Source organism: Erythrobacter sp. S267, assembly GCF_057365045.1.
In genome coordinates, this window is sequence record NZ_CP200298.1 from 2025038 (window position 1) to 2081840 (window position 56803).

Annotated in this window: 50 protein-coding genes (2 of these 50 cut by a window edge); 21 read left to right on the top strand and 29 right to left on the bottom strand. The window is 60.4% G+C overall.

All coding sequences use genetic code 11. The features are described from left to right. The 4 genes from nagZ to AC0V6X_RS09625 all read right to left on the bottom strand — a co-directional run. Window positions 1-997, bottom strand: the 5' portion of a protein-coding gene (gene nagZ, locus AC0V6X_RS09610; protein ID WP_486185561.1) for a beta-N-acetylhexosaminidase. The gene continues 26 nt to the left of window position 1, outside the view; only the first 997 of its 1023 coding nucleotides appear in the window; its start codon is at window positions 995-997; its stop codon lies off the left edge, out of view. A 124-nt stretch (window positions 998-1121) separates the two neighbouring features. After that, a complete protein-coding gene (locus AC0V6X_RS09615) occupies window positions 1122-1835 on the bottom strand; it encodes an SPOR domain-containing protein (protein ID WP_486184334.1) in 714 nt (237 codons plus the stop codon). Window positions 1836-1862: 27 nt separating this feature from the next. After that, window positions 1863-3614, bottom strand: a complete 1752-nt coding sequence (argS, locus tag AC0V6X_RS09620) for an arginine--tRNA ligase (RefSeq protein WP_486184335.1) — start codon at window positions 3612-3614, stop codon at window positions 1863-1865. 191 nt (window positions 3615-3805) lie between these two features. Beyond that, a complete protein-coding gene (locus AC0V6X_RS09625; RefSeq protein WP_486184336.1) occupies window positions 3806-4456 on the bottom strand; it encodes a hypothetical protein in 651 nt (216 codons plus the stop codon). A 123-nt stretch (window positions 4457-4579) separates the two neighbouring features. Here AC0V6X_RS09625 and ispH point away from each other — a divergent pair, with 123 nt between their 5' ends. Genes ispH through rnhA form a run of 3 tightly spaced genes read left to right on the top strand, consistent with a single transcriptional unit; the run spans window position 4580 to window position 7072 of the window. Beyond that, the gene (ispH, locus tag AC0V6X_RS09630) at window positions 4580-5575 is read left to right on the top strand and encodes a 4-hydroxy-3-methylbut-2-enyl diphosphate reductase (RefSeq protein ID WP_486184337.1); all 996 of its coding nucleotides are present in this window, start codon (window positions 4580-4582) and stop codon (window positions 5573-5575) included. Between the two features lie 25 nt (window positions 5576-5600). After that, the gene (thrB, locus tag AC0V6X_RS09635; protein WP_486184338.1) at window positions 5601-6599 is read left to right on the top strand and encodes a homoserine kinase; all 999 of its coding nucleotides are present in this window, start codon (window positions 5601-5603) and stop codon (window positions 6597-6599) included. Window positions 6600-6628: 29 nt separating this feature from the next. Further along, window positions 6629-7072 carry a ribonuclease HI gene (gene rnhA / locus AC0V6X_RS09640; RefSeq protein WP_486185562.1) on the top strand — a complete coding sequence of 148 codons (444 nt, stop codon included), beginning with the start codon at window positions 6629-6631 and terminating at the stop codon, window positions 7070-7072. Window positions 7073-7258: 186 nt separating this feature from the next. Here the strand turns inward: rnhA and AC0V6X_RS09645 are convergent, their stop codons facing one another. The 3 genes from AC0V6X_RS09645 to AC0V6X_RS09655 form a co-directional block, all read right to left on the bottom strand. Then, on the bottom strand, window positions 7259-7435 hold the full coding sequence (locus AC0V6X_RS09645) for a YegP family protein (protein ID WP_486184339.1): 177 nt from the start codon (window positions 7433-7435) through the stop codon (window positions 7259-7261). 66 nt (window positions 7436-7501) lie between these two features. After that, window positions 7502-8626: an NAD(P)/FAD-dependent oxidoreductase gene (locus tag AC0V6X_RS09650; RefSeq protein ID WP_486184340.1), complete on the bottom strand. Its 1125-nt coding sequence runs from the start codon at window positions 8624-8626 to the stop codon at window positions 7502-7504. Continuing rightward, complete coding sequence (locus AC0V6X_RS09655; protein WP_486184341.1) at window positions 8626-9540, bottom strand: alpha/beta fold hydrolase; 915 nt, start codon at window positions 9538-9540, stop codon at window positions 8626-8628. The genes AC0V6X_RS09650 and AC0V6X_RS09655 overlap by 1 nt, the downstream gene beginning before the upstream one ends. Window positions 9541-9794: 254 nt before the next feature. Between AC0V6X_RS09655 and AC0V6X_RS09660 the strand changes: the two genes are divergently transcribed. The 7 genes from AC0V6X_RS09660 (at window position 9795) to AC0V6X_RS09690 (ending at window position 17306) form a co-directional block, all read left to right on the top strand. Further along, a complete protein-coding gene (locus AC0V6X_RS09660; protein WP_486184342.1) occupies window positions 9795-10286 on the top strand; it encodes an A24 family peptidase in 492 nt (163 codons plus the stop codon). A 125-nt stretch (window positions 10287-10411) separates the two neighbouring features. Next, window positions 10412-11470: a Flp pilus assembly protein CpaB gene (gene cpaB / locus AC0V6X_RS09665; protein WP_486184343.1), complete on the top strand. Its 1059-nt coding sequence runs from the start codon at window positions 10412-10414 to the stop codon at window positions 11468-11470. Between the two features lie 68 nt (window positions 11471-11538). After that, entirely contained in the window at window positions 11539-13191 is a 1653-nt protein-coding gene (locus AC0V6X_RS09670; protein WP_486184344.1) for a type II and III secretion system protein family protein, read from the top strand. Between the two features lie 26 nt (window positions 13192-13217). Next, complete coding sequence (locus AC0V6X_RS09675; protein WP_486184345.1) at window positions 13218-13862, top strand: CpaD family pilus assembly protein; 645 nt, start codon at window positions 13218-13220, stop codon at window positions 13860-13862. A gap of 4 nt (window positions 13863-13866) precedes the next feature. Then, window positions 13867-15153 (top strand): pilus assembly protein CpaE, encoded by a 1287-nt coding sequence (locus AC0V6X_RS09680; protein WP_486184346.1) that lies wholly within the window; start codon window positions 13867-13869, stop codon window positions 15151-15153. Window positions 15154-15323: 170 nt separating this feature from the next. Continuing rightward, window positions 15324-16295 carry a type II secretion system F family protein gene (locus tag AC0V6X_RS09685; protein WP_486184347.1) on the top strand — a complete coding sequence of 324 codons (972 nt, stop codon included), beginning with the start codon at window positions 15324-15326 and terminating at the stop codon, window positions 16293-16295. A gap of 15 nt (window positions 16296-16310) precedes the next feature. Further along, on the top strand, window positions 16311-17306 hold the full coding sequence (locus AC0V6X_RS09690; RefSeq protein WP_486184348.1) for a type II secretion system F family protein: 996 nt from the start codon (window positions 16311-16313) through the stop codon (window positions 17304-17306). Window positions 17307-17414: 108 nt separating this feature from the next. Here AC0V6X_RS09690 and AC0V6X_RS09695 read toward each other — a convergent pair whose 3' ends face one another. The 5 genes from AC0V6X_RS09695 to AC0V6X_RS09715 all read right to left on the bottom strand — a co-directional run bounded on the left by AC0V6X_RS09695 (window position 17415) and on the right by AC0V6X_RS09715 (window position 23549). Next, window positions 17415-17924 carry a MarR family winged helix-turn-helix transcriptional regulator gene (locus tag AC0V6X_RS09695; RefSeq protein WP_486184349.1) on the bottom strand — a complete coding sequence of 170 codons (510 nt, stop codon included), beginning with the start codon at window positions 17922-17924 and terminating at the stop codon, window positions 17415-17417. Between the two features lie 38 nt (window positions 17925-17962). Beyond that, on the bottom strand, window positions 17963-18835 hold the full coding sequence (locus tag AC0V6X_RS09700) for a crotonase/enoyl-CoA hydratase family protein (protein WP_486184350.1): 873 nt from the start codon (window positions 18833-18835) through the stop codon (window positions 17963-17965). Between the two features lie 97 nt (window positions 18836-18932). Continuing rightward, on the bottom strand, window positions 18933-21158 hold the full coding sequence (locus tag AC0V6X_RS09705; protein ID WP_486184351.1) for a M3 family metallopeptidase: 2226 nt from the start codon (window positions 21156-21158) through the stop codon (window positions 18933-18935). Window positions 21159-21525: 367 nt separating this feature from the next. Further along, on the bottom strand, window positions 21526-22311 hold the full coding sequence (locus AC0V6X_RS09710) for an SDR family NAD(P)-dependent oxidoreductase (protein ID WP_486184352.1): 786 nt from the start codon (window positions 22309-22311) through the stop codon (window positions 21526-21528). A 68-nt stretch (window positions 22312-22379) separates the two neighbouring features. Continuing rightward, a complete protein-coding gene (locus AC0V6X_RS09715) occupies window positions 22380-23549 on the bottom strand; it encodes an acetyl-CoA C-acetyltransferase (protein WP_486184353.1) in 1170 nt (389 codons plus the stop codon). A gap of 166 nt (window positions 23550-23715) precedes the next feature. Between AC0V6X_RS09715 and AC0V6X_RS09720 the strand changes: the two genes are divergently transcribed. Both AC0V6X_RS09720 and AC0V6X_RS09725 read left to right on the top strand, forming a co-directional pair. Then, entirely contained in the window at window positions 23716-25410 is a 1695-nt protein-coding gene (locus AC0V6X_RS09720) for a putative 2OG-Fe(II) oxygenase (RefSeq protein WP_486184354.1), read from the top strand. An 11-nt stretch (window positions 25411-25421) separates the two neighbouring features. Then, on the top strand, window positions 25422-26336 hold the full coding sequence (locus AC0V6X_RS09725; protein ID WP_486184355.1) for a class I SAM-dependent methyltransferase: 915 nt from the start codon (window positions 25422-25424) through the stop codon (window positions 26334-26336). 153 nt (window positions 26337-26489) lie between these two features. Here AC0V6X_RS09725 and AC0V6X_RS09730 read toward each other — a convergent pair whose 3' ends face one another. Next, on the bottom strand, window positions 26490-29393 hold the full coding sequence (locus AC0V6X_RS09730) for a TonB-dependent receptor domain-containing protein (RefSeq protein ID WP_486184356.1): 2904 nt from the start codon (window positions 29391-29393) through the stop codon (window positions 26490-26492). Window positions 29394-29654: 261 nt separating this feature from the next. On the opposite strand from AC0V6X_RS09730, the gene AC0V6X_RS09735 reads away from it, so the two are divergent. After that, window positions 29655-30212, top strand: coding sequence for a hypothetical protein (locus tag AC0V6X_RS09735; RefSeq protein WP_486184357.1), 558 nt, complete (start codon window positions 29655-29657; stop codon window positions 30210-30212). Window positions 30213-30313: 101 nt separating this feature from the next. Here the strand turns inward: AC0V6X_RS09735 and AC0V6X_RS09740 are convergent, their stop codons facing one another. The 3 genes from AC0V6X_RS09740 to clpB all read right to left on the bottom strand — a co-directional run bounded on the left by AC0V6X_RS09740 (window position 30314) and on the right by clpB (window position 38879). Further along, complete coding sequence (locus AC0V6X_RS09740; protein WP_486184358.1) at window positions 30314-32314, bottom strand: alpha/beta hydrolase family protein; 2001 nt, start codon at window positions 32312-32314, stop codon at window positions 30314-30316. A gap of 149 nt (window positions 32315-32463) precedes the next feature. Beyond that, window positions 32464-35910, bottom strand: coding sequence for a TonB-dependent receptor domain-containing protein (locus tag AC0V6X_RS09745; protein WP_486184359.1), 3447 nt, complete (start codon window positions 35908-35910; stop codon window positions 32464-32466). A gap of 392 nt (window positions 35911-36302) precedes the next feature. After that, the gene (gene clpB / locus AC0V6X_RS09750; protein WP_486184360.1) at window positions 36303-38879 is read right to left on the bottom strand and encodes an ATP-dependent chaperone ClpB; all 2577 of its coding nucleotides are present in this window, start codon (window positions 38877-38879) and stop codon (window positions 36303-36305) included. A 171-nt stretch (window positions 38880-39050) separates the two neighbouring features. Here clpB and AC0V6X_RS09755 point away from each other — a divergent pair, with 171 nt between their 5' ends. The 3 genes from AC0V6X_RS09755 (at window position 39051) to AC0V6X_RS09765 (ending at window position 42623) form a co-directional block, all read left to right on the top strand. Beyond that, window positions 39051-41318 (top strand): acylase, encoded by a 2268-nt coding sequence (locus tag AC0V6X_RS09755; RefSeq protein ID WP_486184361.1) that lies wholly within the window; start codon window positions 39051-39053, stop codon window positions 41316-41318. Between the two features lie 159 nt (window positions 41319-41477). Continuing rightward, window positions 41478-41777 (top strand): hypothetical protein, encoded by a 300-nt coding sequence (locus AC0V6X_RS09760; protein WP_486184362.1) that lies wholly within the window; start codon window positions 41478-41480, stop codon window positions 41775-41777. Between the two features lie 138 nt (window positions 41778-41915). Further along, on the top strand, window positions 41916-42623 hold the full coding sequence (locus tag AC0V6X_RS09765) for a hypothetical protein (RefSeq protein WP_486184363.1): 708 nt from the start codon (window positions 41916-41918) through the stop codon (window positions 42621-42623). On the opposite strand, the gene AC0V6X_RS09770 is transcribed toward AC0V6X_RS09765, so the two are convergent. From AC0V6X_RS09770 to rpsU, 10 genes are all read right to left on the bottom strand, one after another. Further along, a complete protein-coding gene (locus tag AC0V6X_RS09770) occupies window positions 42607-43614 on the bottom strand; it encodes an esterase-like activity of phytase family protein (protein ID WP_486184364.1) in 1008 nt (335 codons plus the stop codon). The two genes, AC0V6X_RS09765 and AC0V6X_RS09770, sit on opposite strands and share 17 nt — an antisense overlap. An 8-nt stretch (window positions 43615-43622) precedes the next feature. Beyond that, on the bottom strand, window positions 43623-45119 hold the full coding sequence (gene gatB / locus AC0V6X_RS09775) for an Asp-tRNA(Asn)/Glu-tRNA(Gln) amidotransferase subunit GatB (protein WP_486184365.1): 1497 nt from the start codon (window positions 45117-45119) through the stop codon (window positions 43623-43625). A gap of 15 nt (window positions 45120-45134) precedes the next feature. Continuing rightward, complete coding sequence (locus tag AC0V6X_RS09780) at window positions 45135-45539, bottom strand: hypothetical protein (protein WP_486184366.1); 405 nt, start codon at window positions 45537-45539, stop codon at window positions 45135-45137. Next, entirely contained in the window at window positions 45536-45709 is a 174-nt protein-coding gene (locus AC0V6X_RS09785) for a glutamyl-tRNA amidotransferase (RefSeq protein WP_486184367.1), read from the bottom strand. Before AC0V6X_RS09785 ends, AC0V6X_RS09780 begins: the two co-directional genes overlap by 4 nt. A 52-nt stretch (window positions 45710-45761) precedes the next feature. After that, entirely contained in the window at window positions 45762-46919 is a 1158-nt protein-coding gene (locus tag AC0V6X_RS09790) for an acyltransferase family protein (RefSeq protein WP_486184368.1), read from the bottom strand. Further along, the gene (gene gatA, locus AC0V6X_RS09795; protein WP_486184369.1) at window positions 46916-48397 is read right to left on the bottom strand and encodes an Asp-tRNA(Asn)/Glu-tRNA(Gln) amidotransferase subunit GatA; all 1482 of its coding nucleotides are present in this window, start codon (window positions 48395-48397) and stop codon (window positions 46916-46918) included. The genes AC0V6X_RS09790 and gatA overlap by 4 nt, the downstream gene beginning before the upstream one ends. A 1-nt stretch (window position 48398) precedes the next feature. Further along, window positions 48399-48701: an Asp-tRNA(Asn)/Glu-tRNA(Gln) amidotransferase subunit GatC gene (gatC, locus tag AC0V6X_RS09800; RefSeq protein WP_486184370.1), complete on the bottom strand. Its 303-nt coding sequence runs from the start codon at window positions 48699-48701 to the stop codon at window positions 48399-48401. Window positions 48702-48776: 75 nt separating this feature from the next. Further along, entirely contained in the window at window positions 48777-50504 is a 1728-nt protein-coding gene (locus tag AC0V6X_RS09805; protein WP_486184371.1) for a DUF4153 domain-containing protein, read from the bottom strand. 75 nt (window positions 50505-50579) lie between these two features. Continuing rightward, the gene (locus tag AC0V6X_RS09810) at window positions 50580-51200 is read right to left on the bottom strand and encodes an FKBP-type peptidyl-prolyl cis-trans isomerase (protein WP_486184372.1); all 621 of its coding nucleotides are present in this window, start codon (window positions 51198-51200) and stop codon (window positions 50580-50582) included. 198 nt (window positions 51201-51398) lie between these two features. Next, a complete protein-coding gene (gene rpsU, locus AC0V6X_RS09815; protein ID WP_006834591.1) occupies window positions 51399-51605 on the bottom strand; it encodes a 30S ribosomal protein S21 in 207 nt (68 codons plus the stop codon). A gap of 231 nt (window positions 51606-51836) precedes the next feature. Here rpsU and crcB point away from each other — a divergent pair, with 231 nt between their 5' ends. Genes crcB through AC0V6X_RS09840 form a run of 5 tightly spaced genes read left to right on the top strand, consistent with a single transcriptional unit; the run spans window position 51837 to window position 55072 of the window. Next, the gene (gene crcB, locus AC0V6X_RS09820; RefSeq protein WP_486184373.1) at window positions 51837-52244 is read left to right on the top strand and encodes a fluoride efflux transporter CrcB; all 408 of its coding nucleotides are present in this window, start codon (window positions 51837-51839) and stop codon (window positions 52242-52244) included. After that, window positions 52241-53452 (top strand): RluA family pseudouridine synthase, encoded by a 1212-nt coding sequence (locus AC0V6X_RS09825; RefSeq protein WP_486184374.1) that lies wholly within the window; start codon window positions 52241-52243, stop codon window positions 53450-53452. The genes crcB and AC0V6X_RS09825 overlap by 4 nt, the downstream gene beginning before the upstream one ends. Then, the gene (locus tag AC0V6X_RS09830) at window positions 53449-54123 is read left to right on the top strand and encodes an HAD-IA family hydrolase (protein ID WP_486184375.1); all 675 of its coding nucleotides are present in this window, start codon (window positions 53449-53451) and stop codon (window positions 54121-54123) included. Before AC0V6X_RS09825 ends, AC0V6X_RS09830 begins: the two co-directional genes overlap by 4 nt. Then, on the top strand, window positions 54120-54380 hold the full coding sequence (locus AC0V6X_RS09835) for a hypothetical protein (RefSeq protein ID WP_486184376.1): 261 nt from the start codon (window positions 54120-54122) through the stop codon (window positions 54378-54380). The genes AC0V6X_RS09830 and AC0V6X_RS09835 overlap by 4 nt, the downstream gene beginning before the upstream one ends. Further along, window positions 54377-55072: an ATP12 family chaperone protein gene (locus AC0V6X_RS09840; RefSeq protein WP_486184377.1), complete on the top strand. Its 696-nt coding sequence runs from the start codon at window positions 54377-54379 to the stop codon at window positions 55070-55072. The genes AC0V6X_RS09835 and AC0V6X_RS09840 overlap by 4 nt, the downstream gene beginning before the upstream one ends. Window positions 55073-55092: 20 nt before the next feature. On the opposite strand, the gene AC0V6X_RS09845 is transcribed toward AC0V6X_RS09840, so the two are convergent. The 3 genes from AC0V6X_RS09845 to AC0V6X_RS09855 all read right to left on the bottom strand — a co-directional run. Beyond that, window positions 55093-55716: an ABC-type transport auxiliary lipoprotein family protein gene (locus tag AC0V6X_RS09845; RefSeq protein WP_486184378.1), complete on the bottom strand. Its 624-nt coding sequence runs from the start codon at window positions 55714-55716 to the stop codon at window positions 55093-55095. Between the two features lie 23 nt (window positions 55717-55739). Next, on the bottom strand, window positions 55740-56690 hold the full coding sequence (locus AC0V6X_RS09850) for an MlaD family protein (RefSeq protein WP_486184379.1): 951 nt from the start codon (window positions 56688-56690) through the stop codon (window positions 55740-55742). 78 nt (window positions 56691-56768) lie between these two features. Then, window positions 56769-56803, bottom strand: the 3' end of a protein-coding gene (locus AC0V6X_RS09855) for an ABC transporter ATP-binding protein (RefSeq protein ID WP_486184380.1). The gene runs 853 nt beyond the window's last position; the window shows 35 of its 888 coding nt (coding positions 854-888); its start codon lies beyond the right edge, outside the window; its stop codon occupies window positions 56769-56771.

Sequence of the window (56803 nt, forward strand, 5' to 3'; positions counted from 1 at the left end):
AAAGTGCGTCGCGTTTGGCCAGGAGTTCGGGGGTTTGTTGATCAAGTACATCCGTGAGGCGAGTATCAAGAAGGGCGGCGTCGAGGCGGGTTTGGACGGCCTTTGACATGGGGGAAAGGGCTTCGCAGACACCCTCCATATCGGGCATTTTTGCCCAACAATTCAATATGATATCGCATCCAGCAGCCTGCGCACGGGCCGCGCGCTGCGGGATCATTCCGTCGAGCGCTTCCATGTCGATATCATCGGTTAGCAGCAGTCCGTCAAAGCCGATCTCACCCCGGATGATATCGCGGATGATTGTCTCGGAGAGAGTCGCCGGATTTTCCTCATCCCAGACTGGGAATTTGAGATGTCCCGTCATCCCGATCAACGCCGAATTCAGCGAGCGGAACGGAGCGATATCATGCTCCAGCTCTTCCGCGCTCGCATGAACCGTCGGCATTTCCTTATGCGTGTCGCACATCGAGCGCCCATGGCCTGGCATATGCTTGATGCACCCGGTCACCCCGCCCGCAGCAAGTCCGTCGAGAATCGCGCGGCCAATCGCGGCAACCTGCACCGGGTCAGAGCCGAGCGAGCGGTCCCCGATCACATCATGCGCGCCCGCCTGCCGGACATCGAGCGGAGGGTGATAGTCAACCGTGATGCCCATTGCCGACAGTTCCAGCGCCATCGCCTTCGCGCCCACACACGCCGCTTCAATCGCGCTCGCCGGGGCCAGCGCGAATAATTTATCGAACGCCTCCCCTGAGGGATAGGCCGCCCAATGCGGAGGACGCAGACGCGCCACGCGCCCACCTTCTTGATCAATCGAGATCAAAAGCCGCTCGCGCCCGTGCAACTCGCGCAATTCGTCAGTCAACGCGCGCAATTGCTCCGGCGTTTCACAATTGCGGCCAAACAGGATGTAGCCAGCCGGATCGGCCGCGCGAAAGAAGTCGCGTTCCTCATCGGTCAATCGAGGACCGCTACAGCCGAAAATCACCGGAATCATGAAGGAAATGTCGCAGCGAGTGCCCAATCAGGCAAGCGCGCTAACCACAGAGTCGGCGCGAATTTGGGTGGAAATCCGGTGAGAAACACCCGTTTGCGGGCCATTCTCGCGGAAAACGCCCTGTTTAGCCCTTCACCTGACAGTCGATCCCGTCGGCCTTCAACGCCGCGCAAAGGGCATTGGCAGCCGCGCGGTCAGGCGCAACGGCCTGCAAACGATAGACCGTGCCAATGTCGACAACGCCTTCTTCGATCCGATAGCGGAAGCCGTTCAATGCGCCGGTCCGCGCTGCAATCTCGCCCCAGCCCTGCTCTGCCCGAGCACGCGAGCTGTAAGCGGCAAGTTGCACGCCAACCCCCGTCGCAGAGGATGTTTCGGAAGCCGCGCCATCGGCACCATCAGCGCCATCGGCGCCCGCTCCGCCTTCAGCCCCGTCACCGGTTGCGACAACGCCGTCGCGCTGTTCACCTTGAGCAACCACAGGAGCAACATCGCCCGTGCCGTCAAATTCCTTGCCGCCGGGGTCGTCGGGGCGTTCTTTGATCGGCGTATCCGGCGCTTCGATCGTGCTGCCATCGGCGACGACCTCGCTAGGCTTCTTGCCGCCAAAATACCAAACGCTGCCAACCACGGCGACCAACATTGCAATCAGGAACAGAGCGACAATTACGACCTGAGTCGTGTCCACGCCGCCCGCATTGTCATCGTCTTCGTCGGCTTCGAGCCAAGGCAGGCTGTCATCGGCGGAGAGGTCCAGCTCTCCGTCTGTTGCTTCGCCCCCAGCATTGCCCCCTGCATCGCCCGTTTCAGCGTCTTCAAATTCGGCTTCGATAATCACGCCGCTAACCCTCTTGCATCTGGCCGCTTACATGCGGTCGACGGCCTCCACGCCAAGCACGCGTAACCCGTTACGTAACACTTGCCCGATTGAAGCGGCTAGGAAAAGGCGTGCGGCTGACAAAGGCGCATCCTGTTTCACGATGAACCGCTTTTGCGGATCGGTGTTACCCAGACTGTAGAAAGCGTTGAGGTCGGTTGCGAGGTCGTAGAGGTAGAACGCAATCCGGTGTGGCTCGCGCGCTTTCGCGGCAGCTTCAACCTCACGCGGGAATTGTGCAGCGCGCTGGATCAGAGCGATTTCTTCTTCCCCAAGCTGGCCAAGTGCATCGGCGGAGGGGGAAATACTCTCTTCTTCCAATGCCTTGCGCAAGTTCGACTGAATCCGCGCGTGGGCATATTGGACGTACCAGACCGGGTTGTCCTTGGACGCTTCGACCACTTTGGCAAAGTCGAACTCCATCTGCGCTTCGGGTTTGCGGGTCAGCATAGTGAAGCGCACCACGTCCTTGCCCACTTCGTCGATCATGTCGGCTATCGTGATGAAATTACCCGACCTTTTCGACATTTTGAGCGGCTCGCCCCCGCGCATCAACTGAACCATCTGGACCAGTTTCACGTCGAACGGGGTGGGGTCGCCTTTCCCTTCAGAAAGCGCCGCGACCGCTGCCTTGATCCGTTTCACGGTCCCGGCATGGTCCGCGCCCCAGATGTCGATCAGCTCGTCGGCATTTTCCGCCTTTTGCATGTGATAGGCCAGGTCAGCGCCGAAATAGGTCCATTTGCCGTCCGATTTCTTGATCGGGCGGTCCTGATCGTCGCCATATTTGGTCGAGCGGAACAGCGGCAGCTCGACCGGCTCCCAATCCTCTGGCGGGGCCTTGCCCTTGGGCGCTTCGAGCACGCCGTCATAGACAAGGTCATGTTCGCGCAGCCATTTCTCTGCCGCATCGGGTTTGCCGGCGGCATGCAGAGCGGCTTCTGAGGCAAAGACATCGTGCTCGATCCCCAGAAGCGCGAGGTCGGAGCGGATGAGGTCCATCATCTTGTCGACGGCGGAAGCGCGGAAGACGGGGAGCCACTCTTCTTCCGAAGCGCTTTGATACTTGTCGCCGAAGTCTGCTTTGAGCGCTTCTCCGACAGCGATCAGATAGTCGCCGGGATAGAAGCCTTCGGGGATTTCGCCAATATCCTCACCCAGCGCCTCGCGGTAGCGCAGATGGGCGGAGCGGGCGAGCGTGTCGACCTGACTTCCGGCGTCGTTGATGTAATATTCGCGCGTGACTTCGTGGCCTGCAAATTCGAGCAGGCTGGCAAGCGCATCGCCCACAACCGCGCCGCGGCAATGGCCCATATGCATCGGGCCGGTGGGGTTCGCGCTGACATATTCGACGTTGACGCGCCGACCTGCGCCCATTGTGGAGCGACCATAATCATCGCCCAGCGCATCGATGGCTTTCAGCTCAGTTAGCCACGCGTCGGGTGCGAGGCGCAGATTGATAAAGCCTGGCCCTGCAATCTCAGCGCTCTGGATGCCGTCATGCGCTTCCAGCTTGGCGGTGATCGCTTCGGCGAGGCTGCGCGGATTGGTCTTGGCAGGTTTGGCCAGCACCATCGCGGCATTGGTCGCCAGATCACCGTGTGAAGGATCGCGCGGCGGCTCCAGCGTGACATTGGCGAACGAAGTGCCCTCAGGCAGCGTGCCGTCAGTGACGAGGTCCGTCAGCGCGGCGTCGATAATGCCAGCATAGGCGGCGTAAAGAGTCGTGGTTTCAGTCATGTTTGTCTCTTGGAGCAAGCGCATAGGCGCAAGTAGCCGAAGAAGGAAGCGGGATCCCGGATCAAGTCCGGGATGACGTTAGGCGCTCAAACGGTGCGTAGCACCGCAAGCCCGACTGGGCGTCCGCAGGTGCCCGCAGCGAAGCGGAGGAACAGCACCGAGGAGCAGGCCCGGATGGGCCTGCACACAAATCAACGCGTCGCGTTATATCGCAGTTGGTCTTCGGTCAGCTGGAAACCGACCAGCATCTCAAACCGCGAACGCGCAATGGCGGCGCGCACTTCGGGAGCAGCCAGCGGGTCGAGCGCGGCTTCGGGGTCCCCAGGACGTCGTCGGCGGGTGATCCGCTCACGAATATCCTCTGGCAGAGAAGCTGCCGAGCGATCCACGAAAGAACCGGCCCGCCCGCTTGCCATGGCGCGATCTTCGCCATCGTTGAAGGTCAACGTGACTTCGCCGATCCGCTTGGTCACAACCGCGCTGCCACCTTGCAGGACGGTCACGAAATAGGGCAGCGTCACAGTGCGGCTGCCGCGCGTATCGGTGCGCTGGGCGCGCACGTCGAAGGTCGCCTCGCTATAGACCCGCTCCGATGATTCATCGCAGGTCGAGCGCAGATTGGTGATCGTGGCCGTCATGTCGAGATTGCTCGCGGTCACATCGCCCGGCACGCGGAACGTCGTCACATCGCCGGTATAATCAGGGATGCCAACCGCCGGGCAGCTGCTCAGCACAGAGGTGATCCCCACCCCTTGGTCGAACACCAGCTCACCTTCCCGCGCACAGCCCGCAAGGGCGGCAGCAAGAACAAAGGCGGGCAAAACACGGGAGCGAAATTGCATGTGTGGGTGATCCTAAAACAATTCAGTCGTTGATAGCGTCCAGACCCGAAAAGCGACATGAACCGCCGCTGATCGGTCACGTTGCCCTAGCGAGCCGTGACGCAAAGCGCTAGAGGGAGGCTTATGAACGCGACCTTGCAAACCAGTCAGCCCGCCTCAGACGAGAAAACACCCGCTGTCTCAGGCGAACCGCTCAACCTGCTGATCGCGGCCCCGCGCGGCTTTTGCGCCGGGGTCGACCGCGCGATTGAGATCGTGGAGAAGTCGCTCGAGCGGTACGGCGCTCCGGTCTATGTCCGGCACGAGATCGTCCACAACAAATATGTGGTTGAGGGCCTGAAAGCCAAAGGCGCGATCTTTGTGAAGGAGCTGGACGAGGTGCCGACCGATGCTCCGGTCGTCTTCAGCGCGCATGGCGTGCCGAAATCCGTCCCCGCTGAGGCAGAGCGGCGCAACATGATCTATGTCGATGCCACCTGCCCGCTGGTCTCCAAGGTCCACCGCCAAGCGGAACGCCAGCTTGAGAAGGGCCGGCACATCATCTTTGTGGGCCATGAGGGCCACCCGGAAGTGATCGGCACAATGGGTCAGGTCGCGCCCGGCCAGATGACTCTGGTTGAGAATATTGAGGACGTCGACAAGCTTCCCTTCGAATCGGATGAGCCGCTCGCCTATCTCACCCAGACCACGCTTTCGGTTGATGACACGCGCGAAGTGATCCAGGCGCTGGAATGGCGCTATCCCAATATTCGCGGGCCCAAGGCGGAGGACATTTGCTACGCCACCTCCAACCGGCAGGCAGCGGTCAAGGAACTGGCTCCCGATTGCGATCTGGTTCTGGTCGTGGGCGCGCCCAATTCCTCCAACTCGCTGCGGCTGGTTGAAGTGTCGGAGCGGCTGGGCACGCCGGGCAAACTGATCCAGCGCGCGGAAGAGATCGATCCGGCATGGCTCGAAGGGGTGAAGACGATTGGCCTGACGGCGGGCGCTTCTGCCCCGGAAGTGCTGGTGCGTGAAGTGGTCGATACGCTCGCCAAACTGCGCCCGATCCAAGAACGCACGATCACCTCAGCGGAAGAGAAGATGGTCTTCAAGCTGCCGCGCCAACTGACCGAATAGACGCGCGAATCAAGGCTCTGGTGCGATGGCCGTCTACACTCATCTGGGCGCAGAAGACCTAAGCGCGCTGATCGCTCACTACGATGTGGGCGAGCTGATCAGCGCGAAGGGGATTGCCGAAGGGGTCTCCAATTCCAACTGGCTGATCGAAACGCGTGATAGCGCGGGCAAGACCACGCGCTTTATCCTGACCATGTATGAGCGGCGGATTGAGCTTGCCGATCTGCCCTTTTTCCTCGACCTGATGGACCACTTGGCGGCGAAAGGTTGCCCGGTGCCGCGCACAATTCACGACCGGGACGGCGCGAGTGCGCGTGATGTGGATGGCAAAAAGGTCGCTCTGATCGAGTATCTGCCGGGCGTGAGCGTCGATCACCCCACGCCTCAGCAGGCATTCTCAGTCGGTCGCGCGCTGGCGCAGAACCATCTGGCGGTCGCTGACTTCGATCAGACGCGCGTCAACGATATGGGGCTGCCCGGCTGGCGGACTACCGTTGAACGCTGCGGGGCTGAGGCTCTGGCTGAGATCAATGCCGACCTGCCTGGTATTCTCGAAGCGGAGCTTACGCACTTGTCCGCAAATTGGCCCGCCGACCTGCCATCAGGCGTCGTCCATTGCGACCTCTTCCCCGACAATGTGCTGATGCTGGGAGACACGGTCGCGGGGCTGATCGACTTCTACTTCTCCGCCAGCGATGCCTTTGCCTATGACCTCGCCGTCACCCATGCCGCGTGGTGTTTCGCAGGGGGGAGCTTCGCAGACGAGGGCCAGTCCTACCGCGCCGATGTCGGCGAGGCTCTGCTCGCAGGTTATGAGGATATCCGCCCCCTCAGCGCCGCAGAGCGCGCCGCCCTGCCCACTTTCGCCCGCGGTGCCTGCGTCCGCTTCATCACCAGCCGGGCCGAAGACTGGATCACCACTCCGCCCGACGCACTTGTCTCACGCAAGGACCCAATGGATTTTGTCCGCCGATTGCGTATTTATACTGATAGGGGCGACACGATCTTTGGAGGTGCAGAATGATCGGACCCATAACCACCGGGGCCAAACCCATGAAACGCGTGTCGATCTACACCGACGGCGCGTGCAAGGGCAATCCGGGCCCGGGCGGCTGGGGTGCTCTCTTGCGGCTCGGCAAGCATGAGAAGGAAATCTCCGGCGCAGAAGCGGAGACGACCAACAACCGGATGGAGATGATGGCGGTCATCAAAGGCCTCGAAGCCTTGATCGAGCCTTGCCATGTCGATCTCTACTCAGACAGCAAATATGTCCTCGACGGGATGACCAAGTGGATTGATGGCTGGCAGAAACGCGGCTGGGTCACGGCGAGCAAGAAACCGGTGCGCAACGCTGATCTGTGGCACGAATTGATCGATGTGGCTGGCCGTCACCAAGTCGAATGGCATTGGGTCAAGGGCCACTCAGGCCATCCCGAGAATGAGCGGGTCGACAAACTCGCCAGCGATCAGGCCGAGAAAATCGCAGCTGAGGCTTAAGGCCCACCACCCCCGCAAACAGCAAAAGGGCGCGCCACCCGCTGGTGACACGCCCGTTCTTGTTACGCTGCGGACCTCCCACCCCGCCTCCCCGCCCGGCCACCAATAATACCAATTAGGTTTGGTGGCCGGGCGGGGAGGTGGGGCGGGAGGTCTGACCGGCGCCTGTGCGCCGATCAAAAGCTCTTAGCTGTTGTCTTCGACCGGTGCGTCCGGGCCGTTCTTCTTGATCGAGTCGATGGCGTTCTGCGCCGACGACTTGCTCGAATAGCCTTCGGTCGAGAACATGATTTCGCTATTGTACTTGAAGCGCACGCGAAACTCGCCGGCCTTGTCCTTATAAATCTCGAAATGATGAGCCATCTGATGGTTCTCCCTCTTACATGATGTTAAACTCTCGACCCTTTTTGCAGATAGGACCCGCGCTGACTAGCCCGCTGCACAAGCTTTTACAGCTGCGAAGCGCGAGGGGTCGTATCTCGCCGGGTCGATCCTTTCCGTGAGCGCATCTGCCCCCTGCCCCAACAGCAGCTGCGCGCCCAAGCGCGCGGCAGCCGGAGCGGTCTGGATGCCGAAGCCGCCTTGGCCTGCAAACCAGTTGAAGCCAGCAAGCTCTGGATCGCGGCCATAAACAGGCAAGCGGTCGGGGGCGAAGCTGCGCAAGCCCGCCCAGCGTCGCTCCACCGCCTCGATCCGCCACTGCGTCGCGCGTTCAAATCGGTCGATGGCGAGCGCCACGTCCATTTCCTCTGGCGCGGCGTCGCAAGGGGCGCTGGGCACTTCGTCATGGGGGCTGAGCCACAGGCGGCCGTTGTCTGGCTTGAAATAGAAGTCGCCTGAGATGTCGAGCACCAGCGGCAAGTCATCGGGCACGGGCTGGGATACCCGCAATTGCGCGACCGTGCGACGCTTGGGCTCGATGCCGAGCGGGCGTGCGCCTGCCAGTTGAGCGATCACATCGGCCCAGGCCCCGGCGGCATTGACCACTTCGCGGGCGCGCCAGCTCTCCCCGGCCTCACTCCCGATCCGCCAACCGCCTGCTTCGCGCTGGATATGCGCGACCCTTGCACGGCAGATGAGGTCCGCACCCGACGCCTTGAGCGCTCTCAAATAGTGCTGGTGCAGCCTGGCCACGTCGATATCGGCGCAGACCTCTTCGTAAATCGCGTCGCACCATTGATCGCGCAATTGCGGGACATGGGTCTTGAGCGCTTCGCCGCCCAGCCGCTCTATCGTCACGCCGGTGCCAACAAAGCTCTCGACGAAGCTGTCCATCTTGGCCCGGTCTTCAGCCCGCCCGATATAGAGCGCGCCGCGCTGCGAGAGGAAACCGTGATCGCGCAAGTAACCGCCCGAGGCCAACGTCAGCGGCACCACGCCGGGACCGCCATAGCATTCCTCCCAGAACGCAGCCGAACGCCCGGTCGCATGGTATCCGGGCGCGTCTTCCGCCTCCAGCACCAGCACGCGGGCATTGGGTGCCAGCTCAGCGGCGATGCTTGCGCCTGCCATGCCAGCGCCAATGACAGCAAAGTCGTAGAGCGTGTCGGTCATCAGGCGGTATCTTTGGGAGGGACCACCTCATCAAGGAACTTGGCGATCGCGTCCATCATCAGAGCGCGCACTTCGTCCACTTCGCGCAGGATCTCGTGCCGGGCCTCATGGCCGAAGATGTATATCTGCGCGTTGGGCAAGCGCTCAGAGGCGCGGACATTGGCATCGTGGCTGACCAATTTGTCGGCGATTGTCGAGGCGATGAAGACCGGGACTGTGACAGCCTCCAACGCGCCCGGCTCCTCCAGCCGCCGCCATGATGCATAGGCCCGCTCAACCCAGCGCCAGCTCGCAGGGCCCATGACCAGCTCAGGCCGGTTGGTGCGCCAGACCTCTTCATCATGATAACGGTCGGGATCATGGGTGAGCAGATTGACGCGGTCCTTGGGCAGCTCGCCCGGCTTCTCGCTCCACTTCCACGCCGGACGGGTCGGATCGCCGACGACATTCATCAACTTCGCGACGGTGTGGAGAATGGGCAGCGGAAGAGGCGGGCCCTGCATCCCCAGCATGGGGGCGGAGAGGACGACGGCGTCCGGCTCCATCAAGCCATCAACCAGAGCGCGCATGATCAGATGCCCGCCCATCGAGTGCCCAGCGAGCACATGGGGTCCGGGAACTTCCTTGATCCATTGCTCCCAGATGTGAGCGAGATCAGCGGTCCAGACCGTGAAATCCTCAATATGCCCGGTAACCGCATCCTTGCCGAGCCGACCAGAGCCTGCCTGCCCGCGCCAATCGCTGGCGGTCACATGCCAGCCGTCGCGGTGCCATTCCTCCAGGCTCTCTATATACTTCTCATAGGTATCGCCGCGCCCGGGCATGAACAGGATTGATCCGCGCGGGGCGGCGTTGTCATTGGCTCCGGGCCAGTCGATCCGGCGAAGCGCATGACCATCGGCTGCGTGCCACACGCTTTCGCTGGCGGCAGGCGGGATCGCTCTACGGTCAATCCCGGAGGATGCCGTTATTCCGGGATTGGTTAGGCCGGTGTCAGTTGACCCAGCATTGTTTCCAAGGCCGGTCGAAACGTGCGTTGTCTCGGTAATCGGATCCCTCCGAGTTTGGTTACTATTTCGTAAGCACTCACCTGTAGCACCGCCCCAAGACACGCGAAAACCAGATGGGTTTACCTTCTGTGAAAACCGCGAATGCAGGGGCGATGACAATGTCGATCTTTCACTACGGACTGCTGGTTGCCTTGGCAATTGCGCTGCTGTTTGCAGCCTATACCGACATGCGTTCGCGCACGATTTCCAACTGGCTCAACATCGCCATTGCCGCTGGCGCGCCTTTGTTCTGGTGGGCGAGTGGTCTGTCGCTCTGGCCGGACATGGCCTGGCAGCTGGGCTTTGCCCTTGGCGTATGCGCGCTGCTGATCGGTATCGCCTTCATCGGGTACAAGCTGGGCATCCTCATCCTGGGTGGTGGGGATATCAAGCTGCTGGGCGCGCTGTCTTTGTGGCTGACGCCGTTCCTGTTCACGAAGATGCTGATCGCCATGGCCCTTGCCGGTGGCCTGCTGGCGTTTCTGTTTGTCGCCTATCAGATCATCATCAAACCAAAGAAGCGGCCGCGCCTTCCTTACGGCGTTGCCATCACGATGGGCGTGCTGTGGGTCCTGTACCCGCAGCTGATCGCCGTTCCCCAATTTGCCTAAATTTTTTTGCGCGAAGGTACGGAGAGTTCCGCGCCGTGAACCCGATCTTAACCAATTGCGCCTTAACCGTTGCAACCATACCCGCCCGCAATTTTTCAGGGCCGACACGAGGGGGCTGATTAGCCATGGATAAGAAGAAGCTTGTTCTGCTGCTTGGAGCACTGGTCGTAGCGATCGGAAGCGCTTTCCTTGCACGTAGCATGTTCGCTGGTGATGCAGCTCCGGCTGCTGAAGCCGCCGCTGCACCTGCGGTCGAAGGACCCAAGGTGCTGGTCGCAAACCGCGCTCTGCCTGCGGGAACGATCATTACCGCTGACGCGATGGGCTATCAGGAATGGCCCGAAGAGCTCGTTCAGGACGCCTACTTCATTGAAGGCGAATCGGATATGAGCCAGCTGCTCGGCACGGTTGTGCGTTATCCTGTCACCGCTGGTGAGCCTGTCACGCAAGGGTCGCTCGTGCGTCCTGGTGACCGTGGCTTCCTGGCTGCTGCTCTTGGCGCCGGTATGCGCGCTGTGACGGTTCCGGTGTCGGCTAAGACCGGCGTTGCTGGCTTTGTCTTCCCGGGCGACCGCGTTGACGTTGTTCTCACGCAGACAGTGACCGGCGAAGGCCAACCATTGAAAGCTGCTGAGACGGTTCTGCGTAACCTTCGCGTTCTCGCAACCGACCAGACGACCGAGCAAGTGACCGACGAAGAAGGCAAGACCGTTGTTCGTGCGTTCCGTACCGTTACTCTCGAAGTGACGCCGCAGATCGCCGAGAAGGTTGCTGTTGCTCAGACCGTTGGTGAACTGACGCTGGTTCTGCGTTCGATCTCTGACAACCAGGCTGAGCTTGAGCGTGCGATTGCTTCGGGTGCAGTCAACATTCCCGACGACGCTACGCCGGAAGAGGAAGAGCGTATCCTTCGTTCGGCTATGAGCCGTCCGATCGACACTCGCTCGACTTTCTCAACCGGTGGCGATGTCTCGCGCTTCCAGCGCAAGAATCCACCACCGCAGAACGACGGCGGTCGCCGTACGACGCCAGCGGCTCCGGGTGTTCCGGCGCGCATGGATGGCGCTCCTGTCAATGCAGGTCCGACGGTCCGTGTGACCCGCGGTCAGGCCACCACTGAAGTGCCGGTTGGCGGTTCGGTCAGCACAGCTGTGCGTCCGGGCGCTGGTAGCACGATCCGTTGAGGGGAATGACCATGCGCACGTCACGCAATCGAACGAATTTTTCAGGGAAATCCACGGGGGAGCCCATTATGAAAGTCAAGTCTTACACCAAGGCCCTGTTGGCCGGTCTGGTAGCGCTGCCGATGGTTGCCGCTCCCACTGGCACCGCAACAGCGCAGCAGGTTGTTAGCCCAAGCGAAGAGATCGTCCTTTCGATCGGTCGCGGTGAGCTGGTGACTGTTCCTGGTTCGATGGCCGATGTGTTTGTCGCCAACGATTCCATTGCCGACGTTCAGATCAAATCGCAGCGTCAGCTGTATGTCTTTGGCCGCGCAGGCGGTGAGACGACGATCTACGCCAGCAATGCTCGCGGCGATGTGATCTTCTCGGCCAATGTCCGCGTGGGTTCGAACATCGGCAGCATCGACCAGATGCTCGCCCTGGCCATGCCGGATGCTCAAGTGAGCGTTGCGACTATGGGCACCAACACTGTGCTGTTGACCGGCACAGTGGCAGCGCCTGAAGATGCAGCCGAAGCTGAGCGTCTTGTGTCTGCTTTCCTTGGCGAAGAAGCCAATGTGATCAGCCGTCTTAAGACTGCAACGCCGCTGCAAGTGAACGTCAAAGTGACCTTCGCAGAAGTCAGCCGTTCGCTGGTGCGCGCCATTGGCGGCAACCTGACGACGATTGACGGATCGAGCGGCAGCACCTTCCTTGGCGGGCTTGGCTCTGGCCGCGCCCTGACCGGTGAACAAGGCTTCAACGCAGGCGGTCCGCTTAGCGTTGGTCCGGGTGCCGGCACCGTCAACCAGACGCGTTTTGTTCGCGATCTTCTTGGCAATATCGTGACCGATGGTGACGGTGTTCCGCTGACCGAAGATATTCCGGGAACGGCCATCGGCAACAGCACCAATGGTGGCACGACCCTGGGTGGTCTTGGCCGTCTGTTTGGTCTCGATGTTCTTGGAGCGCTCGACCTGTCGGAGCGTCTGGGCCTCATCACCACGCTTTCCGAACCGAACCTCACCGCGCTTTCGGGCGAAACGGCAACCTTCCTTGCCGGTGGTGAGTTCCCGATTCCGATTTCGCAAGGGCTCGGCAACGTTTCGATCGACTATAAGCAGTTCGGTGTGAGCCTCGCTTACACCCCGACTGTCCTGTCGAACGGCCGTATCTCGATGCGGGTGCGTCCAGAAGTCTCCGAGCTGTCGACCCAAGGGTCGATCACTCTCAACGGCTTCCAGGTGCCTGCACTGACCACGCGCCGGACGGAAACGACCATCGAACTGGGTTCGGGCCAAAGCTTCATGATCGCAGGCCTGATGAGCACCAACGCTCAGAACGCTCTCGATAAAGCTCCGGGTCTTGGTGAGATTCCGATCCTTGGCAACCTGTTCCGCAGCCGCGATTTCCGTAAGGGCGAAACAGAGCTGGTCATCATCGTGACGCCGTATCTGGTGCAGCCGGTCAACGCACGCGACATTCGCTTGCCGACCGACGGCTACCACTCGGCTAACGAATTCGAGCAGTTCCTCGGCTATCAGGACAATTCGGGTGTTTCGGGCGAACAGCGTCCGGGTCCGACGGCTGCATCGCCTGATGCGCCTAACCCGGACATCAGCCAGATCGATCCAGAAGCGGTTCTTCCGAATGCTCCGCAGCAGGAACGCCGGGCCGATGATCGCAACACTCGTGGACGGGATCGTCAAGCCGAAGCGGCTGCACCCGGCTTCAGCCTTTAATTTTTGGAAGCGAAAGGTATCAGCCAATGAAACTCGCAAAGAATAGCAAATTGTTTGGCGCCGCTATCCTGTCGCTCGGGCTCACTCTGGGAGCCTGCGGTGGGATGCCGACCAACACATCGCTTTACAGCACCAAGCAACCGGTGGTGGAACGCACCAACTTCACGTTGGACGTTGACACCAATCGCTCTGGCCTCTCGATCTCCGAGCAGCAGCGCGTCAACGGTTGGTTTGAAACGATGGATCTGGGTTACGGCGATCGCGTGACGATCGAAGACCCCAGCTCTAACCCGGCTGTCAAAGAGGCAGTGAACGATCTGGCAGGCCGTTATGGTCTGATTGTCGACACTGTTGCTCCAACGACTTCGGGCATGCTGCAACCGGGTCAGGCACGCGTGGTTATCACGCGTTCCGAAGCCAAGGTTCCAGGCTGCCCTGACTGGTCGGCTCGCTCTGACAGCAACTACATGAATGGCACCAGCCCGGGATATGGCTGCGCGGTCAACTCGAACATGGCGGCGATGATCGCCAATCCGGAAGACCTTCTCGAAGGTCAAACCGGTACGGGTGAGACTGTGATCGCAACCGGCACCCGCGCCATCGAAACCTATCGTGACGCCGAGCCTACGGGCGCCGGTGGTCTTCAAGCCGCTACTGCTGGAGGGAACTGATCTCATGAATGCTCCTTGGAAATCGGGTCTTCCCGGCAATCGCGATCCGTTTGCCGCCTATATCTGCGACGATGCCGCGCTCGACGTGCTGCGTCCGGTCGTGATCGAGATGGGCTGGCAGCCGGAGAAGTGTAACAAAGGCGGTCTTCGCAACGCGATCCAGTCGCTTTCTGTCAGCGCCTCGCCTGCCATTCTGGTCGTCGACCTGTCGGAAAGCGGTGATCCGCTCAACGACATCAACGCCCTGGCAGAGGTTTGCGAGCCCGGCACCGTTGTGATCGCAATTGGCCAGGTCAATGACGTGCGCCTCTATCGCGATCTGCTGGCTAGCGGGATCCACGACTATCTGCTCAAGCCGCTGAACGCTCAGGCTCTGCATGATGCCCTGAACGGCGCGCTTGCGGTCTTCACCTCGCCCAAATCGGGCGATGGCGAAGCGGTCAAGCGTCACATCTCGACCGCAGTGGTCGGGACGCGTGGCGGTGTTGGCGCTTCGACGCTGGCAACCTCGCTTGCATGGCAGTTCTCGGAGCATCACAATGCCCCGACCGCTCTGCTCGATCTCGACGTGCACTTCGGCACCGGCGCTCTTGCGCTGGATCTGGAGCCGGGCCGCGGCCTGACTGACGCGATCGATAACCCAAGCCGAATCGACGGCCTGTTCATCGAACGCGCCATGATCCGTGCCAGCGACAATCTGTCGATCCTGTCGGCAGAGGCACCGATCAGCCAGCCGCTGATGACCGATGGTGCGGCCTTCGTTCAGCTGGAGGAAGAATTCCGCCAGGCGTTCGAAATGACCGTCATCGATCTGCCGCGCAACATGCTGATCAACTTCCCGCATCTGCTGGCCGACGTGAACCTCGTCCTGCTGACTTGCGAGCTGACGCTGGCTTCTGCCCGCGACACGATCCGCATCCTCAGCTGGCTGAAGACCAATGCGGCGCACGCTCACCCGATGATCGTCGCCAACAAGGCTCAGCCGGGCATCGCGGAAATCAGCAAGGCCGATTTCGAAGCGTCGATTGAGCGTAAGGTGGACTTCATGGTCCCCTACGACGCGAAAGCCGCTGCGAACGCTGCCAAGCTGGGTCAGGTGTTTGTCGAGGCGAACAAGTCTTCGAAAGCCACCGCTGCGATGAAGCAGATCGCTGAACGCATCATGGGTGCCAGCGAAGAAGACCTCGCCAGCGTGACCGAAGAGAAGAAATCGCTTCTGGGCGGTTTCCAGCTCAAGGGTCTGCTGTCGAAGAAAGACAAGAACGCAGAAGTCGAAGAGGCTGCTGAGTAACACCCGCGAGTGGTCGCGCATGACGGGGAGACCTTCCCCAAATGCGCGGCCGGTCGCGAGGGACTACGGATTACCGGGGATCACCGCCGCATCCCGGCGTCGGTTCCAGCGTCAGCAGCTATGCTGATGCGAATTGACGAAGAGCAAGGAACGAGCAGGACACACGCGCCATGGACTATTTTCAGACCCTGCTGATCACGGTGTTGATCTTCGCTGTAATGGTTGCCGGCTACCTAGTGGTGGCGGGAACCGCAGCGGGCAAGTCACAAAAACGCCGGCTGGATTCGCTGCGCTTTCGCCATTCGGACTCAACCGATGCCAAAGTTGAATCTCAGTTCAAGAAAGCGATCGCCGCGCGTAAACCAAAGGCGTACAAGGTCGCAGGCTCCGGCTCGCGGACCGAAGCGCTTGAAATGCGGCTCGACCGAACGGGCAAGGGCTGGACGCTTGCCAACTATATCTATTCCTCGCTTGGCCTGCTGATCGTCGCTGGCGTGCTGGTGTACATCCAGTCCGGCCACGCTCTGCTGTCGCTGGGCATCGGCGCGGCTGTGGGCCTTGGCATTCCGCACCTGGTTGTCGGCTTCTTCATCAACAAGCGGACCGCGGAATTCAACGCAAAGTTCCCGGACGGGATCGAGCTGCTGGTGCGCGGTCTGCGCTCCGGTCTCCCAGTCACCGAAACGCTCGGCGTGGTGGCAGAGGAAGTGCCGGGTCCTGTGGGCCTTGAGTTCAAAGGCATCGTGGAACGGATCAAGATCGGTAAGACGATGGAAGATTCGCTTCAGGAAACCGCTGATCGTCTGGGCATTGCCGAGTTCAACTTCTTCTGCATCACTCTCGCCATTCAGCGCGAAACCGGTGGTAACCTGGCAGAGACGTTGTCGAACCTCGCCGACGTGCTGCGCAAGCGTGCGCAGATGAAGCTGAAGATCAAAGCGATGAGCTCGGAAGCGAAAGCTTCGGCCTATATCGTTGGCTCGCTGCCCTTCATCGTGTTCGGTCTGATCACTTGGATCGACCCCGAATACACCGCTGGCTTCTTCTATGAAGAGCGGCTGATGGTCGCTGGGCTCGTTGGCCTGGCCATGATCAGCACGGGCGCCTTCATCATGGCCAAAATGGTCAACTTCGAAATCTGATCCGGGGACGAAACGATGTTCAACCAACCATCTGGCCCCACTCTGCTCGGCTTTGACGTTATGCTCGTCGGGTCGATCCTGGCAGGGCTTGCCGCATTCGCCATCCTGATGGCGATCTATGCCGCGATCACGATCAAGGACCCCATGGCCAAGCGCGTCAAATCGCTCAATGAGCGCCGCGACGAGCTGAAAGCCGGGATCATCACCGGCGGCACGAAGAAGCGCGCCAGCCTGGTGCGCAAGTCCGAAACCACCGACAAGGTAAAGGACAGCCTGGGCAAGATGAACGTCCTGGAGCAGAACCAGCTCGCGATCGTTCAGCAAAAGCTCGCTTGGGCAGGCTACCGCAACAAAGAACTCGCCGTCATCATCATCGGTCTGCGCGCTGTGCTGCCGATCGTGTTCGGCCTGATCGGCTTCGTGGTCTTCTATTGGCTCGATTATTTCGAGTTCGGCGACGGCTCGCTGAAGAAGCTGGGCGGTTTCGCAGCGCTGGTTTTCCTCGGCTATAAAGGCCCGGAGATCTACCTCTCGAACCAGGCGGCCAAACGCACGGCCGAGATCCAAAAGGGTTTGCCAGACGCGCTCGACCTGCTGGTCATCTGCGCCGAAGCCGGTCTCACCGTTGACGCAGCCTTCAACCGCGTCGCCAAGGAACTGGGCCGCGCCTATCCGGAACTGGGCGATGAATTCGCTCTCACCGCGATTGAGCTGTCCTTCCTGAACGAGCGTAAGCACGCCTTCGATAACCTTGCCTACCGGGTCAATCTGGAATCGGTGAAGGGCGTGGTGACGACGATGATCCAGACAGAGCGTTACGGTACGCCGCTCGCTTCGTCCTTGCGCGTTCTCTCGGCTGAATTCCGGAACGAGCGGATGATGCGCGCTGAAGAGAAAGCTGCGCGTCTGCCAGCGATCATGACCGTGCCGCTGATCATCTTCATTCTGCCGTCGCTGTTTATCGTTATTCTCGGCCCGGCGGCCTGCGATATCTCGGACGCGCTAATGTAGCTGCGCTATCCGCGACAGGAACGCCTTTATCGGGCAATCCGAAACAGAAACGGGGTCGATCCATCAGGCGCGGATCGGCCCCGTTTTTGTTTGCGGATTAAGCAGGCCTTACTGGCGTGAAAGCGCCGCCGCGCGGGCTCGCATCCGTTCCAGCATGGCGCGAAGGGCGCTCTCTTCGGCGGGGTCAAATCCGTCAAACAGTTCGCGCTCGGTCGCTTTGGCAAGCGGCATGACTTCGCGGTGGATCGACTGACCCTCTGCCGTCAGCGCCAGCAGGTGAGAGCGGCCATCGGCCTCATTCTCAGCGCGTTCGATAAGCCCGCGCTCCTCTAGCACTTTGCACGCGCGGTTCACGGCCACCTTGTCCATCAGCGTCACCTCAGTGAGGTCGCGCTGGGTCAGGCCGCCCTGCCCTCTAGAATCCTGTTTGGCAGCCGCATCCCCCAGCACCGCCATCACGCGCCACTCGGTCACTTTCAGGCCAAAGCGCTTGCGATAGCGTTCCGCGATCAGGTCGCTCACCGCGTTGGAGGCGATGGAGAGCTGGTACGGCAGAAAGCCGGACAGCTCATAATCGCCGGCGGCTTCTTGAGGTTTTGCGTGAAGTGTCGTTGCCATGGGAAAGTGGTTTCCCATGAAACCATCCTGCTTGCAAGTCACTCGTAGGTGCGCTCTTCCCACCACGGATAAAAGTCGGGCATGTCTTCGCTGACCTTGCCCGGATACATCGGCTTACGCTTCTCAAGGAAGCTGGCGATCCCTTCCTGCGCATCCTTGCCGCGGCTGAGGCGATAGATTGCGCGGCTGTCGACCTTGTGCGCCTCCATCGGGTGGTCCGCGTTCATCATCCGCCACATCAGCGCCCGCGTCATTGCGACCGAAACAGCCGAAGTGTTGTCGGCAATCTCCCGCGCCAGGTCCTGCGCGTCATGGAGCAGATTCTCAGGCCCATGGATCGACCGGATCAGGCCGCCATCCTTGGCCTCCTGCGCCTCAAATACACGGCCCGAATAACACCATTCGAGCGCTTGGCTGATCCCGACAATGCGCGGCAGGAACCAGCTCGACGCCGCCTCTGGCACGATCCCGCGCCGGGCAAAGACAAAACCATAGCGCGCGGTGGAGCTCGCAAGGCGAATATCCATCGCCAGCTGCATCGTCGCGCCCACGCCGACCGCGACACCGTTGCAGGCGCTGATCAGCGGCTTTTTCGATTCAAACAGACGCAGCGTCAGCCGCCCTCCCCCATCGCGCACGCGTTCATCGGAGAGGTCGTCCACCTGTGCAGCGTCCGCGAAGACCTGTCCCCCACCCTCTGGCGTTAGGTCCGCACCGGCGCAGAAAGCCCTCTCACCGCTGCCGGTAAAGATCACCGCACGCACCGCGTCATCGGCGTCGATATCGTCCATCGCCGCGATAATCTCCGCTCCCATCGTGCGGGTATAGGCGTTCATCTTCTCAGGCCGGTTGAGCGTGATTGTGGCGATCCCATCAGCTTTTTCGACGAGGATCTGCGTGTAATCGGTCATGTTTTCTCTCCCTGCGCGCTGCTCGCCGCACATAAGCAAAAGGCGGGAGTGTTTGCACGCCCCCGCCCTTCGATTCTCACGATTTAGATGGTAGCGATCACTCGCTGTCCTCTGAAGCCTCTGCCGTCAGGCCGAGCGATTCCAGCATGTATCGCACATCCGGATCGCGGCCCGCGAAGTTGCGATAGACCACGTCGTAATCCATCGTTCCGCCCCGGCTCAGCACTTCGCGGCGCAGGCGGTCGCCATTGGCGCGCGTCAGCCCACCATTGTTGCGGATCCAGTCGCGGCTGTCATGGTCGAGCATCTGCGTCCACAGATAGCTGTAATAGCCCGCCGAATAGCCATTCGGGCTGGAGAAGATGTGGTTGAAGTAGCTGGAGCGGTAACGCGGCGGCACCAGCTCCACTTCAAGGCCCAGCTCTGACAGCGCTTGGCTCTCGAAGGCCGTAACCTTCTCCGGCGTATCGATCGCGGCGGCTTCTTCAGCGGAAAGCGAATGCCACTTCATGTCGAGCAGCGCGGCTTCCATCACCTCACCAAAGTCATAGCCCTGGTTCCACTTGGACGCTGCATCAATGCGCGCAAGCAGTGCAGGCGGCATCGGTTCGCCGGTTTCGATATGGGCGGTGTAGTTCGCGATCATCTGTGGATCATCGCGCCACATTTCGTGGACCTGCGCGGGATACTCAACGAAGTCACGCGGGGTCGCGGTGCCCGAAAGGCTCGGGAATTGCTGCTCAGCGAACAGACCGTGCAGCGCGTGGCCGAATTCGTGGAAGGTGGTGTTGACCCAGTCGAAGCTGATCGTCTGGACCTCGCCCTCTGGCGCTTTGGGCACGTTGAGCACGTTGTAAATCACAGGCTTTTCGTCAAACAGATAGTTCTGCGAGACAAAGCTGCCCATCCACGCCCCGCCGCGCTTTGACGGGCGTTGGAACGGGTCGAAATAGAACAGCGCCAGCTCCGATCCATCCGCGTCGAAGATCGTGTAGACGGTCACATCCGGGTGATAGACCGGAATGTCATCGCGCTTCTCAAAGGTCAGGCCGTACAGTTCGGTCGCCATGTAGAAGACGCCGTCTTCGAGCACTTTTTCGAGCGGCAGGTACTGCTCGACCTCGGACTCGGAATAGTTGAAGCGCTCCTGACGGACCAAGTTGGCATAGCGATACCAGTCCCACGGCTGGACTTCGAAATCCTTGCCATCTTCGGCGATACGGGCGTTGAGGATTTCCGCTTCACGGCGCTGCGTTGCCGCGAGAGCGGGCACCATCTGCGCCATGAATTCGAGCGCCTTGTCCGGCGTGTCGGCCATGTTGCGATACATGGAATAGCTCGCCCAGTTCGGCTCACCAAACAGGGCGGCTTTCTCCGCGCGCAGAGCCGCGATCTTGGCGACCAGCATGCGCGTGTCGTATTCCGGATTGGTGCCATCAGCGCGGTGGAGGCTGAGCTTCAGGAAAGCCTCCCGCGTCGCGCGGTTTTCGAGGTTAGGGATCAGCGGCTGCTGCGTCGTGTTCTGCATGACGAGCGCATATTTGCCTTCCATGCCCATCTCTGTTGCGCGCGCGGCGGCTGCGGCGATGGCGCTGTCGGACAGGCCCGCCAGCTCCTCTGCCGTGTCAACGATCAGCGGCTGCTGGTTGGTCGCGTTGCGCACGGTCTGCGCGAACTCAGTCGTAACCGCAGACATCTCTGCGTTGATGACTTTGACTCGCTCCTGCTGCTCTTCAGTGAGCAGAGCGCCGGCATGGACCATGCCTTCATAAGTGTTCGACAGCAGCTTGGCTTCTTCGGGGGTCAGGTCGAGCGTGTCGCGCTTGTCATAGACCGCCTTCACGCGGGCAAACAGCGCCGGGTTCAGGCTGATGCTGGTCGAGTGGAGCGAGAGTTTCGGGCCCATCTCAGTGCTGATCGCGTCGAGCCGGTCGTTCGTGTTGGTGCCGGTCAACTGGTAGAAAACGCGGCTAACGCGGCTCAGCATGCGGCCTGATTTCTCAAGCTCAACAATCGTGTTCTCGAAAGTCGGCTCGGCCGGGTTGCCCGTGATCGCGTCGACTTCGGCGAGCTGGATTTCCATGCCCTGCTCGAAGGCCGGAATGTAGTCATCCTCGGTGATTTTGGTGAAGTCGGGTGCCTGGAATGGCAGCGTCGAGGGCTGCGCGAAGTATCCCGTGCCTTCCGGGATCACCGGGTTGTATTCGGTAACAGCAGGCTCGGAGGCGGAAGCAACGCTGGTCTCGCTCGCATAGGTCGAGCAACCGGCGAGCAGTGCCAATGCGGAGACGGAGGCGATGAAGGGAACGGGTTTGAAGGTCATGGTGGTCCTGTTTCCAGTTGGTTTTGCGTCGGCGCAGTTGGAGCGCTCAGACGGGGGGTCTTCTAAGGGTTGTTCCTAGGCACGTTTTTTGCGGAGCGACACCGGTCTTGCAAGGGTAAACCGTGCAACAGCATTCGCATGACAAGCAAGCTGTATCGCGCGCGAAACAAAAGGGCCCCCGCCTGCGCGAGAGCCCTTCTTTTGTTTCAAGCGTGCCGGTCCGAGTTAAGTCGGCCTGAAAGGCCGCAAGGGCGACTGCCTGTCCCCTTCGGCTGGCTGGCAAGCCAGCCGCTCAGGATAAACTACGCGGGCGCAGCTTTGCTGCGCGTCTAGCGAGGATGTGCCCCCGGATGGGGGCACACAAAACTCAACGCGGCGCCATACGGATACCGCCGTCGAGACGCACGTCCTCGCCGTTGAAATAGCCGGTTTCGATCATGCACAAAGCAAGCTTGGCATATTCCTCTGGATTGCCCAGACGCTTGGGGAAAGGCACGGACGCGGCCAGCGCTTCCTTCACCTGCGGCGGAGCGGCGTTCATCAGCGGGGTCTCAAAGATGCCGGGCAGAATGGTGTTCACACGGATACCTTCGCGCATCAGATCGCGGGCGATGGGGAGCGTCATGCCGACCACGCCGCCTTTTGATGCCGAGTAAGCCGCTTGGCCGATCTGGCCGTCTTCGGCTGCGACACTGGCGGTGTTGACGATTGCGCCGCGATTGCCCTCGTCCGACAGCGGATTGAGCGTCATCATGCCAGCAGCCGATTTGGCGATGCAGCGGAAGGTGCCGATCAGGTTGACCTGAATCACAAAGTCAAAGGCGCTGATCGGGAAGTGCTTGATTTCACCCGTCTGCTTGTCACGGCTCGCCGTCTTGATCGCGTTGCCGATACCAGCGCAGTTCACCAGAATACGCTCTTGACCGTGGGCTTCGCGAGCCTTGGCAAAACCGGCGTCGACGTCTTCGTCGCTGGTCACATTGACCTTGCAGAAGATGCCGCCGATCTCAGCGGCCATCGCCTCGCCCTTCTCTTCGTTCATGTCGAAGATCGCGACTTTTGCGCCCTTGGCGGCCAGCGCGCGAGCCGTTGCCGCGCCGAGGCCCGATGCGCCGCCCGTGACGACGGCGGGTGTGTTGGCTGAAACTTCCATTATGCTCTCTTCCTCTCAGGTAGGGGTTTGTATTTAAACAGATTCAACGCCTTTGCGTTTGAATACGCTTACAGCGATTCAACAATCGTAACGTTGGCGACACCGCCGCCTTCGCACATCGTTTGCAGACCGTATTTCTTGCCGTGACGCTTGAGTCCGTGGACCAGCGTCGCCATCAGCTTCGTGCCCGATGCGCCGAGCGGGTGACCCAGAGCAATCGCGCCGCCATGGACGTTCAACTTCTCCGGATCAGCGCCCGTATGCTTGAGCCATGCGAGCGGAACAGGCGCAAACGCCTCGTTCACTTCGTACAGGTCGATGTCCTCGATCTTCAGACCCGCACGCTCCAGCGCCTTGTCGGTCGCGAAGAGCGGCTCTTCCAGCATGATTACCGGATCGCCAGCGGTCACAGTCAGGTTGTGGATGCGCGCCATCGGGGCGAGGTTGTGGCGCTTCAGCGCCTCCTCGCTCACCACCAGCACGGCGGAGGAACCGTCGCAAATCTGGCTCGCGCTGGCCGCTGTCACCATGCCGTTGGGGTCGATCAGCTTGACCCCGGCAATGCCTTCGAGCGTCGCGTCAAAGCGGATGCCTTCATCGACCGTGTGGGTGTCGTCGCCCTCTGGCGTTTCGATGGAGACCGGCACGATTTCCTCGTTGAACGCGCCCGCTTCAGTCGCCGCCTTCGCCTTCAGATGGCTGTTCAGGGAAAACTGGTCGAGCTCATCCTTGCTCATGCCGTGTTTCTTGGCGATCATCTCCGCGCCCATGAACTGGCTGAACTGGATATTGGGGTATTTCTCTTCCAGACCCGGCGATTTGTAGTGGCCCAGCCCCTCTTTCATGTGGAGCGTCGCGGTGGAGCCCATGGGCACGCGCGTCATGCTCTCGACACCGCTGGCGATGACAACGTCCTGCGTCCCGCTCATCACGGCTTGGGCTGCAAACTGGATCGCCTGTTGGGAGGAACCGCATTGGCGGTCAATCGTCACCGCCGGCGTGCTCTGCGGCAGCTTGGAGGCGAGAACGCCCATCCGACCGACCTGCATCGCCTGCTCACCGCCCTGACTGACGCAACCCGTGACCACATCATCGACCGCGTTGGGATCAATCCCGCTGCGATCCACCACCGCATCCAGGCTCTTGGCAAGCAGATCAACTGGGTGAACACCGGCGAGACGGCCACCCCGGCGGCCTCCTGCGGTGCGAACGGCATCGACAATATAGGCTGTGGCCATGATAGAGGCATCCCTTCCGTTTACGTAAACGTTGTTATTTGCCACTTACCTATGGGAGGTAGGCGGTCAAATCAACTGGCCAAATGCAGGTTGGGAACGCTATCGGTTCTGGGATCATGACGAGCATTCTCCAATTCAGCCGCGTAGTTGTGGAGCTTCAGCCACTATGAGCAGCGCACCCCCCCGTCTATCGGCTCCCGAAGCGATGGTCCGCATCCGCATGGCCATGCAGCAGGGCGATCTGGCGGGTGCGCGCGGAATTGCGGAAGGAGCAAGAGCCGATCATCCCAATGATGCCGCGATTGCGGATGCAGCGGGTGATCTGGCGTTGAGGTCGAACGATCTGGATGCAGCGATCAACCATTTCGGGGCCGCTGCTGCGCTTGCACCTCAATTGCTGGATTACAGCCTCAACTGGGCCATCGCATTGCAGCGGGCGGGGCGACATCGTGAGGCACTTGGCCTTCTGGAGACAAAGGAGAAAAGCGGGCGCAGCATCGCCAAATATGGCAGCATCCGCGCGCTTTCCCATCGTTCTCTGGGTGAGCCAGACAAGGCAGCAAAGTGGTATGACGCTGTCCTGGCCATAGAGCCACGCCATCCGCGCGCCTTGCATGGGCGTGCCCGTGTTGCGCTGGAACGCGGCGAGGACGGCGCTTTGGCTCGCTTCGACACCGCTTTGGCGATCAATCCGGGCGATGCCGATTTGTGGCTGGGAAAGGCGCATGCCTTGGATATCGAGGGCGACAGTGCAGGCGCGCGCGTTGTGGCTGAGCAAATCTGCGCGCAAGCCCCTGGTTTCGTCGCGGCACTGGCATTCCTCTCGGAGCTTCGTCTGGCGGCGGGCGAGAGCGACTTTACCGCGCCATTCAGCGCAGCAGCGGCCAAGGCCCCGCAGGATCCCAACATACTCGTGGGACACATAGAAGCTCTAGCCGGTATCGAGCACGCAAAGCAGGCGGCAGAGATCGCAGCGGACGCCCGGCTCCGCTTTCCGAATGAGCCACATTTCGCGTTGCTGGAGGCGGTTCACGCAGGCACCGCCGGTGAATGGGATCGCGCCGAGGCAATTTTCGCGTCGCTGGAGACAGACACAGCCAATCGCGCCATGCTCGAAGCGCGCCACGCGATCCGCGCCGGTCAGGTAGAGCGGGCTGACACTTTGCTGGATCGGGCCCTAAACGAAACGCCATGGGACATCGCCACCTGGGCTCAGCGTGGGATCGTTTGGCGGTTGCAGGATGACCCACGCGCGCAATGGCTGCACGAACAGGAAGGTCTGGTTCAATTCCGCCCGCTGATCGCGCGCGATGGCCTGATTGACGACGTGGTGTCAGAACTGCGAACACTGCATGCGCGGTCCGCCATGCCGCTCGGACAATCATTGCGCGGAGGAACCCAGACACGTGGCATCCTGTTTCATCGCTGCGAGCCGCTGCTGAAGGAGCTGCATGACGCGATTGTCGCAACGCTTGGCGAATATCGAGCAGGACTGCCTGCCGCCGACCCCACTCACCCCTTGCTGCGTCACAAAGATGCGCCTTGGAAACTGGCAGGATCATGGTCAGTCAGGCTAACGGGTGGAGGAGATTATCATGCCTCCCATATCCATCACTTGGGCCTAATCTCGTCTGCGCTGTATCTGGTCGTGCCCGACGATGTGGAAGGGCCAGACCAGCAGGGTTGGCTTGAGATCGGACGGCCAAAGCCGGACCTTGGGCTTGATCTTGGACCTATTCAAAGCATCAAGCCACAGGTCGGCCATCTCGCCCTGTTCCCAAGCACCGCCTATCATGGCACAGCCCCCTTCACGTCGGCAGAGCGGATGACTGTCGCGTTTGATGTGGTGAACAGGGAGTAGTCGGGACACCGATGACGCAGCAGTCGAAAGATGATGCTTGGGGCGACTTCTGGGCTCTCAATGCGCGCGGCAATAGGCGCGGCAAGACGGGTGGCTGCTTGCCGCAACGCTGGGCCGCGATTGAGGAAGCTCAGCAAGCCGCATGGGGCGCATTTGTTGCTGATCTGCCGGAAGGCGCGCGCGTGCTGGACCTTGCCACTGGCGATGGGCGCGTACTCGGCTGGATGAAGTCCAAACGGAGCGATCTGGAACTGGTCGGCATTGATCTGTCGCCCACCCTGCCCCCGCCGCCTGCGGGCACAACGACAATTCCCGGCACTCCGATGGAGACACTGCCCTTTGCAGACGATCACTTCCACGCCGTCGTGAGCCAATTCGGCTTTGAATATGGCAATGTGGCCAAGGTGTCGAAAGAGGTTGCCCGCGTCCTCGCACCCGGCGGTAAAGTGGGTTTGATGGTCCACCGTGGGGACGGCCCGATCTTGGAACACAATCTCCAGCGGCGGCGCGAATTGCTTTGGCCGCTCAAGGAGAAGAGCATTGCCAAGAAGGTCAAGTCGATCCTTCAAGGCGGTCCCGCTTCGATCGACAAGGCCGCAAGCTTCGCTGGCAAGATCGCGGAACAAGGCGCCAAGAAGTTTGGACAACAATCGCCCGCTTGGGAAATCCCCGAAGCCATCCGTCGGTCTTGCACCATGGGCAGGCGCGCAGGTGTTGGTTCAATTATCGAAACTGTCGGCACCATCGAAGGCCATGCCAAGAACGAGCTGGGCCGGATTCAGTCATTGAACTCCGCCTGCGCCACCGCCGATGACCGCAAGCGGATCGAGAAGACCTTTGCCTCGCTCGGCCTTGCACACCGCGACACGCATCCTTTGCGCGAGCCGAGCGGGCGGGAGCTGGCTGATTTTATCAGCTTCGGCTGAGCCATCCCGCGGTAGCGCGGCTCCGCCCTCTCCCCACAATCCAAACGCAAAATGGGCGCCAAGTCCGAAAACTTGGCGCCCTTTTTGTTAGGCTGTGAGCCCGGTCCCGGCCCCAGCCAAAGCCAGGAACCGGAGACCGGATCACGTGTCCAATTAGAAGCGGAACCGTGCCGAGATGAAGAAGTCACGGCCCAGAACGTCGAAGGTGCTCGGGAAGGTGTTGGCCTGCTCCGAGTTATCGTCGCCCACGAGGATCGAGTTGGTGTCGTTCACGACAACGCCGTTTTCGAACACTGGCGTATCCGGCAGAGTGTCGAACAGGTTGTTCACACCAGCCGTAATCGTCAGCATTTCAGTGACGTCAGCCGACACCGTCAGATCGATCAGGTCGTAGGCGTTGATGCGCTCAACGCGGTCACCGTCGATCGTGTCATCGTCGGTCGCCGACAGGTGACGCCAGCGAGTCGAGAAGGTGAACGGACCATCGATGTAGCTCGCACGTGCGTTCCACTTGAAGGTCGCCTGCGGTTCGTCACAGACCAGACCAAAGCGACCAGCGCAACGATCAACCACGGTCGGGTCCAGCGGATCCGGACGTGTATCGTTGGTGTCCGTCCAGGTACCCAGGAAGTTGAGGTCAAGACGTGCCACATCGTCCGAAAGCAGCGCGAAGCCGAGATCGGTCGTGTAGTTGACCTCAAGGTCGATACCCGAAGTGCTCAGCTCACCAATGTTCGCGTCGCCCTGCGTCGGCAGAACGTCACGACCAAATGCACCCTGCGAATCGCGCGTACCGATGAACGGTGCGCAACGCGCATCATTCAGGTCTTGGGCTTCGACGAAGCACAGATCGAGCGACTGCTGGAAGGCCAGAGTGATGATGGCATCTTCGATAGTGATATCGAAGTAATCAGCCGTCACCGTCAGACCCGGCAGGAAGCTCGGCTCCAGCACAACACCAAGGGTGAAGCTGTCCGAAGTTTCTTCGAACAGGTTCGGGTTACCACCGATCGACGTAGCGATCTGCGGGTCCGGCTGGATGGTTGTGTTGCGCGTATCGGTCGCAGCGTTCTGAATGCCGATATTGGCTTCCGGAACACCGTTAGCAATACAGGTGGCACGAACACCGCCCTGCGGCTCGTTGGCACCGATGCCTGCGCACGGATCGTTCGCAGCCGGGAAGTTGTTGGCAAAACCGCCAAACAGCTCACCCACGTTCGGAGCACGAACAGCGCGCTGATACTGCGCACGGAGCGTGATGTCACGGACCGGTTGGAACTGGACACCGCCAGCATAGGTCCAAACGCCACCAATCGCTTCAAGCGAGTAATCAGAGTAACGAGCAGCGCCGTTCAGTTCAAAGCGCATGCCGCTTTCGGTTTCGAACGGAATGTTGAGCTCAGCGAAGAACTCATTCACGTTGTAGCCGCCATTGGTCGGCAGACCAGCGTTAAAGCCAGCAACATCGCCCGATGCGAGGAACTCGTCCGGAAGGAACTGAGCGCTCACGATACGACGCTCAACACCAGCAGCGAAGCCAACCGGCTCTGCTTCACCCAGTGCGAAATCGCCGAACGTACCCGAGACAACGCCTGACATGACCTGAAGGGTCGAAATGTCGCCGTTTTGTGCCTGGATGCGGAACACATCAACCATGTCCGGTGTGAGGGTGTTCTCACCGAAGATGTTGATCTGGGTCGGACCAGTGCCGTTAATTGCTTCTGTGAAGCGCGAAACGGAAGCGTTACCCTGCTGGATGTTCGCGTTGCGAGTGCGTGCGAACAAGTAGTAGGCGTCGTAACGCAGATAGTCGTTGATTTCACCGGTTGCGCCCGTGACGATGCGGAATGCGTTCCGCTCATCCAGGTTGTTACGACCACCAGCTTCTTGCAGACGACGGCGAACCTGAACGTCGACCAGACCGTTGTTCTGGTCAGCGCCGGTTTCTGTAGCGTCAAGAGCACGCAGTTCGGCAGCCGAACCAGCACTGATAAAGCCGTCGGCTTCGAGCTGATCGATGTCGAGGAAGGTGTTCACGAGGATTGGCGTCGGTGCCAACTCAGAAGCAACACGGTTGTTCACGTAAGAAACTTCACCGTAGAGTTCGAGATTCTTGTTCACTTCGTAGCGCGCATTACCACCAAGCAGGTAACGTTCCTGCGGAAGCTGGAGGTAGTTGATCGGCGCGTAGTTGTAGAGATCGCCCGGCGTGACATAGTCACGCAGAACGCCTGGCTGACCAAAGATGGCGAGGTTATCAGTATCAGCAAAAGACGTACCGGTCACATCGCCGTCACCGTCGTAACGCAGACGCGTTTCAGGCGGCAGTGAAGAACCACCAGGTGCAAACGGATCGCCACTCAGAACGAATTCGGAGAAACCACGATCGCCCTGGAACAGTTCCTGACGGTCAAAATACTCAGCGTAGACAGTCACGTTACCGCGGTTGTCAGCGAAGTCTGTACCGATGGCACCATAAACCTGATAGCGGTCAGCATCGCCACGCTCGGTGATCGAGTACTGGCCACCGATTTCCGCGCCTTCAACTTCGCGAAGACCGAAGTTCACAACACCGGCAAGAGCGTCAGAACCATAAACAGCGGAAGCACCGCCGGTCACAACTTCAACGTTCTCGAGGAGGAACTGCGGGATCGTGTTAAGGTCGGTCAGCTGGTTGACGTCAAAGAACGTCCAGCGACGGCCGTTAACAAGAACGAGCGTACGGGCTGAACCCAGACCACGAAGGTTCAGAGTGGCAGCACCGTTACCCGGGTTGTTCGAGAACGAGGTCGTTCCTGGCACAACCTGCGGGAGCGCGTTGATAACGTTTTCGACGTTGACCGTACCGGTCAGTTCGAATTCTGCAGAGTCGACAACTGCGACGGGGGCAGCGGTTTCGACGTTGCGACGCTGAATACGCGAGCCGGTGACGGTAATCAGGTTACCTTCTTCGGCGCCTTCAGCGGTGTCAGTGTCTTGGGCGTAAGCTGGAGTCGCGACCATCGCACCTGCGATAATCGTGCCTGCAAGCAGGGAGCCCTTGCTAAAGCGGTTCATTGTATTCCCCTTGGATGTATCTGCCAAAATGACAGACAATTCACACTACGAGCGCATTCTCGTATATGTCGCGCATATGACATCCCGGACTCGCTCCGCAATCAGCCATCGCCCTAATTCCGAAGGTTGAATCGCAAGTGTGGCATTCACGCTACAGTTACGTGTGTCGCAAGTGTTCCACGTTTCAGAAGCGCCATTGACTCCGGGCTGTGAAAGCCCCGATCAGGTGTTTCTTATGCGTTTTGGAGGAGACTAGCGTTGATGCGCCGCACACAGAAAAGCCGTCCAGTTGGGGTCTATCCCCTTGTATTCGCTGGAGGAGTACTGCTCGCACTGACTCCATTGCAGGCGCAAGACACGCCATCGGCGCAAGATCCCGACTATCTCGACGCTCTGCGTTCCTGCCAACAGATCGTCGATGATACAGCTCGGCTCGACTGTTTCGACGCGGCGGTCGGCAACATAGTCACGGCCTCAGACGCAGGAGATGTGCAAGTTGTCGACCGAGAGGACGTGCGGGAGACCCGGCGGTCGCTTTTCGGCTTCCAATTGCCGGATTTGGGCATTTTCGGCAGCGATGATGACGACGAGGAAGAGGATGAGCTCTTCACCACCACGATTGAGCGAGTGCGCTATCTCTCATCGCGCAAAGCCCAATTCACCACCGCTGAGGGCGCAGTTTGGGAGATGAAGAACATCCCGCGCCGCTTGCGCCGGATTGAAGCGGGCGACCGAGTGGAATTCAAGCAGGCCTCGTTCGGATATTTCTTCATCCGCATCAACGGCCAGCTTGGCGTTAAAGGCCGCCGCATTCAGTAGCGGAGAACCATCGGCCTTAGCCACAATTGGCTTCACGCAAAGAGAAAGGGCCCGGTTGCATCGCTGCAACCGGGCCCTTTTCTGTGTGGATCAGGTGAGGCTTAGAGCCCGCCCGGTCCGCAATCGTTCGCCAGATAGTCGAACATCTTGGTGTAGAGCTGCTGCTGGTGGTTGTACATCTGCGTGTTACCGAAGTGATCGGCATCCACCAGCGTCACAAACTCACCGGTCTTGCCAGCGGCTTCGAACGCCTTCTGATAGTCCTCAAAGTGATAGTAGAGGACGCGGCGGTCTACATTTCCGTGCACCATCAGGAGCGGAATGTTGACCTTATCGACTTCCTGGATCGGATTGATGCCGATGGTCCCACGGCGTTCCGCCCAATCGATAAAGGCCTTGGGTGCGTTGCTTCCAGCGCGGCCAGCGCCCAGACGGAAGGACTTGGCAGGATCAGCCACGCCGTTGATGGCAATGGCACACTGATACAGCTGCTCTTCACGGCTAAGCGCGACCAGCGCTGCATAGCCGCCATAAGACCAGCCCCAGAACGCGACACGGTCGGGGTCCACAAGCCCCTGATCGATCAGGTACTTAACGCCGTCATCCTTGTCGTCTTGCATGGCGAGACCATGCTCACCATAGCCGGCATCAAAGTGCTCTTTACCCCAGCCCGTCGAGATGCGGTTTTGCGGATAAAGCACCATGTAGCCCGCGCTGGCGAACATCTGGCCAAACTCTGAGTAGCTCTGCACGGCATTCACGTGCGGGCCGCCATTGTGTTGAACGATCAGCGGGAACGGACCCTCGCCCTTGGGCACAGTGATGTAGGCCGGGATCATCAGCTTGCCGTCACGCGACGGGTAGCGAATGTACTTCACGTCAGCGAGCGCATCCTGGTTCAGCAGAGGATTGCGGCTGCCCAGCTTGGCCAATTGGCCTTCCTTCACGAGCCAGAATGAACCTGGATCCTTGGGCCCCACATTGTAGACCACCATGGTGCGGCCGTCATAGGAACGGCTGCGAATGGAAATCTGGTGCGAGTAAGGGATCTGAGATTCGAGGGCTTTGTATAGAGCCTCTTCATCAGCGTCGAAGAAGTGACGCTCGCGCTTGGCTCCTGGATACATCGCCCAGGCAAGCTTGTCGTTGCCTGGAATCGAATGCGTACCGATAGCCATGACATCGGATTCTTCCGACTTGAACAGCTCACGGCCATACTCACCGGTGTCGAAGTTGAACTCCCAAAGCGAGGCTTTGTCTGCGCCGTTACGCGCTTCAATGATGTAGCCGATGCTCGGGTTTTCAGCGCTGAAGCCGCGCAGACCTTGGAAACCGCTCAGAAAACGGTAGAGGTTTTCGTGATCGTTCTGGTCGTATTCCGGACCAAACTGAGTCCACGAGCCATCGCCAGGCTTGCGATAATAGGTCTTCACCTTGTTATCATCGATACCCTCAGCGTAACGAGGATTGCCATCATCATCGAATTGAATGCGGCCATATTTACTGCTGCCGCGGATCACGAGACTCTTTGAGCCGGATCGCAGATTCAGCTTGTAGAAGGACCGCGGACGGAAGGCCTGGAATGGATCGACGCCCAGTGAACCATTGGCTTCCGGCGCGGCGACCAGCACGGTGTCCGGCTCGTTCGGGAGCTCGTTGATCACGACAAGATTGTCCGAAACCTGGCTGAACTTATTGGCTTCGAGGTTGTAGAAGTACGTCGCATAGTTGCGGGTGTCATCTTCCTGACGACGCACGCGCTTGCGCTTCTGCTCCCATGCGCGGCCAACGATGATGTTATCGCTAACCCACTGAGCGCTGATGATTTCCATCGGGTCAGCGGCCAGCGTCCGATAAGGTGTCGACAGGTCGTCAACCTTATAGATCTGGAGCAAATATTCGCCTTCGCGGCTCGGGTTAATGTGAACCAGAAGGTGCTTGCCATCGGGAGACAGGTCAACCGCATTGACCACATCGCGCAAGGCCCAGACGTCGATCGGAACCGCCGGCGTTGCTTGCGTTTCGGAGGGTGCTGCGACACTCAGGCCCAAGACGGACGTGCCGAGAACGGCCGCCATCAACGGTGCTTTCAAGAATTTCATGATGTGAACTCTCACTCGTTTTTCAAAGTTACCCCAAAGACGCTGCGTCACCTCCAAAAATCAGCAGGCCTCGGCTGGCATTTTAAACAAAAAGGCGGCCTCCAAGCAAGTGCCTGGAGGCCGCCTTTTTTCATTCGTTTTTCTGAGGCTTAGAAGTTGTACTCAACCGCCGCGAAGAACTCACGTCCGTTGAGGTCGAATCCACCGCCCAGCGGGACGTTGGAGATCGACAGAACTTCATCACCATCCACCAGCGGCGGATCTTCGTCGAACAGGTTGGTGATACCTGCGCGAATTTCGAAATTCGAACCACGATAGCGCAGTGCCAGCGTGTGGACGAAGTAATCGTCCGCAAAGCCAACGTCGCGGCAGAAGATACCATCACCTGCGATAGTGGTCGGACCGCTTCCGTCAGGACCGGTAGAACCGAAGCCGGTGCAGGTGTTGCCCTGGAAGCCGGTATCTTGGCCATCCGGGCCAAAACCGAATGCATCGGAATCAGGGTCGATACCTGTGGTGTCCTGCTCTTGCTCACCAACCCAGCGAGTCTGCCAAGTCAGCAACCAATCCTTCCAACCTGCAGTGAAGGTCGCACGCCCCGTCCAGCTTGGGAAGAAGAACTCACCTTCGAAGTTAGCCGTATTCGCAACACCAGCTGCATCAATGAACGTGTTCGAACGCTCAATCAGGTGGTTGGCACGCAGGTCCAGTGCGAGATCGAAGACTTCGCCGCCGATCGTCACGTCCTTGCCGAAGCGAGCGTTGAGATCGACACCACGTACTGTGTCGGAGTCAAGGTTCACGAATGCCAGCGGAGCTTCCGAAATCAGGCCGAAGTTCGACGGTGCCGGATCAACGATCAGCTGATCGCAGAACTGGCTGCGAATGCCATCCTGGCGAGTGAAGCAATCATTGACGGCAAATTGCAGGCCCGGACGAACCACCGACTGCTTCACCTTGATGTCGTAGTAGGTGCCCGACAGCGAAAGTTCAAAGCCGGATGGGAAAGTGTCTTCGAACGAGAAACCAGCCGTGATCGACCGCGAAGTCTCCGGCTCGAGATCGAGCGAACCGCTGGTCGAAATCTCGACCGAGTTGGTCTGGAACAGACGCGGCGTACCACCGATACCGACGGCGTCAATACCAACGGTTGTCGGGTCACGACCTTCACGGATGCAGTTGGCGAGCGTCGCTGCGTCGCGGTTATCGTCCGCTGCGCTGTAAGCGTTGTTGACAAATGCCTCTTCCGGAACCGCACAAGGATCGAACGCACTCAAGAAGCCGGTTTGGCCCAGCAGGAAGTTCTCACGCAGGTTCGGTGCGCGGAACGATGTACCGTAGCTCATGCGAAGCAGGAGCGGGGTAACCGGACGCCAGCCGCCCTTGACCGAGAAAGTTCCAGCAGTGCCGTAGAACTCTTCGTCCGTCACACGGCCCGAAACGTTCACCGTCAGCTCTTCGACCAGCGTCTTGCCAGCGACCAGCGGAAGGTCAACCTCAGCAAAAGCTTCTCGGATCCACTTGGAACCAACCGCACCAAGGTCAGAGATGATGTTGAACTGAAGGCCGTTCGCTTGAACAAAGTTCGGGTTCGAGTTGATCTCGTCCTCACGCCATTCAATACCGATCACGGCTCCAACCGGACCACCTTGGAGATCGAACAGATCACCTGTGGCGAAGGCTGAGAACACGGTTTGCTCATACACCGTACGGAACGAACGATCGTCGAACAGGTAGTTCTCTTCTTCGGCCGTCAGTTGACCGCGGAACACGCCAAGAATGTCAGGGCGGAACGGGTTGAAGGCAACGCAGCCCTCAAACAGTCCGGGTGCCGCAAATTCTGGGTTGGCGAGCTCTTCGGGACCAGCACAAGGAGTGATGCCTGCAGTGTAACCAAATGCGCCCTGCACGATGGGGTCGTTCGAGAACGGAACGCTGGGATCGTAATCATCTGCGATGCCATCGTTGTTGAAGTCGATCACACCGTCGCCGTTAAAGTCGAGGGTTGGGTCAACACCAATTGAGAGCGCATAGCGGTCTTCACGAATACCACGCGAGCTCGTCGTACCATCCGAACGGGTGTAGATCGCTGAAACATCGAAGGTCCAGCTGGGTGAAATGAACGGCAGATCACCGCGAATACCCACAACACCGCGATACTGGTCGAGGACCGAGCGGAAGTTATCACGGTCACCAATCAGCGAGAAACGCGGCGAGACAGGCATATTCAGGTTCAAACCGAACGGACCCTGCCCGTTGAAGATACGCCCTTGGTCGAAGCAATCGACGCCGGTACCCAGAACGTTAGCGGGGTTACACGGGTTGAAGGGGTTTTCGCCAGGGAATGACGCAATAGCCTGAGTGATCCGGCTGTTGCGCGATTCAACTTCACTGCGCGAGTAAAGAAACTCAAAGTAAGGCGTCAGGTTTGCTTCGCCTGGCAGCGTGTACTCACCGTAAGCAAACGCGTTGTAGCGATCTTCACGCGGAATGAAGACACCCTCCGGGAAGACACCGTTGGTCGAGAAATCCGCAAAGCGGATATCCTGGATACCGTCGCCGTCAAGGTCGACGGGATCGCCGTTCACAAAGCCCGATTCGGTGAAATCCGGAACACCCGACTGGCCTTCGCCTGGGGTATAGTAAAGAACACCAAAGTTACCGAAGTCAGTGATGATCGAGCGACCAAGCCCCTGACCACGACGCTTACAGGCTTCAGGAGCCTGAGTGACAGCACCATCTGTGGCCAATTCGGCATCGATAAAGTCGAGCAGGCCGACCGTGCGGATCTGGCCATCCGAACCGATTTCGTAGTGGGTTTCACAACCCGCAAGGAAGTCACGGTCCTGGAAACGGACTTCGTCGCGGCGGTTGAACTCAACGCCGACACCAAAGAAACCGCGGTCAAGGTTGATACCGTAAGCGGCGCTGACGTTGAAGTCACGGTCGCTGCCCATTTCATTGTAGGCACCCGCAGCTTGTAGCTCGAGGCCGTCAAAGTCCTTGCGCAGCTGCACGTTAATAACGCCGGCAACAGCATCCGAACCGTAAACCGACGATGCGCCGTCAAGCAGCAGGTCAATACGCTCAATCAGAGCAGATGGCAGCAGGTTGATCGATGGAGCACTCGGCGAACCCTGCACACCAGACGGCGCGAGGCGGCGACCGTTCAGGAGGAGCAGCGTCCGGTTTGCACCGAGACCGCGAAGGTCAACGGTTTGCTGACCCGGGCCGTTGTCGAGCACGAAGCCCTGGAAGGTTGCGTCGATCTGCTGGCCAGTGGCCGCTTCGTCGCGCTGGAGGATCTGGGAGGGGTCGAAAGCGCCGATGTTACGCTGCGTTTCGCCCGAGATAACCTGAAGCGGCGAGATCGAAGAATAGGTGTCGCGGACAATACGCGAACCGGTAACGGTGATACCACCGGGTGCCGGAGAATCGGTTTCGTCCTCGCTCGTGACGTCTACCTGCTCTTCATCTTCATCCGAATCTTCGTCGGAACCGGCGTCCTGCGCATTCGCGGGACCCGCGACTACAAAGGCGAGTGCCGACGCTGAGAACGCAAGCGCCTTCAGCGAATTGTTGGAAAACTTTTTCATGATCACTCCAGTTGCAATAACCAGAACCTGGACCACGAATTCAGATTGGAACTGCGCAGCTTACCCCCTGCACTTCACCAATATACCCTGAACGCAGTCCAGCCCCTGCGGTGACAAGGTTTGTGCAATAGCGAAGAGCAAGTGTAAATGTACGGTTCAGGAAGAACCCACGTTTCGCGCCATAATTTCGCCTTGTGTTGCGAGAATCCCACAATGACTGGACCGGATCGCTCCACCATGCTGCATTGCACTATATTATTTGTGCTTTGAGGGCGTTTCGCACGCAATATTCCGTCTCGGTGCTGAGAATCGGTTAAGAATCGGCTAGGACTTGGGTGCATTTCTTCGCCCGTATGACGCACGGTCCCGGCGAAGCTGCCTGAACTTGTCGGTCAGACCATCTCCATGTTCAGCTCGCCATCGCCTTCATCGATCTTGAGCGTGACGCCATCCGACACCTTGCCCTCGATCAGCATCTCCGCCAGCGGGTCTTGCAAGTAGCGCTGCACCGCCCGCTTCAAGGGCCGCGCGCCATAGACCGGGTCGTAGCCCACCCTTCCCAGCCAGCGCAAAGCTGCCTCGGTCAGATCGAGGGTGATCTTGCGGTCATCGAGCAGCTTCTGCACGCGCTTGACCTGGATCTTCACGATGGGCGCCATGTGCTCCATCGCCAGACGGTGGAACAGGATGATCTCGTCCAGCCGGTTGAGGAATTCGGGGCGGAAATGCCCGCGTACCACATCCATCACCTGATCCTCGACATCCTTGACCTTCTGATCATCGCCCAGGTTCGACAGGAACTGGCTACCGAGGTTCGAGGTGAGGATGATGAGCGTGTTGGAGAAATCGACCTTCCTGCCCTGCCCATCGGTCAAATGCCCGTCATCGAGCACTTGGAGGAGCACGTTGAAGACATCACTGTGCGCTTTCTCGACCTCGTCGAACAACACCACCTGATAGGGGCGGCGGCGGACGGCTTCGGTAAGCACGCCGCCTTCGTCATAGCCGACATAGCCCGGAGGCGCGCCGATGAGGCGGGCAACGGAATGCTTCTCCATGAACTCCGACATATCAATGCGGACCAGCGCCTGATCGTCGTCGAACAAGAACTCTGCGAGAGCTTTCGTGAGCTCGGTCTTGCCGACGCCGGTAGGGCCGAGGAACAGGAAACTGCCCATCGGACGGTTCGGGTCCTGCAATCCGGCGCGCGCGCGGCGCACCGCTTTCGAGACCGCCGTGATCGCGTCCGTCTGGCCGATCACCCGCTTGCCAAGGATGGCTTCCATATCGAGCAGCTTTTCGCGCTCGCCTTCCAGCATCTTGTCGATGGGAATGCCGGTCCAGCGCGACACGACGTTGGCAATGTCCTCTTCAGTCACTTCCTCACGCAGCAATGCGTTTTCCGTGAGGTCTTCGGCTTCGGCGAGCTTCTTCTCGAGTGCCGGGATCGTGCCGTAGGAGAGCTCGCCCGCTTTCGCCAGGTCGCCGGAGCGTTCGGCTTGTTCAAGCTCCAGCCGGGCTGCGTCCAGCTCTTCCTTGATCTTGCCCTCGGCCTCGATCTTGTCGCGTTCGTTCTGCCAGCGCGTCGTGAGCTCGCTGGACTCCTGCTCCACCTGAGCCAGCTCCTTGCGCAGATTTTCGAGCCGTTCTTTGGAGGCGCTGTCATCCTCTTTCTCCAGCGCGGATTCCTCGATCTTCATCTGGATGATGCGGCGGTCGAGGACTTCGATCTCTTCCGGCTTGGACTCCACCTCCATGCGAATGCGCGACGCCGCCTCGTCCATCAGGTCGATGGCCTTGTCGGGCAGGAAGCGGTTCTGGATGTAGCGGTCCGACAGCTTCGCCGCCGACACAATCGCGCCGTCCGTTATCCGCACGCCGTGGTGCAGCTCATACTTGTCCTTGATCCCGCGCAGGATGCTGACGGTGTCCTCCACCGTCGGCTCTTCGATATAGACCGGCTGGAAGCGGCGCTGGAGCGCGGGGTCTTTCTCGACATACTTTTGGTACTCATCGAGCGTCGTCGCGCCGATGCAGTGCAGCTCTCCGCGAGAGAGGGCAGGCTTGAGCAGGTTGGAGGCGTCCATCGAGCCTTCACTTGCACCCGCTCCGATCAGCGTGTGCATCTCATCGATGAACAGGATGATGTTGCCATCGGCGTGGCGGACCTCATCAAGGATCGATTTGAGCCGTTCTTCAAACTCGCCGCGATATTTTGCACCCGCAATCAGCGCGCCCATGTCGAGGGACATCAGCGTGCGGCCCTTCAGGCTGTCGGGCACGTCGCCATTGGCGATGCGCAGGGCGAGCCCTTCCGCAATCGCGGTCTTACCCGTGCCGGGCTCACCGATAATGGCGGGGTTGTTCTTGGTCCGGCGGGCGAGGATCTGAATCGTGCGACGGATTTCCTCGTCCCGGCCAATCACCGGATCGAGTTTCCCGTCGCGCGCCGCCTGCGTCAGATCGCGGGCGAACTTCTCCATTGCGTCATAGGTGCTTTCAGCGTTTGCGCTGTCCGCCTTCTTGCCCCCGCGCAAGTCTTCGATGGCCGTGTTGAGCGCCTGCGCACTGACACCGCCCGCTTTCAGAGCCTTGCCTGCTGCGCCCTGATCCATCGTCAGCGCAGTCAGCATCCGCTCGACCGTCACAAAGCTGTCGCCCGCTTTCTCCGCCAGCTGCTCGGAATTGTCGAGCGCGCGGACGAGGTCATTGTCCATGCCCGGCGTCGATTGCGCACCGCTGCCGGTCACAACCGGAATCTTGGAGAGGGCCAAGTCAACCGCAGTCACTGCTGCAGGAGCATCGCCCCCTGCGCGCTGGATCAGGCCAGCGGCCATGCCCTCTTCATCTTCGAGCAGCGCTTTGACCAGATGCAGCGGCGTGATGCGCTGGTGGTTCATGCGGATCGCGACCGTTTGCGCAGCTTGCAGAAAGCCCTTGGCGCGGTCGGTGAATTTCTCGAGGTTCATGGCGGCTCCTTTGCCTCGTCCCTTGGCCCGTCCTTTGGCGGCAGGAGGTTGCGGGGTGTGTTACTCAGGTAGGTAGGTTTGCGTGCGACTTTTGCAAGCCCGCTTGACGTCACCTCCCACCCTCGCGATTGTCAGCGTCAAGAGAGATATTGAGAGAGAGCCGCGTTTCCCATGAAAATCGTCAAAGCCGTATTCAGCGGCCCAATTCTGATCGGCGTCGTAGCGCTGTGTGTCACTGCGTTCATCGCGCTCGCCACATGGGAGCCGTTCTTCGCCGAGCAGGCCGATTACTCGCCCGAAAGCTGGGAGACCTACGAGGCGGAGATCGTGCGCGACGAATATGGCGTGCCGATGATCTATGGGGAAACGGATGCGGATGTCGCCTTTGGCGTCGCGGTCGCGCATGCGGAGGATGACTTCTTCACCCTGCAAGACGTCGTTGCCATGTCGCGTGGCCGCTATGGCGCGATTGCGGGTGAGGATGGAGCGCCGCTCGACTACGCCTACCATCTGGTTGACGCGCGTGGGACGGCGGAGCGGGATTACCCCACACTGCCGGAGGACACGCGCGCTTTGCTGGAAGCCTATGCAGCCGGGCTAAATCACTACGCCGAAAATCATCCCGAAGAGCTGAAGCTCACCAACCTCTTCCCCGTCAACGGCGTGGACATTGCGGCGGGTTTCGCCCTGCGCCAGCCGTTCTTCTATGGCCTTGGCAATGTCATCGGCCCGTTGGTGGAAGGCGGGGAGCTGCGCCGCGAATTTGGCCCCGACATTCCCGGCTTCCCACGCCCCGAGCCGCTGATCGATCCCGGCGCGATCGGTTCGCTGGCGGAGGAGACCTCCGGAAAAACCGCCCGCCACGACCTCGTCCTGCCTTTGGGTGATGCCGCCGATCACTTGGGCTCCAACGCATGGGCGGTGACACCGGAGCGTTCCGGCGGGCCAACCACGCTCATCTCCAACTCGCACCAGCCCCTGCGCGGCGGGGTCGCTTGGTATGAGCTGGGCGTGCAGTCTGGCGAAGGCTGGCACTTTACCGGCGCGAACTTCCCCGGATCGCCCTACCCCTTCCTGGGCCATAACGAGAATCTTGGCTGGACCAACACGGTGAACCGCCCCGACATGGCCGATGTCTACAAGCTGGAAATGAACGAGGCGGGCGACAGCTACAGGCTGGGCGATGAATGGTTCACCCTCGAAGAGAAGGACGTGATCCTGCCGGTCAAGATGGGGCCGGTGACGCTGCCGATCCCGCGCACGATCTATCGCAGCACGCATCACGGACCTGTGATCAAGAACGACAATGGCGTCTATGCCATTCGCTATGGCGGGATGGGAAAGATCGACCAGCTCGACGCCTATTACCGGCTCAATAAAGCGCAGAACTTTGCCGAGTGGGAAGCGCAGATTGCGCGGCTCGCGATCCCCTCGACCAATTTCATCTACGCCGACCGTGAGGGCAATATCGCCTATGTCTACAACGCCGCGATCCCCGACCGCCCGGAAGACCCTAGCGCCAATTGGCGCGGCATTCTGGATGGCAGCGATCCGGCGCTGATCTGGGAGGGCTCAGTCGCATATGAGGAGCTGCCGCGGATCATCAACCCGGCATCAGGCTGGGTCTACAATTCCAACAACACGCCATTCACCGCAGCGGGCGAAGGCAGTGATCTGAACCCCGGGGACTACTCGCCATTGCTGGGCGTGGAGCTGAAACAGACCAACCGCAGCTGGCGCGCTTACCGCCTGCTGATGGAAGCTGAAGGCCCGCTCGACCGAGCAGCGCTGGAAGCGATGAAATACGACACTGGCTATGAGCGGCTCGGCTACATCGCCTTCCTGTGGGACGAGATCGAAAAGCTGGCCGATCCTGCAACTTCAGCCGGAGAGACAGTACGCGAGGAAGCCGAATTGCTGATGCAATGGGACTTCACCGCCGACAATGAAGGCCCCGCCGATGCGCTCGCTCTGCTGGTGATCCGCGATGTGATGGGGGCGGAGTATAATAACGGAACGATGCCCGATGTCCGCGCGATGCTTGAGAAAGAGGGCAATCATCTGCGCGAGCACTTCGGCCGCCTTGACCCGCCGATGTCCGACCTGCTCCGCCTGCGTCAGGGGGATGTTGACCTGCCGCTCGACGGCGGCTCGGACACTCTGCGCGCCTCGACCTGGTGGGAAGTGCATGATGACGGACGCCTCAGCCTCGTCCATGGTGATAGCTTCATCCAATGGGTCGAGTGGCCCTCCGATGGAGGCCGCGTGGTCTCGCGCTCGGTGCAGCCGTTCGGAGCCGCCACAACGCGCCCGAACAGCCCGCATTACACCGACCAGATGCAGCTCTATGTCGACAAGCAGTTGAAGCCCGTTCGCTTCTATGAAGACGACGTGCGCGCCGCTGCGAGGAGCGCGAAGACAGTCACAAACGCGCGCTAAGCCCCTCGCTGACGTTACGGCTTTGGGCGCGCATCCAATAGAGGTTGAACACCCCTCTCAACCCTGTAAAAACACTCCCAAGCCAAAGCCCTTGGACGGGAGGATGGCGATCATCGAAGGCCCCTGGCTCGGGGACCGAAATTCAAGGGAGAATACAAGATGTCAGTAGCAGGAACTTATCAAACCACCGTCAAGAGCCCGATGGGCGACCAGGCCGGCACCTTCACCGTTGAAGACAATGGCGATGGCACGTTCTCCGGCAACATGGCCGGCGGCATGGGCTCGATGGATGTCGAAGAAGGCAAGGTCGATGGCAACACCATGACCTGGAAGATGAACATGACCGTTCCGATGCCGATGACACTGGAATGCGAAGCAACCGTCGACGGCGACGCGCTGACCGGCACCGTCAATGCAGGCGCTTTTGGTGCCATGCCATTCTCAGGCACGCGCGCCTAAGTTTCACCCGCCTAGCTAGTTTGCAAAGACCCGTCGGAGGCGCAAGCGCTTCCGGCGGGTTTTTTAACACGGCTATGAGCTTGAAAAGCATTTTCGCCATCATTAAACGGCATCCCAGGCTACAAAGGGACTTACACTATGCGTTTTAGTATACTTCTTCTTTTGGGTTTGGCAGTCAGTGGCTGTGCTTCGGTGCCCAATAACTATGCGCCCGTGACCGAGCAGATAAGTAGTCCGGCGTTAAACCAAGTTGCCACCGCCACCTTGGGTGAAAGCATGCTTCAGCAGGGAACTGCTACACTCACTGCCGGAGTTTATCTGCCACAAGCGAATAACGTCCGCGGTTTTATTTTAAGTCCAGGCTTTTACCCGAAGACGGGGGAAGAAGATGGCCGGGTCTTTACAAGCTTTCAAACTAGTCGGAACGGCGCAGAGCTCGGTTATGTAACCTTGGAGGGAGGTCTAACCGGACAGTTCTATTTTCCAAGAAGCATTCGTTTCGAGCGGGAGAAGCAAGAAACATGTGTTATTGCGCCGGGCGCCTATGGGCTGAGCCAGCCCTATTGCGACACCGAGTATGCTTATCAATTTACCGAGCGCCCGATTATTAACTCAAACGATTTTCAACAAACCCTGATTTATAGTGGTCGAGTAGGAGACCGTATCAGGATCAGTTATAGAGAGTTCTCAGGGAACATGGCGCGCTCAGCCTTCACCAATGAGGCTGAGTACGATCTAACTGAGTCATCGATGATTGCCTACAAAGGTGCACGGATCGAGGTCATTGATGCGGACAATGAGTCGATCACCTATAGAGTAGTCTCGAATTTCAACGTTGGCTCCTGAGCACCACCTCAAACTTCATCAGCAGGGTGCGCTGGCTGGCGGAGAAATTGTCGTCGCTGACGATGTAGAGGAAGGTGCGTTCTCCCTCCTCGCGCACGGCGATGCCTTCGAAATTGTCGACCTCGTTGAAGGGGTGTCGCAGGACCGAGATTTCTTCGACATCATCCACGCCGCGAACGCGGACGATCCCGGCGCTGTTGCCATCGGTCGGCGAGTAGCTTCGGAAGAGGACGAAGACCGAGCCATCAGAGGCTGTGTCTGCGCCAGTTGGGACCGCCCCGAGTTCGGCCATCTCGTCAGGAGCAGACAGCCCGAAATGCTCGGGCGCCCCGCCGCTCGGTTGCCATAGGCAGTTGGTAAGGGTCGGTGTGGCTTCACGCTCAACACAGGCAAAAAAGACCTGATCGTTGAAGGCGAGTGCTTCCAGCCCGGCATTCTCTTCAAGCGAGCCGAAGAACCTGACGGGGTCGATATAGGTCTCTCCCGCAGGGCCGAGAACGCCTTTATAGGGCAAGGCGCGGTGGTCGCGCTCAAACCCGACGATCCAGCCACCATCGGGGTTGCGCGTCAGGCTTTCGCTGTCGCCCCGCTCTTTGCCCGTCAGAGGTTTGCCATCGAGGCCGAGCATCTCAAACGCGCGTGCTCCGTCAAGTGAGACCAGCCGGTCGCCCTCTTCTTTGAGGTTGAGCCAGACCCAGCGTCCGTCATCGGTGATCGCTGTGAGGCGCTCGGCTTCCCCCTCCCAGACAAGACCCGAAAGCCCGCCGATATTCTGATCCATGCGCGGAATATCGAGCCCGCCGAGGTAGCGAAGCTCACCGACCTGATCGAGCGCGGGGTCCTCCTCCGAAAGGGGCACCTGAAGCAGCTCAGTCCCATCCCGTTTGAACGGCTGATGGACGTGGATGTAGCCCGCAACAACCAGCGCCGCGACCAGCAATGGTCCCCATAGCGCAAGTCTCACAGCCCAGCTTGGTAACGCTTTGGCCATGGGGCGGCTTAGCCCAACTTGCCCTTCAACAGCTGGTTCACGACCTGCGGGTTCGCTTTGCCCTGCATCGCCTTCATCGTCTGGCCGACGAAGAAGCCGAAGAGCTTGTCCTTGCCGGCCTTGTATTGCTCGACCTTGTCCTCGTTATTGGCGAGGATTTCGTCGATGGCGGTTTCGATGGCTCCGGTGTCGGAGACTTGCTTCAAGCCCTCCGTATCGGCGATTTCGTCGGGTTCACGGCCGGTTTTGAGGACGATCTCAAAGATTTCCTTGGCCTGTCCGCCGCTGATCTCAGACTTGTCTTGCATGGCGAGGATAGCGGCCTGGCGTTCGGCAGTCGCATGCTCGACATTGGCTTCGTCGCCGATGGACTTGATTACGCCGGGAGCCACTGACAGCGCCCAGTTTGCAACCTGCGTTGCGACCTTCGGCTCAGGCTTGCCGATGGCTGTGGCTGCGGCGGAGAGCAGCGTTTCGAACCGCGCAAAGGTCTCTACCTCGGCGGTCAGCTCGCGCGCATTGTAGGGCGTAAGGCCCAGCTCTGTTTCATACCGCACGCGCTTGGCGTCCGGAAGCTCTGGGAGCGAGGCGCGGCACGCTTCGAGGAAGTCATCCTCCAGCACCAGCGGCAGCAGATCGGGGTCAGGGAAGTAGCGGTAATCATGCGCGTCCTCTTTGGAGCGCATAGTGCGGGTCGTACCGGTGGCGACATCGAACAACCGCGTCTCCTGATCGACCGTCCCGCCGCTTTCGAGCACATCAACCTGACGGTTCGCCTCATATTCGATGACCTGCATCACAAAACGCACGGAGTTCACGTTCTTGGTCTCGGTCCGAGTGCCAAGCTCTTCGCCCGGCTTGCGCACCGATACATTGACGTCCGCGCGCATCGAGCCTTCTTCCATGTTCCCGTCGCACGATCCAACATAGCGCAGAATTGAGCGCAGCTTACGCACATAAGCGCCAGCCTCCGCCGGTGAGCGCATGTCGGGCCGAGAGACGATCTCCATCAGCGCCACGCCTGAACGGTTGAGGTCAACGTAAGACATCGTGGGGTGCTGATCGTGCATCAGCTTGCCCGCATCCTGCTCGACGTGAATCCGCTCAATCCCGATGATCTTGTCCTCGGGAATACCGTGTTTCTCATCCGCTTCGATCAGCAACGATCCCTCACCCACAATCGGGTGGTAGAGCTGGCTGATCTGATAGCCCTGCGGCAAATCGGCGTAGAAGTAATTCTTGCGGTCAAAGCGCGACCATTTGTTGATCTCAGCCTCAATCGCCATGCCGGTGCGCACCGCCTGACGGATGCACTCGGCATTGGGCACGGGCAGCATGCCGGGCATGGCTGCATCGACGAGGCTAACCTGCGAGTTCGGCTCTGCGCCAAAGGCGGTCGAAGCGCCGGAGAACAGTTTGGCCTCGCTCGTCACCTGCGCGTGGACTTCAAGGCCGATCACGACCTCCCATTCGCCGGTGGCTCCCTGAATGCGATAGGTGCTCATGTCTTTATGGGTCTCTTACTTCTCTTGTTTGCCAAAGCTTGCATCAGCAGCATCAACGCCGAGCAAGTGGTTTTCAACCGTGCGCATCTCGGTCTTTATCATGTCGACGAAAACGCCGTTACCATTGATATTGATCCCTTCAAGCAAGCGGATCGAGGCGTCCTTATACTCGGGATAGGCTTTCAAATCGCGAATGCAGGCGACCAGCAGCGGGCCGTCCAGCTTGCGATCCTTGGTCTTGGTGAAGGCATATTCAAACTCGCGGATCAGCTCGGCATATTCGCGCGCCCTCCCACGGGTGGTGACGGGTTGTTTGGGCTTGCGCTTGGCCACCATGAAGGCGAGCGCCACCATGACCCAGAAGGGCATCACAACCCCGGCAATGATGAGGCCAATAATGGTCCACTCAAACGAGCTCATGCGCTGTCCTCTTTTGGATCCTTCTTGTCACCAATCATCTTGCCCTCGGCATCAAACCGCGCCTCGCCATAGTCGACATTCTTGCGCACCCAATTGGCGAACATGAAGGTCAGCGGGATGGCGAGCATAATGCCGATCCCTGCAAGGATAAGGGGCAAGTCGGGAGTCATGACAACCTCTCAGCCGTGAACGGGCTTGAGGTCAAGGGGCTAGGGGAAATCCTCATGGCCGCGCCTTTGCCACCTTGGGGGCGGACGCGCTTCCACGCGACAACCATTTGCGCGACAGATCCCGCCCCGGCTTCTCCACCAGATAGTAGGAGATGAAGGAGGCAATCACCACGATAGCCAGCATGGCGAGCATGAACAGGTCGCCCATCAATGGCGTGCCTTCGATGATCGTGCGCCCGCGCCCATCGACGCTCACATCGGCTAGTTTGGTCACTTGCAGGACCTCTCCCAGCCGCCCCTGGAGGAAGATGTGCACCATGTAGATCGAGTAGCTGACAAGGCCGAGCTTCTGGAAGACGGCATTGTCGAGCGCCCTGGAAACAACGCCCCGTTGGCTCGCAAGCACGAAGATCATGCCCGAGAACACGAGCGGCGCCGCAAAGGTCGCAAGGCCGCTTGCAAGGCTCACAAACACGCAGGTGATGGCGAGCACTGCCAGCTCCCAGCCCGTCCCGCCGATACCGCCATAGCGGCGGAAGGCGTGATAGGTCAGAACGCCCGCTCCGAAGCCGAAGATACAGCGCAGGATGCCGCCATTGAAGGTAATGTGGAGGTCCTTCGCGTAAGAAATCATGATGATCGGAGTGACCGCCACCAACACCGCCGTGATGCCGAGCAGCCAGCGCTTGGGCGCGAGGAAGATGAAGGCGAAGAGGAAATAGGTCCAGATTTCCGCCGCGATGCTCCACGCAGGACCGTTCCAGCCTGCCCCTCCTGGAATGCCGAAGCTTTGGAGGAGGAAGATATTCTGGAACAGCGCGCCCAGGCTCCTCTGCGCAGTAAACGGATCGCGCGAGACATATTGCGAGAGCGTGTCGGCGAAGAACACCAGCACCAGCTCCAGCGCAATAAACGCCAGCAGCACCGCGATATGCAGCGGATAAATCCGCCCCATGCGCAGCCCCATGAAGCGGCCAATGGAGACCGCGCCGCTACCCAGCCGCTCGCCATAAGAATGCGCGATCACAAAGCCGGAGAGGACAAAGAAATAGTCCACGAACAGCCAGCCGTTCTGCACGATCGGTATCTGCGCGAGAAACCCTCCGGTGCGAAAGTGATACATCGCCACCAGCAAAGCGCAGATCCCGCGCAGAGCATCGAGAACGTCGAAGCGGAGGGGCGCATCCTGTGGAGGCGCGGTGGGTGTCACCACCACCGCTCTGGTGCATGGTCGAAGCCTGCGCGTTGCTGGATTGCGAGGCCTGCGTTCAGCACGCCTTGCTCGTCGAAGGGCTTGCCGACCAATTGCAGCCCCAGCGGGAGGCCGCCCCCGTTCAGGCCAGCAGGCACGCTCATCGCGGGCAGGCCGGCTAGGCTTGCGGGGACGGCGAAGACGTCGTTCAGGTACATCGTCAGCGGATCGTCATTGAGGCTGCCCAGCGGGAAGCTCGCCGTTGGCGTCGTCGGCGCGAGGATCACGTCGCACTGCTCCCAAGCCTGCTCAAAGTCGCGGGCGACCAGTGCGCGGACCTTTTGCGCCTGGTTGTAATAGGCGTCGTAGAAGCCGGCTGAGAGCACATAGGTGCCGATCAGAATGCGGCGCTTTACCTCGTCGCCAAAGCCGTCGTGGCGCGTCTCGGCATACATGTCCTGTAGCCCCGCACCCTCCGGCAGAGAGCGCTGGCCGTACCGCACGCCGTCATAGCGCGCGAGGTTGGAGGACGCCTCTGCTGGCGCGATGATATAGTACGCAGGCAGCGCATATTTCGTGTGCGGCAGCGAGATATCGACGATCTCGGCTCCGGCATCCTTCAGCCATGCCTTGCCCTGCTCCCAGCTGTCGAGGATCTCCTGATCGGTCCCCTCCATCCGGTATTCTTTGGGGATGCCGACTTTCTTGCCTTTGATGTCAGCCGACAGAGCCGCTTCCCAGTTTGGCACGTCCATCTTCAGGCTCGTCGCGTCCTTCGGGTCAAAGCCCGCCATCGCTTCGAGCATGATCGCGCAATCCTCAACCGAGCGCGCCATCGGCCCTGCCTGATCGAGCGAGGAGGCAAACGCCACCACCCCCCAGCGCGAGCAACGGCCATAGGTGGGCTTGATCCCGCAAATGCCGGTAAAGGCGGCAGGCTGACGGATCGAGCCACCCGTGTCGGTGCCGGTCGCAGCAGGCGCGATGCGCGCGGCGACAGCTGAGGACGAACCGCCCGAGGAGCCACCCGGGCTCATCGCGGCATTTGTGCCCTCTTTACGCCAAGGCGAGGAGACGTTGCCGAAATAGCTCGTCTCATTCGATGAACCCATCGCGAACTGGTCAAGGTTCAGCTTGCCCAGCATGCCCGCACCTGCATTCCACAGGTTCTCGGACACGGTGCTTTCGTACTGAGGCGTGAAGCCTTCGAGGATGTGGCTTGCTGCGGTGGTCTGGACGCCGTGGGTTGCGAACAGGTCCTTCATCCCGATCGGGACGCCCGCCATTGTGCCGAGCGTCTCGCCAGCCGCGCGTGCTTTGTCAGTCGCGTCAGCCGCCGTCAGAGCGTGCTCCGGGGTCGGTACGATAAAGGCGTTGAGGGCGCTTGCTTCGGCCACAGCCGCGTTGAAGCTTTCCGCCACTTCGCGCGCAGTGAAGTCTCCGCCAGCGACACCGTCGCGGATGGCTTTGACGCCGAGTTTCGTGAGGTCGCTCATTCTATTCGATCACCTTCGGGACACCAAAGAAGCCGTGCTCGGCTGCGGGCGCATTGGCGAGGACATCGTCGCGCTTGCCGCCACCCGTCTTGGGATCGGCATCGACGACGTCATCACGCAGGCGAAGTTCATTCGGGATCACAGCCGCCATCGGCTCGACCCCGGTCACATCGACCTCGCCCAATTGTTCCACCCATTCGAGGATGTTCGAAAGCTCGGGCGCAAGCGCCTCAAGCTCTTCATCGCTCATCTTGATACGCGCCAAAGAGGCAATCTTGGCGACCGTTGCTTTATCGACTGACATGACCGAGCGCTTAGCGCTGCGAGCGAGCGCCTTCAAGCGGGAGTTGCACGTGTTTGCGCGGGATACGGCAGACAATCACTCAAACGCGCCGCTTGCAGGCTCGCCATCGATGTAGAGGCGCTGTCCGACGAAGGGGCGCAATTCGATGGTGGAGCCCTCGTTCACCTCAGGCACTTCGAAGCGATATTGCTCTTGGAGAGACCCATGGCGGATCGCGATGACACGGACATTGTCGCTGGCTTCATCACCGACCTCGGCCTCTTCATAGAGGAGGAATTCCGGGTCGCGACCCCCGCCGACCAGCACGAGCAGCGGCTGACCGTCATGCTCACCGACTTCGACCACGCGGCAATCCGTATTGCGACAACGATAGGGTTGTGCCTCAAGGAAGGCTCGCACAGCGGTTTCGACCTCCTCGCTGCTGGTCTCAACCGGAACCTCTTGCGCCATCTCTGCATCGTCCGGTGAGAGATAGTCCCAGCGATTCTCCGCCTTCTGCGCCTCGGCTGCCAGTTCGGCGATCTTGGCGTCGTCGCTTTGCGCGAGCTTCTCCAAAGCCTCCCGCCCCTCATCGCCAAAGTCGAAACGCAGCGCGCGGTAATCAAACTCCGCGACGCTCACCGCGCCTGATTGCAACCGGGCGAGTTGGTTGGAGGCGGAGATGCTGCCGAAGTTGAAGATCGGCAAAGCGAGGATGAAAGCAATCGCGCAGGTCAGCACGGCAAGGTGCAGGTTCGCTTGGCGCAAGTATCCGCGCCAGCCGTCCTTGCGCCCTCTGATTGCGGAGACGAAATAGGCAACGCCGTAACCGACCGCGACCGCAATCGCGACCAATGCCCACAGGCGCTCTGGGCTCAGCCCGTGCTGTGCGATCCGCGTGCCCATAGACACCGAAGCCATGACAGCAAGCGGCAGGATACCCAGCGCAAGGACAAAACCCGCGATGCGCAGGACCCGCGATTGACTGGTTTGCTCATCCTCATCGCGCACCACGGCATTCGTGAGGACAAAGCACCCGACCGCAATCGCAAGCAGCAGCGGCGTCGCGCTGCGGGTTGCCTCCCACAGCACGTCGATGCCCGACACCAGTACTGCGAGCAGGAAAATCACCAGCGCAATCGCAAGCGGCACGGCAAGGATCGACAGCACCAGCAGCACCACATTCTGCAAGGTCCCGATGATCCGCAACTGGTTGCGCAGCACGCCCAAAGCCGCGCCAAAGGTCGCGCCGGAGAACATCCAGCCAAACCAGCCTTCGCGCATCAGGTCGCGCAACAGGTCGATCTCGATTGTCTGGAACAATTCAGAAAGAACCACGAAAAGCAGCCAGGACAGGCCGGTAAAGGCAAGCGCGCCTGCCCCCGTGATGGCATCGGTCCAGACGTGGAAGTGGGTCGCCTTATAGCTGGTCGCCAAGCGGTCGCGGTGGAAACCTGCTTGATAGAGTGGGAGCGAGAGAGTGATCGCCAATATCCCTGCCGCAAGCCAGAAGGACGCGTCGGAATAGCGTTCCCCCACTTCGGCCGTACGCCATGCGATTCCGGCCATGACCAGCGCGACAGCAGCAGAGTAGATCGCAGCCGACTTCCACTTGACCGGAGACAGTGTGAAGGCCGCCGCCAAGGGTCCAAAGACAAAAGCAGCTGTCAGCGCGATGCGCCAAGGTTCCTGCGTGAGCCCGTAATCGCTTGCGAAGTGGACGATCAACCCCGCAAGGCTGAGCATTCCAGCGAGCACAAAGGGACGCTCGCGCCACTCTTCCAGTGCGCTTTGATCTTCCGAACCTGTTTGAACTTCGCTCATCGCGATCCCCCTCTTACCCGAGCGGGATTGGTCTAGCGCAGGTGAACCCTAAATGAAATCAGGGGTCTCAAGGTTTCAGGGTACCGGAATGGCCTCTGGAGGCACACCCTCAGGTCCGCCCTCACGACTGCCCCCTGCACTGCCCTCTGATCCATCGGGGCCGCCAAGGCTGCCCTGCATAGCGCGCTGTAGGATCATCAGATTGCGATCAAATTCCTCGCGCCCCATGATGCCCATGACCTCAACCTCAAAGATCAGGTCTGCATCAGGCGGGATCGGCGCACCGGGAGGCGGTTCTGACCCGTAAGCCATGTCGGAAGGGATATAGAGCTCGTACTTGCCGCCCTCCTGCATCTGCTGGAGGCCTTGGTAGAAACCGGGGATCGTCGCGCCCTCTTCCACCGGGAAGGGAGAGCCTTCGGGGAAGATGCCCTCGACGGGGATCGGGATGTCCTGCGATTCGTCGAACACTTCGCCATTGGCGGCCAGGCTGCCCTTATATTTAACGAAGACCATGTCCCCATCCACCGGGAAATCCCCTTCACCAGCGACAATCGTATCGACGCTAAAGCTCTTGGGCACGGCGGCCCAGGCAAGGCCTGCTCCGATCAGCATGGCAACAATCACGCCGATCCATATCTTGGTCAGCGAGCCCGAAGCTACGGGCTGGAGTGGTACGCGGGTGACTTCGGCCATTGGTGATCCCTATCAAAACGCCCAATTTCAAAACGGTCTTGGTAAAGCAAAAGGGCGCGGAGTTTGTCCGCGCCCTGATGGCTTATCCGGTAATATGTTTCAAGCGGATCTTGTGGTCGGCCCTTCCGGGCGCAAAACCGATCTCTACTTTTGCTGAAGGGCCTCCGGCGCGTTGCCTGAACCCATCAGAAAACGGGCTTACTTGATCCCGTCGCGCTCCATCCGCTTACGCTCAAGCTTGCGAGCGCGGCGAACAGCTGCTGCCTTTTCACGGGCGCGCTTTTCGCTGGGCTTTTCATAGTGCCGACGCAGCTTCATTTCGCGATAAACACCCTCACGCTGCAGCTTCTTCTTGAGCGCGCGCAGGGCTTGATCGACATTGTTATCGCGGACCATGATTTGCATAAACGGCAACTACCTCATTTCACTAAACGCCTGAGCCCGCCTGACAAATTGGCGGGAGTACGCGTAAATTTGAACGCTGAAAACGGCGCGAATCCCGATGGGTTCACGCTCAAACTAGGGCGCACATAACCGCGAGCGGGCAAAATGGCAACCCTTTCGGTGTGCCTATTGAGCGCCAACCCAGCTTAATAGGTAGCACAATCAAGCAGCCATCGCTAAAGGCCCTTGGCAATGTCTCAAGCCCTGATCCCCAGCCTATGCGTAGCCCTTGGCGGCGCCATCGGAGCCGTCGCCCGCTATCAAGTGGGCCTCGCTGCTGCGCGCCTCGCTGGCCCGCACGAACAATTTCCGTGGGGCACGCTTAGCGTTAACATCATCGGCAGCCTGATTATGGGCGCGCTGCTGGGCTGGTTTGCGAAGGGCGGCGCGGACAGCGAAAACCTGCGCCTGTTCCTGATCGCAGGCCTGATGGGGGGCTTCACCACTTTCAGCGCTTTTAGCGCAGAGATGGTGACGATGCTCTATCGCGGGCAGATGGGCATGGCGGGCATCTATGTCGCGGCCTCTGTCATCATCGGCATGATCGCCTTTGCAGCCGGCCTTGTCGGAGCACAAAGCGTGGGAGGGGGCCTTTCATGAGCGATCCTGCCCCCGCCAAGCCTTCTGACACCGTCCGCCAATTCACTGTTGCCGATGACGATGAGGGCATTCGCCTCGACCGTTGGTTCAAGCGAAATCTGCCCGCCATCGGCTTTGCGACGATCTCTCGCTGGGCGCGAACCGGCCAGGTGCGCGTCAATGGTGGCCGGGTGAAGCCGGAGGATCGCTTGCAAGCGGGCCAAATCATTCGCGTCCCTCCCGGAGGCGAAGAGGCCAAACGAGCGCCCAAGAAACGCCGTCCACTGACCGAAGAAGAAGTCTCCGAAGCGCACGACATGGTGATCCGGGAGACGCCAAGCGCGATTGTGCTGAACAAGCCGCCGGGCCTTGCGACCCAAGGCGGCTCCAAGACCAACAAGCATGTCGACGGTCTGCTCGACGCCTTTGTCCGGTCAGAGGATGACCCGCGCCCGCGGCTCGTCCACCGGCTGGACAAGGATACATCCGGCGTCCTGTTGATCGCGCGCACGCCGGGCAGCGCCGCCCATTATTCCAAACGTTTCTCCGGTCGCTCGGCCCGCAAGGTCTATTGGGCGCTGGTCGTTGGCGTTCCTGAAGTGCGCGAAGGCACGATCGACGCCCCGCTCGCCAAGCAACCGGGCACGGGCGGCGAAAAAATGCATGTCGATGAGGAAGGCGGAGCAAATGCCAAGACCCGCTACCGCGTCGTCGAGCGTGCCGGACAGCGCGCTGCCTGGGTGGAGCTGGAGCCGCTCACCGGGCGCACGCACCAGCTGCGCGTCCACATGGCCGCCATCGGCCACCCGATTGTGGGCGATGGGAAATATGGCGGCAAGGACGCCTTCCTCACCGGCTCTGTCAGCCGCAAAATGCACCTGCACGCGCGCCGTCTGATTATCGGGACGCCCGAGAATAAGGGCGCGGCCAAGGGCACTGGAGGCGGCAAGCTGGACGTGACCGCCGATTTGCCCGAGCATTTCGCTGCGAGCATGGAAGCGCTTGGCTTTGAGGAAAGCCTCTCTGACGCGTCCCCCGTCCGCGACGAAGCGCCTGAGCGCACTCCCGCAGAAAAGAAGCAGGCCGCGCGCCGCCACGCCAAGCAATATCGCAAGGAACGCCGGGGCGAACGCCGCACACGCGCAGTTTCCAAAGGCTCCGCCAACAAGAAGGCGAAAGCCGCGACAAAACGTCCGAGCGGGGGCAAACCTGGAGGCCGCCGGAAATGAGCGGCAAGCGCTCAAACAAATTGGCGGTGTTCGACTGCGACGGGACGCTCGTCGATGGGCAGGCCGATGTCCTGTGGGCGATGGCGCGCGCGTTTGAAAAGGCGCAGATGTCGCTGCCCGATCCCAATGCCGTGCGGCGGCTGGTGGGCCTCAGCCTGCCGGTGGCGATGCGCGAGTTGGCTCCCGAAGCGAGCGAAGACACCCGCCGCGACCTCACCGAATTCTACAAAAGCTCCTTCCGCGCCCGCCGCGAAGAGGGTCTGCTGCACGAGCCGCTCTATGAGGGAATCGCGGAGTTGCTCCACTCGCTGCACGGCGCAGGGTGGAAGCTGGCGGTTGCGACCGGCAAATCGGATCGCGGGCTTCAAGCGTGCCTTGCGGGCCATGGCCTGACCGACCTGTTCACCTCGCTCCAGACCGCCGACCGCCACCCGTCAAAGCCGCATCCCGCGATGCTGGAGGCCGCTCTTTTCGAAGCCGCGGTTGAACCTGCCGATGCCGTAATGATCGGCGACACAAGCTTCGATATCGTCATGGCAGGCGCGGCACGCGTGCCCTCCATCGGCGTCGCCTGGGGCTATCACGCGCCAGACGAGCTGATCGCCAATGGTGCGGATGAGGTGGTCGAGACGGTTGCAGACCTTCAAGCCGAGCTGGAGCGCCGGGCGTGAGGAAAGCGGACGATCCGATGACGCCGGAAGAAGAGGTCGCGGCCAAGCGCTACATCCTCATGGGGTTAGTGCGCATCACCTCCATCGCCGCGGTGTTGCTCGGCCTGATGATCGCGCGGGAGATTGTGGGCGGCCCCTATCCGCTGGGCGTGGCCCTGGCGGTCGGAGGGCTCGTCGCGTTTTTCTTCGGACCGGTGCTGCTGGCGAAGCGTTGGAAAGCTGGCGACCGCCTGAACTCTGACGGGCAAGAGGAATGAAGCGCTTCTACGAAAACGTCGCTGTCGCCCAGACCGAAGGCGGCTGGCAGGTCACACTCGACACCCGCCCTCTCAAGACCGTCGGAGGCGCGCCGCAGATCGTGTCGTCAGAGATGCTCGCCAAGGCACTCGCGGCCGAGTGGGACGCGCAGGGCGAAAAGCTCGATCCCAAGACCATGCCATTGCGCGACATGGTCGACTATGCACTCGACGTCGTGGCCCCCGATCCCGCTCCGGTTGTCGAAGACACGCTGCGCTACGGCGACACCGACACTTTGCTCTACCGCGCCGATCCCGACGAGGCGCTCTATGCCCGCCAGATCGAAGTGTGGGAGCCGATTGTGGCCACGTTTGAGGCCGCACGCGGGGTGCAAATGGTGCGGGTGAGCGGCGTTCTCCACCGCCCTCAAGCCGCAGAGAGCCTCTCCAAACTGCGCGAAGAGCTGACCGCGCTCACCCCAATCGAACTCGCCGCGACGCAGGCCATGGCCAGCCTTGCAGCGTCCCTGGTCGTCGCCCTTTCATCGGGCGAACCGGATGCCGACCCGCAAGCGCTGTGGGACGCTGCGAGCCTCGAGGAAGAGTGGCAGGCAGACGAATGGGGCCGCGATGAGGAAGCGGAAGAACGCCGCGCGAAACGCACGGGCGACTTCCTCAAAGCGCATGAATTGCTCAAGGCGGCGCGCAGCTAGGACGCCCATCTGTTGGGCGTCTACTCGCCCGCAATCACCCAGTCGGCAACTTCGCCTGCAACCTGGTTGGCTGTGCGGTTGAGCGCAGGGCCAACCAGAAAAGCTTCACCTTCCGCCACGCTCTCGCGCGCTTCAAACCGACGCGATGTGACGACGCCTTCGCTGTCCACCCTGATTGCCTCAAACCGCACCACGACATCGCCAGAGAGCGAATCGTAGCCCAGATCCATCAGCGTGCCCCGGACAAACTGGCTCGCCAAAGTGGGCGTATCATCGCTGTCGAGGATCAAAACTGCGCCTTCATCACCGGTGCGCGTGCGCAGCGTCTCACCCAGCAGACGCCGGAACAGGCGGGCGGGCTTTTCGATCCAGACAGCGTCTTTCAGGTAGGCGATCTGCGTGTCGGAGACCTGCACCGGAATGCGCACCAGATCGAGCTTTGCGGGAACTTCCGGCGTCAGCACAGCGATAGCTCCCGCGCTGCCCTCTGCCCCCGTCACCGCGCCCGATCCCGCCGGAGCGGTGGCGGTCGGCGTGAGAGTGAGCAGGCTATCAGGCGCATCGACATCCGCGCCAAGGCTCACGCAGGCCGACAGCATCAGGCTGGCCGCTGCGAGCGCTGCAAAGTTGCGCGCTGTTTTCATCCTAAAACCCCTCACTCTGGCACTCATTCTGGATCATATTCCGGGACGCTCTGGGCCCCTAGAAGCGAGCCTGCGCCCTGATTTTCGATCCGCTCGGTAATGGCGCGAAGGCTCCGGCTGGTGGTGCGCAGATCCTGCAAGGTCGCCTCCGCTGCCGGCAAAGTCGTCTCACGCAGAGCGCGCGCAGCAGGCCGCGTGTCTTCCAGCGTTGCGGCCAGAGCCGCCGCCGCTTCGTTCGCAGAGGCCAAAGTCCCGCGCAGCTCCTGCGCCAGCAAAGCGCCTTCCTGATTGATCAGCGTGTCGGTGGAGCGGGTCGCCATCTCAAATGCGTCGAGCGCCTCGCCTGCTTCGCGCAAGGTCACCTCCAGCTCCGCCATAGTCGAGGACAGCTGCGGAGCGGTGCGCGCAAGCTCTGCCGACATGCGGTTGGTGTTGGCGAGAATGCCGGAGATTTGCTCCTGATTCTCTGCGCCCAGCAAGATGTTCAAGTTCTCCGTCAGGGTCGAGAGCCGCTCGAGCAGCAGTGGCGCGTTGTTGAGCAGCGCGCTGATCCCACCATCTTGCGGCGGGATGACCGGGCGACCTTCGGGACACGCCGTCGTCTCGCATGAAATCGCCGGAGCCCCGCCGCGCGCGCCGTCGAGCAGAATGGTCGAGACGCCAGTAAAGCTCGACTGGATCGTCGCCGTGGTGCCGACAAGGATCGGCACTTCGTCGCGGACCCGCACGCGAACGCGGACAAATTCGGGATTTTCGTCAGACAGAGCGATATCGACCACCTGTCCCACCGGCACGCCCGCATAGGCAACCTGGCTGCCATTCGCGAGGCCGGAGACCGACTGAGCGTAGAAGATGTCGTATTCATTCGCCGCGCCCTGCCCCAACCGCGCGATCCAGAAGATCGACGCCGCCAGCAGCGCAAGCAGAGCCAGCGTGACGAAACCGACCCAGAGGTGATTGGCTCTTGTTTCCATTACCCTACCCTATCCACGGGTTGCTTATGGACCGGTTGGTCAAACAAAGTCCAATGAAGTGTCCACACTATCAAGGCTCTAATCCCCCCAATCCGCCGCCTGACGCCCGGCAT

What these genes read in the sequence shown, in the direction of transcription:
- argS (WP_486184335.1), bottom strand. Translation starts at nt 3,614, where the DNA reads ATGACTGAAACCACGACTCTTTACGCCGCCTATGCTGGCATTATCGAC.
- AC0V6X_RS09625 (WP_486184336.1), bottom strand. Translation starts at nt 4,456, where the DNA reads ATGCAATTTCGCTCCCGTGTTTTGCCCGCCTTTGTTCTTGCTGCCGCC.
- ispH (WP_486184337.1), top strand. Translation starts at nt 4,580, where the DNA reads ATGAACGCGACCTTGCAAACCAGTCAGCCCGCCTCAGACGAGAAAACA.
- thrB (WP_486184338.1), top strand. Translation starts at nt 5,601, where the DNA reads ATGGCCGTCTACACTCATCTGGGCGCAGAAGACCTAAGCGCGCTGATC.
- rnhA (WP_486185562.1), top strand. Translation starts at nt 6,629, where the DNA reads ATGAAACGCGTGTCGATCTACACCGACGGCGCGTGCAAGGGCAATCCG.
- AC0V6X_RS09645 (WP_486184339.1), bottom strand. Translation starts at nt 7,435, where the DNA reads ATGGCTCATCATTTCGAGATTTATAAGGACAAGGCCGGCGAGTTTCGC.
- AC0V6X_RS09650 (WP_486184340.1), bottom strand. Translation starts at nt 8,626, where the DNA reads ATGACCGACACGCTCTACGACTTTGCTGTCATTGGCGCTGGCATGGCA.
- AC0V6X_RS09660 (WP_486184342.1), top strand. Translation starts at nt 9,795, where the DNA reads ATGTCGATCTTTCACTACGGACTGCTGGTTGCCTTGGCAATTGCGCTG.
- cpaB (WP_486184343.1), top strand. Translation starts at nt 10,412, where the DNA reads ATGGATAAGAAGAAGCTTGTTCTGCTGCTTGGAGCACTGGTCGTAGCG.
- AC0V6X_RS09670 (WP_486184344.1), top strand. Translation starts at nt 11,539, where the DNA reads ATGAAAGTCAAGTCTTACACCAAGGCCCTGTTGGCCGGTCTGGTAGCG.
- AC0V6X_RS09675 (WP_486184345.1), top strand. Translation starts at nt 13,218, where the DNA reads ATGAAACTCGCAAAGAATAGCAAATTGTTTGGCGCCGCTATCCTGTCG.
- AC0V6X_RS09680 (WP_486184346.1), top strand. Translation starts at nt 13,867, where the DNA reads ATGAATGCTCCTTGGAAATCGGGTCTTCCCGGCAATCGCGATCCGTTT.
- AC0V6X_RS09685 (WP_486184347.1), top strand. Translation starts at nt 15,324, where the DNA reads ATGGACTATTTTCAGACCCTGCTGATCACGGTGTTGATCTTCGCTGTA.
- AC0V6X_RS09690 (WP_486184348.1), top strand. Translation starts at nt 16,311, where the DNA reads ATGTTCAACCAACCATCTGGCCCCACTCTGCTCGGCTTTGACGTTATG.
- AC0V6X_RS09695 (WP_486184349.1), bottom strand. Translation starts at nt 17,924, where the DNA reads ATGGCAACGACACTTCACGCAAAACCTCAAGAAGCCGCCGGCGATTAT.
- AC0V6X_RS09700 (WP_486184350.1), bottom strand. Translation starts at nt 18,835, where the DNA reads ATGACCGATTACACGCAGATCCTCGTCGAAAAAGCTGATGGGATCGCC.
- AC0V6X_RS09705 (WP_486184351.1), bottom strand. Translation starts at nt 21,158, where the DNA reads ATGACCTTCAAACCCGTTCCCTTCATCGCCTCCGTCTCCGCATTGGCA.
- AC0V6X_RS09710 (WP_486184352.1), bottom strand. Translation starts at nt 22,311, where the DNA reads ATGGAAGTTTCAGCCAACACACCCGCCGTCGTCACGGGCGGCGCATCG.
- AC0V6X_RS09715 (WP_486184353.1), bottom strand. Translation starts at nt 23,549, where the DNA reads ATGGCCACAGCCTATATTGTCGATGCCGTTCGCACCGCAGGAGGCCGC.
- AC0V6X_RS09720 (WP_486184354.1), top strand. Translation starts at nt 23,716, where the DNA reads ATGAGCAGCGCACCCCCCCGTCTATCGGCTCCCGAAGCGATGGTCCGC.
- AC0V6X_RS09725 (WP_486184355.1), top strand. Translation starts at nt 25,422, where the DNA reads ATGACGCAGCAGTCGAAAGATGATGCTTGGGGCGACTTCTGGGCTCTC.
- AC0V6X_RS09730 (WP_486184356.1), bottom strand. Translation starts at nt 29,393, where the DNA reads ATGAACCGCTTTAGCAAGGGCTCCCTGCTTGCAGGCACGATTATCGCA.
- AC0V6X_RS09735 (WP_486184357.1), top strand. Translation starts at nt 29,655, where the DNA reads ATGCGCCGCACACAGAAAAGCCGTCCAGTTGGGGTCTATCCCCTTGTA.
- AC0V6X_RS09740 (WP_486184358.1), bottom strand. Translation starts at nt 32,314, where the DNA reads ATGAAATTCTTGAAAGCACCGTTGATGGCGGCCGTTCTCGGCACGTCC.
- AC0V6X_RS09745 (WP_486184359.1), bottom strand. Translation starts at nt 35,910, where the DNA reads ATGAAAAAGTTTTCCAACAATTCGCTGAAGGCGCTTGCGTTCTCAGCG.
- clpB (WP_486184360.1), bottom strand. Translation starts at nt 38,879, where the DNA reads ATGAACCTCGAGAAATTCACCGACCGCGCCAAGGGCTTTCTGCAAGCT.
- AC0V6X_RS09755 (WP_486184361.1), top strand. Translation starts at nt 39,051, where the DNA reads ATGAAAATCGTCAAAGCCGTATTCAGCGGCCCAATTCTGATCGGCGTC.
- AC0V6X_RS09760 (WP_486184362.1), top strand. Translation starts at nt 41,478, where the DNA reads ATGTCAGTAGCAGGAACTTATCAAACCACCGTCAAGAGCCCGATGGGC.
- AC0V6X_RS09765 (WP_486184363.1), top strand. Translation starts at nt 41,916, where the DNA reads ATGCGTTTTAGTATACTTCTTCTTTTGGGTTTGGCAGTCAGTGGCTGT.
- AC0V6X_RS09770 (WP_486184364.1), bottom strand. Translation starts at nt 43,614, where the DNA reads ATGGCCAAAGCGTTACCAAGCTGGGCTGTGAGACTTGCGCTATGGGGA.
- gatB (WP_486184365.1), bottom strand. Translation starts at nt 45,119, where the DNA reads ATGAGCACCTATCGCATTCAGGGAGCCACCGGCGAATGGGAGGTCGTG.
- AC0V6X_RS09780 (WP_486184366.1), bottom strand. Translation starts at nt 45,539, where the DNA reads ATGAGCTCGTTTGAGTGGACCATTATTGGCCTCATCATTGCCGGGGTT.
- AC0V6X_RS09785 (WP_486184367.1), bottom strand. Translation starts at nt 45,709, where the DNA reads ATGACTCCCGACTTGCCCCTTATCCTTGCAGGGATCGGCATTATGCTC.
- gatA (WP_486184369.1), bottom strand. Translation starts at nt 48,397, where the DNA reads ATGAGCGACCTCACGAAACTCGGCGTCAAAGCCATCCGCGACGGTGTC.
- gatC (WP_486184370.1), bottom strand. Translation starts at nt 48,701, where the DNA reads ATGTCAGTCGATAAAGCAACGGTCGCCAAGATTGCCTCTTTGGCGCGT.
- AC0V6X_RS09805 (WP_486184371.1), bottom strand. Translation starts at nt 50,504, where the DNA reads ATGAGCGAAGTTCAAACAGGTTCGGAAGATCAAAGCGCACTGGAAGAG.
- AC0V6X_RS09810 (WP_486184372.1), bottom strand. Translation starts at nt 51,200, where the DNA reads ATGGCCGAAGTCACCCGCGTACCACTCCAGCCCGTAGCTTCGGGCTCG.
- rpsU (WP_006834591.1), bottom strand. Translation starts at nt 51,605, where the DNA reads ATGCAAATCATGGTCCGCGATAACAATGTCGATCAAGCCCTGCGCGCG.
- crcB (WP_486184373.1), top strand. Translation starts at nt 51,837, where the DNA reads ATGTCTCAAGCCCTGATCCCCAGCCTATGCGTAGCCCTTGGCGGCGCC.
- AC0V6X_RS09825 (WP_486184374.1), top strand. Translation starts at nt 52,241, where the DNA reads ATGAGCGATCCTGCCCCCGCCAAGCCTTCTGACACCGTCCGCCAATTC.
- AC0V6X_RS09830 (WP_486184375.1), top strand. Translation starts at nt 53,449, where the DNA reads ATGAGCGGCAAGCGCTCAAACAAATTGGCGGTGTTCGACTGCGACGGG.
- AC0V6X_RS09840 (WP_486184377.1), top strand. Translation starts at nt 54,377, where the DNA reads ATGAAGCGCTTCTACGAAAACGTCGCTGTCGCCCAGACCGAAGGCGGC.
- AC0V6X_RS09845 (WP_486184378.1), bottom strand. Translation starts at nt 55,716, where the DNA reads ATGAAAACAGCGCGCAACTTTGCAGCGCTCGCAGCGGCCAGCCTGATG.
- AC0V6X_RS09850 (WP_486184379.1), bottom strand. Translation starts at nt 56,690, where the DNA reads ATGGAAACAAGAGCCAATCACCTCTGGGTCGGTTTCGTCACGCTGGCT.